We start from the raw sequence: 50,752 nt of genomic DNA on the forward strand, positions 1-50,752 counted from the left end.
ATGTAGGCCGACGACTGATAGTCGCGGTCGGTGCCGACAAAGCCATCAGCTTCTTTGAGCAGCGGCCAGAGTTTTTCCGGCAGCGAAAAATTGTAGTGAATCCCGGCGATGCACTGCATGGTCTTGCCGTAACGCAGGGCCAGGCCCTTGCGGTAGACGTACTTGAGCTGACCGATGTTGGAGGTGCCGTAGTAGGCGATCGGGATATCTTCCTCGGCCGGCAGCGGGCACGGCATCGACGGGCTCCACAGGTACTCGTTGCCGAGCTTGCTGTAGGCAAAGCGGTGAATTTTGTCGAGGCTCGCCAGCGTGTCCGCAGGGTCCGGCAGGGCAGGCGTGATGAACTCCAGCAGCGACTCGGAATAGTCGGTGGTGATCTGTTCATTGGTCAGCGCGGAACCCAGGCTTTCAGGGTGCGGCGTTTGCGCCAGGCGACCTTCGCCCGTCACGCGCAGGCATTCACGTTCGATGCCGTGAAGACACTGTTCGAGCAGAGAGAGGTTAGCGCGCTCGCCGAGCAGAGCCAGGCGGCGGTTGAGAAGTTCGCTCAAGTTGGATTCCTTCACGCGTCAGTCGCCCCAATATGGGGGTGGGTAGGACGGTCTACAAGGGTGAAGTTAAAACTGGCGTTTTCGCCTCATTATCGAGCTGCGATGACCCACTCGCAAAGGCCAATACTTCATCCCTGAAACTTGCTATCGCGCACGAAAAAACATCGGCGCAGCTTTCGCAGCGCCGAAATTAACTCAAATTGATGATGCGCATCTACAGGACAGCGAACGTGCCTTGTGCTTTTGCGACCAGTTTGTCGCCTTGCACCACATCGGCTTCGACCACCAGCGTGCGCCGGCCCGGGTGAACCACCCGGGCGGTGCACAGGACTTCGCCTTCGGAAACGGCGCGCACGTAGTTGATCTTGCACTCGATGGTCGCGCTCTGCTGGTCAAAACCATGGGAACTGGAACAGGCCAGCCCCATGGCAATGTCCACCAGACTGAACAGCGCCCCGCCGTGCAGCTTGCCTCCGCGATTGCGCAGCTGCGGCTCAAGCGCCAGGGCGACTTGCGCCACCCCGACCTCAAGGCTGTGCAAACGGCAACCCAGCAGCTTGAAAAAAGCGCTTTCGGTCAACCCCGCAGGGATTTCCATCAGCGCTTCTTCAACTGCTTGGCGTTGGCGAACAGCGACGCCATGGCGTTGTTACTCGGCGCCGCTGCCGTGGTTTCCTTACGCGGTGCGGTGTTCGAAGACTGACGCGGCGCCGAACCTGGACGTGCGCCACGAGCGCCGTCGATCTTCTCGCCCGGGGTGTCGCTCATGCGCATCGACAGGCCAACGCGTTTACGCGGGATGTCGACTTCCATGACTTTGACCTTGACCACGTCACCGGCTTTCACCGCCTCACGCGGATCCTTGATGAATTTCTCCGAAAGCGCGGAGATATGCACCAAACCGTCCTGATGCACGCCGATATCGACGAAGGCGCCGAAGTTGGTCACGTTGGTCACCACGCCTTCGAGGATCATCCCCAGTTGCAAGTCCTTGAGGTCTTCGACGCCTTCCTGGAACTCGGCGGTCTTGAACTCTGGACGTGGGTCGCGGCCCGGCTTTTCCAGTTCTTGCAGGATGTCGGTGACCGTTGGCAGACCGAAGGTTTCGTCGGTGTACTTCTTCGGGTCGAGACGCTTGAGGAAAGCAGCGTCGCCGATCAGCGAGCGGATGTCGCGGTCGGTTTCAGCGGCGATGCGTTGCACCAGTGGATAGGCTTCCGGGTGAACCGCGGAGGAGTCCAGCGGGTTGTCGCCGTTCATCACGCGCAGGAAGCCGGCCGCCTGTTCGAAGGTTTTTTCGCCGAGACGGGCGACTTTCTTCAGCGCTGCGCGGGTCTTGAAGGCGCCATTTTCATCACGGTGAGTCACGATGTTCTGCGCCAGGGTCGCGTTGAGGCCGGAGATGCGGGCCAGCAGTGCAACGGAGGCGGTGTTCACGTCGACGCCAACGGCGTTCACGCAGTCCTCGACCACCGCGTCCAGGCCACGCGCCAGTTTCAACTGCGATACGTCGTGCTGGTACTGGCCGACACCGATGGATTTCGGATCGATTTTCACCAGCTCGGCCAGCGGGTCTTGCAAGCGACGGGCAATCGACACCGCGCCACGGATCGACACGTCGAGGTCCGGGAATTCCTTGGAGGCCAGCTCCGAGGCCGAGTAAACCGAAGCGCCGGCTTCGGAGACCATGACCTTGGTCATTTTCATCGCCGGGTATTTTTTGATCAGGTCCGCGGCGAGCTTGTCGGTTTCACGGCTGGCGGTGCCGTTGCCGATGGCGATCAGGTCCACCGAGTGCTTGGCGCACAGGGCCGCAAGCACGGCGATGGTCTGGTCCCACTTGTTGTGCGGCACGTGCGGGTAAACCGTGGCGTGATCCAGCAGCTTGCCGGTGGCGTCGACCACCGCCACCTTGCAACCGGTGCGCAGGCCCGGGTCCAGGCCCAGCGTGGCGCGTGGGCCGGCAGGAGCGGCCAGCAGCAAGTCGTGCAGGTTATGCGCGAAGACGTTGATCGCTTCGGTCTCGGCGCCGTCACGCAGCTCACCGAGCAGGTCGGTTTCCAGGTGGGTGTAGAGCTTGACCTTCCAGGTCCAGCGCACCACTTCACCGAGCCATTTGTCGGCCGGGCGGTTCTGGTTGGCGATGCCGAATTGCTGACCGATCATGCCTTCGCACGGGTGCATGGTGCCCGGCAGTTCATCACCGACTTTCAGCGCGGAGCTGAGGATGCCTTCGTTGCGGCCACGGAAAATCGCCAGGGCGCGGTGCGATGGCATGCTTTTCAGCGGTTCGTCGTGTTCGAAATAGTCGCGGAACTTGGCGCCTTCTTCTTCCTTGCCGGTGATCACGCGGGCACTGAGCGTGGCTTCCTGCTTCAGGTAACTGCGCAACTTGTCGAGCAGGTTGGCATCTTCGGCGAAGCGTTCCATGAGGATGTACTTGGCGCCTTCGAGGGCCGCCTTCACGTCTGCCACGCCTTTTTCGGCGTTGACGAAGCGTGCGGCTTCGGTGTCTGGCGTCAGGTTCGGGTCGTTGAACAGGCCGTCGGCCAGTTCGCCAAGGCCGGCTTCCAGGGCGATCTGGCCCTTGGTGCGGCGTTTTTGCTTGTACGGCAGGTACAAGTCTTCGAGGCGGGTCTTGGTGTCGGCGAGTTTGATATCGCGCTCAAGTTGCGGGGTCAGCTTGCCTTGCTCTTCGATGCTGGCAAGGATGCTGATGCGCCGTTCGTCGAGTTCTCGCAGGTAGCGCAGACGCTCTTCCAGATGCCGTAACTGGGTGTCATCGAGGCTGCCGGTCACTTCTTTCCGGTAGCGGGCGATGAAGGGCACCGTGGAGCCTTCATCGAGTAGCGCGACGGCCGCTTCGACCTGTTGTGGGCGTACACCGAGTTCCTCGGCGATGCGGCTGTTGATGCTGTCCATAAAACCACCTGACAAATTGTGAAAGCAGGCTCGCGGGCGCAGGGCATAAGGCCCGGCGAGTCTGGTTGAGCGGCCTGGCCAGCGCCGCTACCTGGATCAAAAGACATCCCATTGACCCGTGGAATCGAACAATTACTGCCGGGCGATGAGAAATAAAAAGTCGCCACCGGCAGTAACGATCAGACGTTGCCCGACACAAAAGGCCGCGCATTATAACCGCCGTTCTGCCCAATGGGGGCATCGCGGGCTGTAGGCATAAAGGCCATGTCGCTGGCGGTAGAGGAAAAATCTGCTAACAATGCACACGGTGCGTATAACGGCAGCTACGCCATAATGCGCGCCGAGATCAAAGGAGCATCCAATGAGCAGCACTGCACAAACTGCTGAAGGCGAAAAAATTCTTATCGTTGACGACGATCCGGGGCTCAGCAGCCTGCTGGAACGTTTTTTCGTCAGCAAGGGCTATCGTGCCCGCGCCGTACCGAACACCGAACAGATGGATCGTCTGCTGGCGCGTGAAGTGTTCAACCTGGTCGTCCTCGACCTGATGTTGCCCGGCGAAGACGGCCTGACTGCGTGCCGCCGTTTGCGTGGCGCAAACAATCAGATCCCGATCATCATGCTGACCGCCAAGGGCGATGAGCTGAGCCGTATCAAAGGCCTGGAACTGGGCGCCGACGATTACCTGGCCAAGCCGTTCAACCCGGACGAGCTGATGGCGCGGGTCAAAGCGGTCCTGCGTCGCCAGTCGGCTCCCGTGCCGGGCGCACCGGGCAGCGAAGATGAAAGCGTGACTTTCGGTGATTACGAATTGTCGTTGGCGACTCGCGAGCTCAAGCGCGGCGACGAAGTACACATGCTCACCACCGGTGAATTCGCGGTGCTCAAGGCGTTGGTGATGAATGCGCGTCAACCACTGACCCGCGACAAGCTGATGAATCTGGCCCGTGGCCGCGAATGGGATGCCCTGGAGCGTTCCATCGACGTACAGATTTCCCGCCTGCGCCGGATGATCGAGCCTGATCCGTCGAAACCACGCTACATTCAAACGGTCTGGGGCGTGGGTTACGTGTTCGTTCCGGACGGCACCGCGACCAAGTGATCGGTGATTTGTAGGAGCGGGTCAGCCGGGTAACGTGTCACCCGGTTGATTCGCGATCCGCAACTCTGCGAGCTTCGCTCGCTCCTGCAAAGTATGTAGCGGTTGTCTATGAAAACCCCCGTGTGGTTCCCCCAAAGTTTCTTCTCGCGCACGCTCTGGCTGGTGCTGATCGTCGTGCTGTTTTCCAAGGCGCTGACCCTGGTTTATCTGTTGATGAACGAGGACGTGCTGGTGGACCGCCAATACAGTCACGGTGTCGCGCTGACTTTGCGTGCCTACTGGGCTGCGGACGAAGAAAACCGGGCGAAAATTGCCGATGCCGCGACACTGATTCGTGTGGTGGGCGCCGGTGTTCCCGAGGGTGAACAGCATTGGCCCTACAGCGAAATCTACCAACGACAGATGCAGGCCGAACTGGGTGCCGATACCGAAGTGCGATTGCGCATGCACGCACCGCCGGCGCTCTGGGTCCGGGCTCCGAGCCTGGGTGACGGCTGGCTGAAAGTACCGCTGTACCCGCATCCGTTGCGTGGCCAGAAAATCTGGAACGTACTCGGCTGGTTTCTTGCCATCGGCTTGTTATCCACCGCGTCGGCGTGGATTTTCGTCAGCCAGCTCAACCAGCCGCTCAAGCGGCTGGTCGATGCCGCCCGGCAACTGGGCCAGGGGCGCAGCGTGCGCCTGCCGATCAGCGACACACCGAGCGAAATGACCGAGGTCTATCGGGCGTTCAACCAGATGGCGGAAGACGTTGAACAGGCCGGCCGCGAACGTGAATTGATGCTCGCCGGGGTATCACATGACCTGCGCACACCGTTGACCCGCTTGCGTCTGTCGCTGGAGCTGATGGGCAACCACAGCGACCTGAGCGACGACATGGTGCGTGACATCGAAGACATGGACGCGATTCTCGACCAGTTCCTGGCGTTCATTCGCGATGGTCGGGACGAGTCGGTCGAGGAAGTCGACCTGAGTGATCTGGTGCGCGAAGTGGCGGCGCCTTACAACCAGAACGAGGAGCGGGTGCGCTTGCGTCTGGAGCCGATTCAGCCGTTCCCGTTGCGTCGGGTGTCGATGAAGCGACTCTTGAACAACCTGATCGGCAACGCCTTGCATCACGCAGGCAGCGGCGTTGAGGTGGCGGCGTATGTCTCGGGAGATGTCAGCGCGCCGTATGTGGTGCTGAGCGTCATGGACCGTGGCGCCGGGATCGATCCGTCAGAGCTGGAAGCGATCTTCAACCCGTTCACCCGTGGCGACCGTGCGCGGGGCGGCAAGGGCACCGGGCTGGGGTTGGCCATCGTCAAGCGGATTGCTTCGATGCATGGCGGCAACGTTGAACTGCGCAACCGCTCCGGTGGCGGCCTGGAAGCGCGGGTGAGATTGCCGCTTGGGTTGATGTTGCCCAGAGATGCGGTTTAAGACGCCAGCATTGTTGTTGGGGTATAGGGCCTCTTCGCGAGCAAGCTCGCTCCCACAGGGATCTCGGTCGTACACAATTGTGTGTTCGCTGAAGATCAAAATGTGGGAGCGAGCTTGCTCGCGAAGGCGGCGTCCCTGCCGCTGAAAAGGTTGAGATTAACCCTTACCCTTGGTCCGCGTCATATTCGGCCCGCCGTTCTTCTCGATGTGCTGAATGATGATCCCTGCCACGTCCTTGCTGGTGGTGGTTTCGATCCCTTCCAGCCCCGGCGACGAGTTCACTTCCATCACCAGCGGCCCATGGTTGGAGCGCAGGATATCCACACCCGCCACGCTCAGGCCCATGACCTTGGCTGCACGCAGCGCGGTCATGCGCTCTTCGGGGGTGATCTTGATCAGGCTGGCGCTGCCGCCACGGTGCAGGTTGGAGCGGAACTCGCCCGGCTTGGCCTGGCGCTTCATCGCGGCGATCACCTTGTCGCCGACCACGAAGCAACGAATGTCGGCACCGCCGGCTTCCTTGATGTATTCCTGAACCATGATGTTCTGCTTGAGGCCCATGAACGCCTCGATCACCGACTCCGCCGCCGTCGCCGTTTCACACATCACCACGCCGATGCCCTGAGTGCCTTCCAGCACCTTGATCACCAACGGTGCGCCGTTGACCATTTCGATCAGGTCGGGAATGTCGTCCGGCGAGTGAGCAAAACCGGTGACCGGCAAACCGATACCGCGACGTGAAAGCAATTGCAGCGAGCGCAGTTTGTCCCGCGAACGGGCAATGGCCACCGACTCGTTGAGCGGGAACACGCCCATCATTTCAAACTGACGCAATACCGCGCAGCCATAAAAAGTCACCGAAGCGCCGATCCGCGGGATCACAGCGTCAAAACCTTCCAGCGGCTTGCCGCGGTAGTGGATCTGCGGCTTATGACTGGCAATGTTCATATAGGCGCGCAGAGTATCGATCACCACCATCTCATGGCCGCGTTCGGTGCCGGCTTCAACCAGGCGACGAGTGGAATACAGACGCGGGTTCCGCGACAGCACAGCGATCTTCATGCAACACCTGTGGAAGAGGTAGTGGACACCGGGAACACCGGCTTGTCTTGAACGTATTTAATGCCCGGATTGACCACCAACTGGCCGTCAACCAGGGCTTTTGAACCGAGTAACAGGCGATAACGCATGGACTTGCGACAGGTGAGAGTGAACTCCACTCGCCACACCCGATCGCCGAGCGCCAGGGTGGTACTGATCACGTAACGCACCTGCGCTTGGCCGTTGGAGCTTTTAATGGTTTTCATCGTCACCAGCGGCGCTTCACAGCGGCGGTGACGCAGCTGCACCACCGTGCCCAGGTGCGCATTGAAACGCACCCACGTTTCCCCGTCGCGCTCAAACGGCTCGATTTCGGTGGCATGCAGGGTGGAAGTGCTGGCGCCGGTGTCGATCTTCGCCCGCAGGCCTGCGACTCCCAAATCAGGGAGCGCCACCCACTCGCGCAGACCCACAACGGTCAAATGGTCAAATGTCTTCAAATGTGCTCAACCGGTGAGGAACCGTTCGCACCGCAAAGCGGCCGAATTCGCGGTATTCACGCAGAATAATAGGTAAAAGGCGACAGATATCTACGGCCCGGATTTCCCGCCCCCGAGCGCAACCCGGAAGCGTCGCGCATTGTATGCTGAACCGGCGAAATTCATGGCACGACAGAAACGGTAGTACAGTTCAGAAATATTTCAGAATGAGGAAAACCCATGGCACAAAAAAACGAAGAGGACGACAAAGTCCGTCTCGATAAGTGGTTGTGGGCGGCGCGCTTCTACAAAACCCGTGCGCTGGCCAAAGCTGCGATCGAAAGCGGCAAGGTGCATTGCCGGGGTGAGCGCTGCAAGCCGGGCAAGGAACCGAGGATTGGCGACGAGTTTCAGATTCGCGCCGGTTTCGATGAACGCACCGTGATGGTCCAGGCACTCTCGATCGTCCGTCGTGGCGCCCCTGAGGCGCAGATGTTGTACGTTGAGACCGAAGCCAGCATCGCCAAACGCGAAAACGCCGCAGCCCAGCGCAAGGCCGGCGCCTTGGGCGTCAGCACCGACGGCAAGCCGAGCAAGAAACAGCGCCGGGACCTGTTCAAGTTTCATGGCAGCAACGCGGAGTGAGATGTGATCGTTCCCACGCGCAGCAAAGGAATGCCTCTACGGACGCTCCGCGTTCGGCTCTTGGGACGCGGAGCGTCCCGGGCTGCATTCCCACGCAGGAGCGTAGGAACGATCAAGAGTAAGCTGTCGTTCTGATCGGACTAAACTACCCAGCGTCACTATGCCGCGGTTCGACCTTGCTTGGAACAAACCCGGATTGTTCATAAAATGCCTGTCATGGCCAACATTAATGCACCGAGACGGTGCGCAAGGCGCGACTCTCAGCCCTTGTCATCCTTTAGTCTTCACTTCAGATACCCAGACCTATGACTGATCTACCGGATACCGACTACACCCAACGCTTCATCTTCGATGACAGCGACGCCCGCGGCGAGCTGGTTGCGTTGGAGCGTAGCTATGCCGAAGTCCTCGCCAAACACCCCTATCCGGAGCCGGTCGCGCAACTGCTTGGCGAACTGATGGCGGCTGCGGCGCTGCTGGTCGGCACCTTGAAGTTCGATGGCTTGCTGATCCTGCAGGCGCGTTCCGAAGGCCCGGTGTCGTTATTGATGATCGAGTGCTCCAGCGAGCGTGAAATCCGTGGCCTAGCCCGTTATGACGCAGACCTGATTGCTGCCGACGCGACCCTGGCCGACATGATGCCCAACGGCATGCTGGCACTCACCGTCGATCCAACCCAAGGCCAGCGTTATCAGGGCATCGTCGACCTCGACGGCGCGACCCTGGCAGACTGCTTCACCAACTATTTCGTCATGTCCCAGCAAGTCGGCACGCGCTTCTGGCTGCACGCCGACGGCCGTCGCGCCCGTGGTCTGCTGCTGCAACAACTGCCGGCCGACCGCCTGAAAGACGAAGAAGACCGCGCCGCCAGCTGGCAGCACATCACCGCGCTGGGCAGCACCCTGACCGCCGATGAATTGCTGAGTCTGGACAACGAAACCATCTTGCATCGTCTCTACCACGAAGAGCAGGTGCGCCTGTTTGACGTGCAGAAACTACGCTTCCGTTGCAGTTGCTCGCGTGAGCGTTCGGGCAATGCCCTGGTCAGCCTGGGTCTGGAAGATGCCCAGGCACTGGTCATCGAACACGGTGGCCGCATCGAGATCGACTGCCAGTTCTGCAACCATCGCTACCTGTTTGATGCGGCCGATATCACCCAATTGTTCGCCGGAGCGGGTGTCGATACGCCGTCAGATACCCGTCACTAAAACGCTTCAGCGCAGGTAAATTCACTGGTAAACGCCGGAATAACGCCGTCCTGACGGGAGGGCCCTACTATTTTTGGGCTTTTCTGGCATAATCCGGCCCACTTTTTTCGCGGTAGTAGTGCGCGACTTTCTACTACAAAACGTTTGGAGCACTCGGCCACTGGCCGACGGGGAACCTCATGACGCAAGCCAATAATGCTGTGTACACCGATCTGAGTGTTGATGATCTGGTTAAAGAAGCCCTGAGTCGCGGTGAGGGCGAGCTTGCCGATACCGGCGCGCTGGTCGTTCGCACCGGTCACCGTACCGGTCGTTCGCCAGTCGACCGTTTCATCGTTGAAGAGCCAAGCACTCAGGCCGCCATCGCCTGGGGCCCGATCAACCGCAAGTTCCCGGCCGACAAGTTCGATGCCCTGTGGGCTCGCGTCGAGGCGTTCAACAACGCTCAAGAGCATTTCGTTTCCCACGTGCACGTAGGTTCGGCTGAAGAGCATTACCTGGCCGTGAAAATGACCACCCAGACTGCCTGGCAGAACCTGTTCGGTCGTTGCCTGTTCATCAACCCGGCCAAGTACAACCCGGCCGGTCGTGAAGAGTGGCAAGTTCTGAACGTCGCCAACTTCGAGTGCGTGCCAGAGCGTGACGGCACCAACTCCGACGGCTGCGTGATCATCAACTTCGCCCAGAAGAAAGTGCTGCTCGCCGGCATGCGCTACGCCGGTGAAATGAAGAAAGCCATGTTCTCGGTGCAGAACTTCCTGCTGCCGGCCGCTGACGTGCTGCCAATGCACTGCGCCGCCAACATCGGCGAAGAGGGCGACGTGACCCTGTTCTTCGGTCTGTCCGGCACCGGCAAGACCACCCTGTCCGCCGACGAAAGCCGTTACCTGATCGGTGACGACGAACACGGCTGGGGCGAGGGCGTGGTGTTCAACATCGAAGGCGGTTGCTATGCCAAGTGCATCGACCTGTCCGAGAAGAACGAGCCAGTCATCTGGAAAGCCATCAAGCACGGCGCAGTCCTGGAAAACGTTGTTATCGACGACGCCAAGCACGCCGACTACACCGATGTCAGCCTGACCCAGAACAGCCGCGCCGCCTACCCGCTGGAGCACGTTGCCAAGCGTTCCGAGAAGAACCTCGGTGGCGAGCCAAACGCAGTGATCTTCCTGACCTGCGACCTGACCGGCGTGCTGCCGCCAGTGTCGATCCTCAATGAAGAACAAGCGGCCTACCACTTCCTGTCCGGCTACACCGCATTGGTGGGCTCGACCGAAATGGGTTCGGGCAGCGGCATCAAGTCGACCTTCTCCACCTGCTTCGGCGCACCGTTCTTCCCGCGTCCAGCTGGCGAATACGCAGAGCTGCTGATCAAGCGCATCCGCGGCTTCGGCTCCAAGGTCTACCTGGTCAACACCGGCTGGACTGGCGGCGGCTACGGCGTCGGCAAACGCTTCAACATCCCGACCACCCGCGCGGTGATCGCAGCGATCCAGAGCGGCGCGTTGATCGGTGCAGCCACCGAACACCTCGACACCATCAACCTCGACGTGCCATTGGCCGTACCAGGCGTTGAGACTGGCCTGTTGAACCCACGTAACACCTGGGCTGACAAGGCTGCTTACGATGAGGCTGCCAAGGCGCTGGCCGGTCTGTTCGTTGAGAACTTCAAGAAGTTTGAAGTGAGCGACGCGATCAAGGCTGCTGGGCCGAAGTTGTAATTATCGGTAGTGGTTTGAGGTAAGAGAAAGCCGCCCTTGGGGGCGGTTTTTTTGTGGGCGGGGGTAGAGGAGGACTTAGCCCGCCACCAGCAAATCAAAAGATCGCAGCCTTCGGCAGCTCCTACGTGTGTACGCGTTCCAACGTAGGAGCTGCCGAAGGCTGCGATCTTGGCGTCTGTTGTTTCGCCGCTAATCTTCAGAAAACAAAGAAGGCCCGCATCGCTGCGGGCCTTTTGTTTTGGCAATTCAGAGCTGCGGAGGGAGAACTACCAATATTCCAGCTGAAAAGGCGCTAAACGGCCAGAATAATGGCACTTATGTGTTCGGCTTGCCTTCCAGTTCCTGCGTATTCCACTGCTTCACCTTGATGGCCTGGTAAAGCATGCCGATGGTCAGCGGGACTTTGTCACCACGTCCCTTGGCCCGACGTTTGAGAAAAACGTCAAAGCCTTCGTGTTGGAAGTAGCGATAGGCGTCGTAGTCGACGAAGTCTATGGCGAACTGTTCTTCCAGGGTTTCCATCAGATGCCGCGCATCGGCGCCGTCGCAGCCGAGGTCAAAATTGATCGAGGTGGTGAGGCTGATGGTTTTTCGTTCGGGCAGCCCGAGTTCTTCGTGCAGCAGTTGCATGAATAACTGCATGGCGTGGTCGTCGGGGAAGTTGGGGGCGAGGTTCATTGCGGGGCGTCCGGTTGGGCTTAGGCGGATCTTATTGGCCGTCGGGCTTGGAGGGAAGGGTGGAAACAGATGCTGGAGGTTCGTCTTGTCGGTACTTTGTGAACACTTCTTGTCGTGTAGGAAGTGGTTTGTCGAGGTCTGCCTGTGACGTGTCGAATCCGGCGAGACGTAGGCTGGCCAAGTAGTTTGAGCGGCGGACCTTTTCGTAATGCGCTTGTTTTTGTTTGAAGGTTAATTGGCTCATGACGGCAGTCTCGGGGCTGCTGTTTCTTTCACTGATCGTTCCCACGCTCTGCGTGGTAACGCATCCCGTGACGCTCTGCGTCACAGTGGACGCGGAGCGTCCATGGCGGCATTCCCACGCAGAGCGTGGGAACGATCTATCAACATGGAATTCGCGGAAAGGTCGACGTTCACCCCGTACGATCTTGTCCATCTGTTGCACGCTTTCCATCAGCTCATCAAAAAACTTGCTCATGGTTATCTCCAGTGTTCGTTGATCGTTCTCACGCAGAACGTGGGAACGATCTGTTCACTCGGACTTCAGGACGGCGCTTTCCAGTTCAGCATGCGTTGCTGGGCAACCTGGAGTAGGTCGCAGCCATCTTGATTCAGCAGGTACAGGGCGTGGGTGATATGGGGGATGTCTTTGACGTCGCCGTGCTTGAAGCATTGGCAGTGCAAGGTTTCGAGTAGATCGCTGGAGGCGCGGATGCGCTGAAGGGCGGCTTCGAGGATGTCTTGTGGGTCGGCCTCTGTGTCGATGATCAGAACCGGGGTATCGGTGAAGTTGGTTTTTAATGGACGGTAGCGATCTACAAACGGATTTAATGTGGTCATTGAGGAGCACCTTTAGTGAAGGGAAATGTGTGCCTCTGTTCCGGGTGACCAAGCCCGAGCCGCTGATTTGGCAGCGACAGTCACAACTATAGGTGTGGTGTGCAAGCGGGTGATAGCCGACAAGGAGCACGAGGTTGTAGGACGGGGACGAAGATTGGTAAGGCCGTGTCTATCGGTCTGTCCGCCGACGTAGGACGTCTCGTTTTTTAGCCATAAAGCGCTTGGCTTCGTCATCTTCAATGCTGGGCCGAGGGTCGTCGATACTGGCTTGTACTTGCTCCCTGAACCATGCGTCGTAGGCAGCATTGTCGATGGTGTTTTGCGTCTCTATGGGTTTGCTGGGATTGGCCATGTTTTTTACCCCGTCATCCGCTGCCGAGCCACCTCAAGCAACTCACTCCCATCCTGAGTCAGCAGATAAAGCGCATTGACGATATTCGGAATGTCTTTCACATCCGCTTGCTTGAAGCACAGGCAATAAAGCGTTTCGAGCAGGTCGCTGGAGGCGCGGATGCGTTGTCGGGCGGCGTCCAGGATGGCGTGGGGATTGGCCTCGGTGTCGATGACCAGAACTGGGGTTTCGCTGTAGTTGGTTTTGAGTGGGCGATAGCGGTTGTTAGACGGATCGTGCGGGTTCATTGAGCGTGTCCTGTAGGAAGTCGCGACGTCGCTCCTGCAGGCCGACATACGGGGTTTAGCCGCGCCGCAAACTATAGAACCGCACTCCAAAGTCTCGCAAGACAGCCTGAATGGACAGGTTGTGTAGGAGGTTTACTTGCCCGCAAGGCTTAGGACTACGTGCTACCCGAGGTTTTTTTCAGCGATTCCCCTAGAGGTTGAATTTCCTACGCAATTGTCAGGCGAAACGCGGCAAATTTCTGTATGGTGCGCGCCAGAATCCGTAGGACGTTTCTAGACGTCTGTTTAAACACTTAAAGGGAATTAGGTATGCGATTGCTTCGTATGGCTTCGATTTTGTCGCTGTGGGCCGCGTTTGGCTCGGCGCAGGCTGAACAACTGCCGATCGAGGTGTTGAGTGCGGTGGTCAAGGATCAGAAGATCGCCGACGCTGAAGTGCTGTTGCAACGCAATGGCGCGCAGAACGTGGTGGGTCGCACCAATGCGCAGGGTCAGGTCAGCCTGACCGCCGATTTTGCCGATGACGCGAGCAACCTGCTGATCATCAAGAAGCCGGGTTTCTCCAACCTGGTGGTCAAGTGCCCGTGCAAGGGCATGACCTATGCCATCAGCCCGGTGATGACCAACCTCGACGGCCTGCGTGTGGTGCTGACCTGGGGCGCAACCCCGTCGGACCTCGACTCGCACATGATCTTCCCCGGCAACAACATTTACTACGGCAGCAAGCAGGGCACCGACGCTCATCTGGATGTCGATGACACCACCAGCTATGGCCCGGAAACCATCACCCTGGAGAAGAAGCACTACGGCGAGAGCTACGTCTACGCCGTGCATGACTTCAGCAATAGCAGCAACCCGAATTCGCATGCACTCTCCAACAGCCAGGCCAAAGTGTTCGTGTACATGGGCCAGTCGCTGGTGCGCACTTACTATGTGCCGCAAAACCGCAGTGGCAACCTGTGGACCGTTTTCCGCATGACCGGCAGCGGCGATTTCCAGGACATCAACAACTTCACTGGCTCGCAGGTTGATGCCGCGAACGTGTTGAACGAAGTCTCCCCATTGCTCGATGACAGCGTGGCCGTTACCGCCGTGGCGGTCAGTACTTCGGCACTGTCGGATGCGAAAAACCTGAACCAGAAAGGCGAAGCGGCCTACCACGTCGGCGACCTGCCGCAGGCGATCGACTTCTATCGTCAGGCGATTGAGCTGAACAACGGCTTTGGTCAGGCCTACAGCAACCTGGGTCTGGCGTATCAGAAGGCCGGCAACACTGCCGAGTCGATCTGGGCCAACCGCAAGGCTATCGCACTGGCCAGCGGCAATTCGGCTGCCACTGTTCGCGCCAGTTCCTACTACAACATCGCCCGTATCTATGAAGCGGCGAATCAGTTCCCTGACGCATTGCGTCATTACCAGTTGGCCAAGCAGCAAAAAGCCAACCCGGTGTATGACAAGGCGATCGAGCGCGTGCAAAACCGCTGATCGGTTTGCGTTGAGTTGACCCCACAACGCGCCGCTATGGCGCGTTGTGCATTTAAGGAGCTGGGTATGCGGTTGCGGGCTTTTACTTTTTTACTGCTCGGTTGCCTGTGGGTAAACACTGCACACGCGGTGGGTGCGGCGGTGTTCGCGACGATTGATCGCGGCGTCTGGCCAGGTTCGCTGGCCAGTGAGGCGGGTTTCGATACGGCCTCGCGCGCCGAGATGCTGATGTTCGGCAAGGCCTTGCTGGTCAGCGAAGCACTGGACGAAAACGCCCTCAAGCAGCGTTTGGGTGTGAAGCAAGTCGAGTTCAAATCCGTGGAGCAGGTGCGTCAGCGTTTCTGGGACCGGCTGTTGAGCAACTACCGTAGCGCCAGCCAGAACTGTGAGGCCGAGCTGTTTTGTCCACAGGTGCGTGGCCTCGACGATTTGCGTCAGCAGGCGGCCGGTTTCACCGGCGAGGTCGGCCCGGCCTATGCCGCATGGGCTGCAGGCAGTCGGGTGTTTCACGAGCAGTATTTGAACGAGCAACTGCGTCTGGCCGCGCTGTTCCCGACGATCAGCAGCGAGATCGAGCGCTTCGACAGCGCCGAACTGACGGGCGATGAGTTGGCCGACCGACAGTTTCTGCTGACGTTCGACGATGGCCCGAGCGGCATCGACAAGCACACCGATGTGGTGGCCAATGTACTGCGGGCCAACGATCTGCACGGCGTGTTCTTTGTGCTCGGCGAGCCCTTTCAGGCACGCTTGCGTAAATCTTCGCCAGACAAAATGCGCGAGTTGTACCGAGGCCAGTGCGTTGCCCTGCATGGCTGGGAGCACAAATCCCACAGCGCCTGGAGCGAGTGGCAGTCGTCGATCAACCGTTCGGTGACGCTGGTGCGCGGTACGGTACCGGATGACTATCAGTCGTTGTTTCGCCCGCCGTATGGCCAGCGTCGCAGCGACAGCGCCGGATTCTTCAAGGCTCAGGGCTTGAAGGTGATGCTCTGGGGCATCGACTCCCAGGACTGGAGCAGACAGATCAACGCAGACGCCGCGACCCAGCGCGTGCAGACCCTGATGCTGCTGTGGCGCCGCGGGATCATCCTGTTCCATGACATCCACGACAAGGCACCGAAAGCGGTCCCCGCGTTGATTGCGGCGAACCAGCGCAACGGCGTGAAATGGGTCGACTGTCGGGCGCAGCAGTAGGCCTGACGCTTTCGCTTACGATCGTTCCACGCCCTGCGCTGGAGCGATCAATGCGCCTGCAACATTCCCCTCCCTGTATCATTCCGTATTCCTTTTGCGCCCGACCTTTTCTCGACTCGCTGCACTTGCCGACTAGGCTTTCGGCATGGCAGCAGTCAACGGAGTGACAGCTTATGCACAACACCCTCGAACAGGTCTTTGGTTATCCACAGTTCCGGCCCGGCCAGGAGGCGGCGGTCAGTGCGGTGTTGGCCGGGCGCTCGGCAGCGGCGATTTTTCCGACCGGCTCCGGCAAGTCCTTGTGCTATCAGTTGCCGGCCGTGTTGCTGCCGCACCTGACGCTGGTGGTGTCGCCCTTGCTGGCGCTGATGCAGGACCAATTGGCGTTCTTGCAGCGTCATGGCATTGCGGCGGCGAGTATCGATTCGGCCCAGAGCCGCGATGATGCCAACGAGGTGATGGCGCGGGCGCGTTCCGGCGAATTGAAGATCCTGATGATTTCCGTGGAGCGCTTGAAGAACGAGCGCTTTCGCAACTTTCTGCAGCAAGTGCCGATCTCGTTGCTGGTGGTGGACGAGGCGCACTGTATCTCCGAGTGGGGCCACAACTTCCGCCCGGATTACCTGAAGCTGCCGGACTACCAGCGCCAGTTCAACATCCCGCAAACCTTGCTGCTGACAGCCACTGCCACGCCCAAGGTGATCGCCGACATGCAGGCGAAATTCGCCATCGCGGCGGACGATGTGGTGACCACCGGTTTCTATCGTCCCAACCTGAATTTGCTGGTTGAACCGGTGCGTGGCCCGGACAAGCGTCGGCGTCTGGTGGAGTGGATGGGCCAGCGTGCCGGGCAGCCGAGCATTGTCTACGTGACCTTGCAGAAAACCGCCGAGCAGATTGCCCAGCACCTGAGCCAGAACGGTCTTCAGGCCGAGGCCTATCATGCCGGTTTGCCCCACGAACAACGGGAAGCCATTCAGCGTCGGTTCATGGGCGGGCAGTCCAATTGCATCGTCGCCACCATCGCGTTCGGCATGGGCATCGACAAGAGTGACATCCGCAACGTGGTGCATTTCGATTTACCGAAATCCATCGAAAACTACAGTCAGGAAATCGGTCGTGCCGGACGCGACGGGCAGCCTTCCGACTGCCTGGTGCTGGCCAACCGTGACAGCCTCAACGTGTTGGAAAACTTTGTGTACGGCGACACACCAGAGCTGGATGGAATCCGCTGTGTGCTCGACGAATTGCAAGCGGCCGCACCGGATGGGCAATGGGAGTTTTTGCTGGGCCCGTTGGCCGATCAGAGCAATATTCGCCAACTACCGCTCAAAACCTTGCTGGTGCAGCTTGAACTCAAAGGCTTGATCGCACCGCGTTACGCCTATTTTGCCGAGTACCGCTTCAAGTTCCTGCTGGAGCCTGAAGCCTTGCTGGCGCGTTTCGAGGGCGAGCGACGGGACTTCGTCGAGGCGATCATCCAGACCTCCAGCCATGCGCGAACCTGGGCCACGGTGAATTTCGAGGCGCTGTACCAACAGCATCAAGCCGAGCGCAATCGGGTGGTCAAGGCGCTGGATTACTTCCAGGAGAAGGGTTGGGTCGAACTGGAAAGCAAGCAGATGACCGAGGTCTACAGCCTGCTGATGACGGACTTCGATGCCCAGGCGTTGAGCACCCAATTGCATGGTTACTTCACACACCATGAGCGCACCGAAATCGCCCGGATTCACGCGATGCTCGATCTGTTCGCCACTGAGCACTGCCTGGGTTATCGATTGGCGCAGTACTTCGGCGACGAAAATGCGCCGCAGCAGTGCGGGCATTGTTCGGTGTGTCATGGGCAGGTTGCCCGTCTGCCGGAACCGCCTGAGCTGCCGGCGCTTGTGGATAAAAACTTCGAGGCGCTGTGCGGCGACTTTATCCACAGGCACGAAGCGTACAACGGCCATGTGCCGGGTGCGGAACGGCTGACACGGTTCTTGTGCGGTATCAGCGTGCCGTTGTTTACCAAGCTCAAGGCGCGGGCAATTCCGGGATTTGCAGCGTTGGAGGATTATCCGTATGCCGAGGTGCGTGAGTGGGCCAATACGGCTCTCCTGAACTGAAGAGCGCTGCCGGTAAGTTTGTGCACCTATGCCTCGCTTCTTTGATCAACTGATGCTTTCGGAAACACAAAAAATTTGAACATCAGGAAAAGAAAGCCCGCCACCGCAAATATCGACAGTATTTGGACCCACTGATGCGGGTAACCCAAGTAGTCCACCATCACGATGAGAATGGACAAATTCAATGTGTAGCCGAGACTGTGCGCAAAAATATAGCGTGCCCCCGCGCTCAGCAGATCCCCATCGTGGGAAAACGTCCACTTGCGGTTACCGATAAAACCGATAGCAGTACCCACTGCATAGAGCACGCTCATTGTGATTTTCGGAGTTCCGCCGGCATACGTAATCAATAGATAAACCATATAACCTATTGAGTTGGTGAGAAGGCCAATGACGCCATAGCGCAGCAGCTCGATGGTCGAGGCCCTATCGGGTAGTTTCGAGAGCAATTTACGCATTTACCCACGCCGCCAGACCAAATCCGGACTTTCCATAACCGTTGCCGTTGTACAGCATGTAGTGCTGTGCTTTGTGGATAAACACATAGGGATACTCGATCATCGCTGAGTCCCAATCGCTCTCCGAGACATCAATACCGCAAGCGTCCAGACACAGTTGCCAGGAATGACCGTCATGACTGCGCGCATAGCCGATTCTGTAGGTTTCACCCGCGCCACTTCGATAGGAGAACCACATTTCAAAACCGGTTTCTCTAGAGCCTATGACGGTTGGTCTTGAGAAGGCTTGCGCCTTTCCTATGACATAAGGAACGGCCAACCCTTGCCGAGCCCAATGATGCCCATCGATGGATGATGCGTAGTTTAGGGTATGCAGCATCTCTCCGTTACCGGCATCCCAGCTTGCGGTTGACCCGTACCACATGTCGTAGTCCCCATTGGCACTTTGCATGACCCATGGGTAAGAAAGGCTGATGGGGTCCGTAGGGTCAGCGCCCATGAAAGGTTCACGACTTTCCAGTTTCAGGGTTAGATCAGGGTTGACGATGAGCCGGCCGATATCACCACGCCAATGGCCACCTGCGGGGTTTTGCCAGCCCATGAAGAGCATGTACCGAACACCGTCGACGTCATAGCAATTACCGATGCTTACTCCATCTGCAAAAAAACTGCCTTCGGCGCCATGCTCGAACATCGGTTCGTGGTGCTCGCGGATTACCTGGCGAGTAATGATATCGATATCGACCGCGCCAACAGAGGAGCGATTGTCGCCGTCCCTGCCGCTGTAGTAGATCCGATAGATATCGCCCTCAAGCAAAACCGGCAAGGGATTGGCGACATGAGTCAAAAGCTTGGGATGCCGCCCGGTACTGGAAGGGCAGTAAAGCAGTCCCAATTTTTGCCAGTAGGGCGTCATATTTTCCTCAGCTTGGTGCTAGGCACTTTAGAGCGTTCTGTCGCTGAACCAACGTACAGGCCTTCGGGCTCGGCATCGCTTAATAGCAATGCGCCTGCACCGATAACGCACCGATCTCCGACTTTGATATGGTCGCGTAGCGTTGCATTGACGCCTATAAAGCACTGTTCGCCAATTTCTACCCCGCCAGAAATTACCACGTGCGAGGCAATGAAGGAGTGATCCCTGATTGTGGAGTGATGGCCGATATGATTACCACTCCACAGCGTCACGTTGTTGCCGAGGGTGACAAATGGCTGAATGGTGTTGTCTTCGAGAATGAAGCAGTTCTCTCCGATTCGTCCATCATTCAGGACGGTGGCATGAGAGCTGATGAAGTTTGCAAATCGGTAGCCCATGGCCTTGCCGGCAAGGTACTTTTCTTTGCGCACGGCATTGAGCTTCGAGTAGCTGAGCGCAACAAATAACTCGCACTTTTCTGGCGGGTAGTAGGCGGTGAGTTCCTCAAATGCGAAGACTGGAAGTCCGCAGAAAACGTTTTCGGTCAAATAAGCAGCGTCAACAGAAAAGGCAACGACTTCATAGTCAGAGTCTGACGAGAAGTAGTAATGGGCGAGTTGCGCAATATCGCCTGCACCGAAAATAATCAGGGATTTTTTCATGGCTGCTTCCTCACCAGGATAGTGAACTCGTAGAGATCATAGTCATGAAGCAGCGCCACATTGCGTGAGTAGCGACGTTTACACAGATCGAACAGCATGCAGGGATCGGCGTAGTAAAGATAATCGCGCATCTTGTCGGCATCAGAGTAGGAGGTCAGGCAGTTGAAGGCGAATCCCAGGCGGCTGGTCTTGTCGAGCGTATCCAGAACGCTTTCGATGTAGGTCAGCCACTCTGCATCCGTCCTCCCCAGTCGGACATTGAAAATGCCGCTTGCGAAGCCGTAATCCGCGAGTTGCACAGGTTCGCAACCGGTATGGAATTGCACAGCGGCACGATCTTTGTAGCGTAACCTTGCGGCGTTGACCATATCCTCGGACACATCGATGCCGTCATAGGAAAACGCATTGTGCCGCTCTTGCAGGAAGTCGTAGAACGCACCATAGCCACAGCCGATATCATTGACCGAAAAGGGCGTTTTACTGTCGATGATGGTGTTGAGTTGGGCAAACCGCAGGTACTGCCCTTCTTTGCCATTCCAGTCGACTCCCTGAGGGGTTTCACCGTGCTGGGCCAACTTTGAGGAGTAGTACTCAGCCACTTCAGACAGCAGTTCAGTTTTATCGCTTTCCATGAACTTGCCTCACGATGGTGTAGGGGCGCCGTTTAGTCTCGGAAAATATCTTCGACAAATAGATACCCACGACACCAATAAAAGAAATGATCATCCCGCCCAAGAGCCAAATAGATGCCATCACCGAGGTCCATCCGTCTAGCGGTGTGGCAAAAACCAGTTTGACGATCAGCAGGTAAGAAATGTAAGCGCACGACAATAGCGAAATCGACAGGCCAATGTAAAAAATGCCAATCAAGGGTGCATTACTGAATGAAGTCACTGAGTTGACCAGCAGCGACATTTTTCTGCGGAAGGTGTAGGTCGTTTCACTGGTACTGTGTTTTTTGATGGTGATCGGTTTCTGAATGAACCCCGTGATGTACCAAAGGCCAGCCATGAATACCTCACGCTCCTGGTGGCACAGCAACGCATCCACATAGCGACGGGTCATCAACCGTGCGGTCACGATGTTTTCAGGAAGGTTCAAGCCCGTGAGCAGCCTGAACAGGCCATAGAACCACCTCCCGCTGATACGTTCGAGGAAATTGCCTTTACGACACTCCTGCACGCCATAGACCACATCACTTTTGTCTTCAGCCATCTGCTGCGCGAACGTGAGAAGCCATTCGGGCTCTTCTTCCAGATCACTGTCGATCAGAAAAACGCGTTCACCCGAGGCGTGGGCCAGGCCTGTCATCATCGCTTTGTGATGGCCAAAATTGCGTGACAGGTCGACGACCACAACATGGTGGTCATGCTCAGTCAATTGCACGGCGGTATCGAGACTGTTATCGGGTGAACCGTCGTTAACCAGGACGATTTCATAATCATCACCCACCAGCTCTTGAGCGGCCGCGCTTGCTCGTTGGTGAAATTCGGCGAGGTAACTGGCTGATTGGTAAAGCGTCGCAACAATGGAAAGTTTCATGGGCGTATGAACTTCATATAGTTAGGTGCTTCTTTCCCACAATTGAATAACAAATCAAGAATGGTGACGTTGTGAGAAAAGTCGCCCCAGAGCTGCGGATATTCAAGATAACCGGAGTAATCGAACCAGCTCAGATGAACGCCTCGTTCGGAGAACACATCGGCCTCGACATAGTCCCGGGCTGCCGGACCAGAAATATACTCGGTGGCGCCTGCTTGCACACAAAGATCTGCCAGGCGTTCGGTTTTTCCATCACTCAACGTGTAATCCGATGAGCTGCTGATGAGCGTCTTGATCCCGAGATACAGGCAGATTCGCTCAAGAAAGGCCCGGTTAAGGTCAGATAGCCGCGTATAAGGCGCCAGATAAAGCGGTTCAAGCCAAGCCGAAATCTCATCAAAATAAGGCGTTCGGCGATAGTTTTGCTGCAATGATTTCCAGTGCACCGCTGCCCAGTCCGTGCCCTCGATTTCGGTTTCGAATATTGTCTGATGGTACTTGCCCTTGACCTTGACCGGTACCGTCAACCACTGCAGACCTTGCGGCGTTTTGATCTGGTTGCGGTTGCGCCAGTCACGCCGGGTGTATTGCATGTCGTCGTAGAGAATAAATTCATCGACAGCGGCAATCATGTCGAAATAACCCTTCCAGGGTATGTAGTTGGATTGCACGATAGCGATTTTCTTCATTTTGCTCAGACACCTATTAAATGAATAAAATGCATGTTCTATAAGTCATTGAAATTGACACAGCAATAACCCATGTCATTGCTTTTTTGTGCTTTGCGAAACGGTGTAGGCATCCACTCACAGCGCGTAATAGCTCCGGGGCTGCCGAGTTCTCTCAAAAATGGAAGTAGCCGTCCGTTCACCAAGTCGCCACCAAAGCCGAATTCAGAAACATAGAGTACATGGATGGGCTTTTTGTCCTGGAGAAAAGCAAAGTATGTCATGTGGTCAAGCACAAGGCTTTCGGAGTTTTTAGGGGAAAGCCCGCAAGAAGCACCAAGGGCTTTTATGGAGTTCAGGTGCGATTGCGTATTAAAGACCGGAATTGATAGGGGTTGACCGGGCAGACTCGCCTTCTCGGATGATGCGTTTTTTATCGTGGATGGAGTGACTAAGGATAGGAGCGTTATCATCGATAAAATGGAAAGCATCAAGATAACGGAATAGCCGATGGCCAGGCTCCGGTATGATATTTTGGTGTCCGATGATGGTAGTAATAAAGCGGTTAAGACTATCGAGATTGGAAGAAATTGAGAGCCGGAATAGAAGTTTTGAATATTGAAAAGCAGAGCATTTAGAATGTCTGCCGATGCCAGAAAGGCAGCCAGGAGAATGGGGGCAGAAAGCTTTCTCTTTGCTAGTTTAATAACGAATTCTGTTACGCTCCAAAGGTGTACGCCAACGATGAAGGCATAAAGTAAGTACTTTATCGCTAGGTTTAACAGGAACAAGAAGCTGGTATTCCCTTCGATGGGAGGGAGCCAGCCTGATTGCGAGTACGCGTTGAAGGTTAAATGCGATAACAACCGCTCCGGAAAGTTTACGATATTGCTGTAGGCTGCCTGAATAAACTCAGCGGGTGCAGAAAAAAGCATCCCGGGCAACAATGTGTTGGCTGTCAGCATAGCTTGCATTGCCGGCGCATCTTTACAGGCTGCAATTGCGTTTGACTCGTGGAGCACTTGAGCAAATAAAATAACCGCATAGGCAAGAAGTGCAAGGCGAATCAGTTTGTGATATGTCTCGGTTGTAAGCCACAGAGCTGTCAGCAAAAAAGGGAGGAAAAACAGGCTTTTTGGATGTACATAAAAAAAACAAGAAAGCACGATGGTAAAAAATATCGCCCCTGCGAGCTGTAACCCTAACGACTTCGTTCCCTTAAAATAAAGCGCCGATAAACAGAAAATCAAAATGGGTAAAGTCATGAATTGTTCAGCGCGAGACAGAACCCACAAGTACGGCATTATACCTAATGATGCAAATGCAATCAGGCTGGCAAACCGCCGAATAGCGAACGTTCTATCATTCGTTTGTTTAAAACACCAGAGTGCAAGTAAAGCAAACCAACCCAAGGATAAAATTATCCCACTTAACCGTACCCCAAGCGGTGTAAGGTAAGCATATGTCGCCGATACTAGTAGCGCGGCAGGATAGAAAACCCAAGAGACAGCTCGGTCAGACATTGTCGAGCACTGTGGAAAAAATGAAACCAGATTTTGATCTTCTAGAAAAAATCTGGCAACGCTCCATTTGGAAACTATTTCGTCTCCGTAGATCGGAACGAAAATCCCGCTGAGCAACAGGAAAAAAAACAAGCCGATAACGATAAGTGGTATTTTTTTTTCTGTTATTTTGTTCATATTTACAACCTTGCGTATCGAAAAGTGTGATTCCTGATGTTTTACTTGTTTTTATTATATTGGCTGTTTCACTTCCTGGGTCGGAAAGTTTCATCGGATAAAGAGGGGCCAATAAAAATTGCAATCGCTTCTTCGTTATGTCTGAAATAGGCGGCTGTACAGGTGGTCGTAACCCAACATTGCTCTTGATGGGTTACCTGCTTTTTCCTATCTGCGAATTAGTTTGTAGCGTGCAATAAGCAATCAATTACCCTTTGTTGTTGCGGTTCGGTGAGTCCTACCCATAAAGGCAATCTGATCAAACGTTCCGACTGTTGATTGGTGACTTCCAGCGAGCCCTGCATTCGCCCATAGCGCTGCCCGGCGGGCGAGGAGTGTAAAGGTACATAATGGAAAACCGCGTCAATGGAGTTTTGTTTCAAGGTGCTCAATACGTTATGTCGATCTATTTCCGGGTTAAGCAAGACATAATACATATGCGCGTTGTGCTGACATTCATTGGGAACTATCGGGCGACGCAAGATCCCATTGTCTTCAAGAGGGGCAAGCAGTTCATGGTAGTGCTGCCAACTCGCCAGACGTCGTGACGTGATTGTTTGCGCTTCCTGCAATTGCGCCCAGAGAAACGCTGCAGTAAGTTCGCCAGGCAGGAAAGAAGAGCCTACTTCCTGCCATGTGTACTTATCGACTTCTCCGCGGAAAAACCGGCTGCGATCGGTTCCTTTTTCTCGAATGATTTCAGCACGTAAAGCCAGAGACGCGTCTTTGACCAACAGCGCACCGCCCTCGCCGGAAATCACGTTCTTGGTTTCGTGGAAGCTGAAAGCCCCTAGATCGCCAATGCTTCCCAGTGCCTGTCCTTTATAGCTTGCCATCACCCCCTGAGCGGCATCTTCCACCACTTTCAAGCCATGGCGACGAGCGATGTCCAGGATGATATCCATTTCACACGCTACGCCTGCGTAATGGACGGGGACGATCGCTCTGGTCCGGGAGGTAATAGCTTCTTCAATCAGCTGTTCGTCAAGGTTCAGGGTGTCTTCCCGTATATCGACGAAAACGGGCACTGCACCGCGTAAAACAAATGCGTTAGCCGTTGAGACGAAGGTGAAAGAAGGCATGATGACTTCGTCACCAGGCTGAATGTCCAGCAGCAACGCAGCCATTTCGAGAGCGGCGGTGCATGAGTGGGTAAGGAGCGCTTTGACAGAGCCTGTTGTTTCTTCGAGCCAACGGTGGCAATGCTTGGTGAACGGACCATCTCCGGCGAGTACGTTGCCGAGTTTCGCCTGTTCAATGAAATGAAATTCCTGACCTGTCATATAAGGTCGGTTGAACTGGATCTTTCCGATGCTCACGTCATGCCTCCGGGCCTGTAAGATTTTGCATTGAAGTCAATTAGCAGGTCTTTGCATTCATTTCTTGTTCTGCTACGCGAGGTTTTAAATCAGAAGGCCGGTTCACACCTGTCCGCTCGCATGTATTTACGGCTGCGGCCGATCATAGCTTAACCCTCCGTTTAAGCCCACATTCAAGCCTTGCAGGGGCTGTCTAATTGATGACGTGCCAAGCGCTGAGCGGTTGCTGCGATTCTTGTGCGGGATCGTTTATGGCATCCATCCGCTGAATGCCGCTCATCATGGGGATAAATTTCAAAAACATCGCTGGGTTGACTATGGTGAATGCTGTCTTTGGATCGCTAACAAGAGAGCAAACCATGAGCCAGACGCCGTTCCAGATTCAGCGTGCCGCCGTGGCCGAGACCTACGCCACACTGTGCGCCAGGGCCGGATTGATCAGGTCGAAGCCGATGTGCGCATTGCCTGTGATGGCCTCTTCGGGGGCAAGCCCACTCCCACACTGGATCTCGGTCGGACGCAAATGTTGTATTCACTGAAAATCAACTGCGTGGGCTTGCTCGCGAAGAACGATAACGCGGTTTTCGCCTTAGACTGGCTGTTCAATTCCAGGAATCGACACTGATGTCCAACCCGATACCCCAGCGCTCCGACTACCGCCACTTCCAGCCGATCATCACCCGTTGGCACGACAACGATGTCTATGGCCATGTGAACAACGTGACCTATTACAGTTTCTTCGACACGGCGGTGAATACCTACCTCATCGAAGTCGGTGGTCTGGATATTCACGGCGGTGAAGTGGTGGGGTTTGTGGTGAGTTCGGCGTGCGATTACTTCGCCTCGATCGCTTTTCCCGAGCGCATTGAAATCGGTTTGCGGGTGGGCAAGTTGGGCAGCAGTTCGGTGCAATACGAATTGGCGGTGTTCAAGGCCGGGGAAGCGGACGCCTGTGCGGCAGGACGCTTTGTGCATGTGTTTGTGGATCGGGCCTCGAATCAGCCGGTGGCGATTCCTGCCGGGTTACGCGGGGCGTTGGAGCAGTTGCTGGTGTGAAACGAAAAATCGCAGCCCGAGGGCTGCGATTTTTTTGGAATCTCTTTCGTGACGCGACCAGGGATCAGTCGCGATCACGATAGTAGCGGTGATGCTTGCGATGGCCATAAGCATGGCCACGACCGCGGTGGTCATCATCGTAGTAGCGACGGCCATCATGGTCGCGATAGCCGCGGCGACCGCCGCCTTCGTCATTGCTCTGGTTGCCCATATAGTTACCCAGTGCACCACCAGCACCACCGCCGGCTGCTGCACCGATCAGGCTGCCCGACGTGCCGCCCATGCTGCGGCCGACCACGTTACCGCCGGCTGCGCCGAGCGCACCACCGATGGCCGCTTCGCCACGGCTGTGTTTGTTGGCACCTACCGCACTACCACCGGCGCCGCCCAAGGCCGCACCAATGGTCGAACCGGTGTTGCCGCCCAGCGATTGACCTACCACTGAGCCAAGAACCCCGCCCAATGCGCCGCCAACACCTGCCTCGGCGGTGCCACCGGCAGATGCGGCGCCACTGATCAGGCCAAGGGACAACAAGAGAATCGAGGAGAACTTCATGAGAGGAGCCTCAAAGGGATGACGGCGCGATCCTGAGGCTGTGTCGCGATGGTTACAATAGAAATCCGACGAGTAACACGACTTGTGCACAATTCGCTAAGTTATTGTTTTATAGGTGGAACTTAATGGATTTTCGCTGGTCTTTAGCTACTTGCGAGAGGCCGCTTTGATACAAAAGCGGCCTTTTTTGTGGGCGTTTGGAAAGTGTTCTAACACTGAGTAAGTGGGGTGAACATAGTCCTGTGGCGAGGGAGCTTGCTCCCGTTGGGTCGCGAAGCGGCCCCAAGGTTCACGACTGCTACGCACCCGAGCGGGAGCAAGCTCCCTCGCCAAAGAGGTTTGACTTTGTGTCAAGCCGACCTGGCCATGATTAACCCGGTCTCGCTTGCCGCTTCCAAACGGATCGCCACGAACTTCGAAGTTGGTGTGTGGCTGCCGTCACCGATGCTTTCCAGCGGCACCAGCGGATTCACCTCCGGGTAATACGCAGCGGCTTGTCCGGCGGGAATATCGAACGCCAGCAAGGTGAAGCCTTTGACGCGGCGCTCACGACCGTCATCCCAGATCGACACGATATCGGCTTTCTGCCCCGGTTTGAAACCCAGACGAATGATGTCGGCTTCGTTGACGAACAGCACGTCACGCTGACCCTTGACCCCCCGATAACGGTCGTCGAGACCGTAAATGGTGGTGTTGTACTGATCGTGAGAGCGCATCGATTGCATGATCAGATCCGGCAGCTGCCCGGTGGCGCGGGTGCGCTCGTGTACCAGATCGACCGGCAGGATGTTCGGCCGGAAATTGGCGCGACCCGACGAAGTGTTCCAGCGCCGGGCACGTGCGCTGTTGCCCAGGTAAAAACCGCCCGGGTTCTCGAGCTTCTGGTTGAAGTCCTTGAAGCCCGGAATGGTGTCGGCAATCAGTTCGCGGATACGCCGGTAATCGGCCACCAGCCAATTCCAGTCGACAGGCGTGGCGCCTAAGGTTGCGGCAGCGATACCGGCGATGATCGACGGCTCCGAACGCATCTGTTTCGACAGCGGCTGCAGCTGGCCGTTGGAGGCGTGAACCATGCTGAATGAATCTTCGACCGTTACCGCTTGCGCCCCTTCGCTTTGCAAGTCGATGTCGGTGCGCCCCAGGCACGGCAGGATCAGCGCTTCTTTACCGTGCGCCAGATGGCTGCGGTTGAGCTTGGTGCTGATTTGCACGGTGAGGTCGCAATTGCTCAGGGCCTGGAAGGTCCGTGGGCTGTCCGGCGTGGCTTGGGCAAAGTTGCCACCCAGACCGATGAAGACTTTCGAGCGGCCATCGAGCATCGCGTGGATGGCTTCGACCACGTTGTGACCGTTCTCACGCGGCATCTTGAACTGGAAGCGGCGCTCCAGTGCATCGAGGAAGAACGCCGGCGGGCGTTCGTTGATGCCCATGGTCCGGTCGCCTTGCACGTTGCTGTGCCCGCGCACCGGGCACAGGCCTGCGCCCGGCCGACCGATGTTGCCGCGCAGCAGCATCAGGTTGGCGATTTCCTGGATGGTCGGCACCGAGTGCCGGTGCTGGGTAATGCCCATGGCCCAGCACATGATCACATTCTTGCCTTTGGCGTACATGCGCGCCGCTTGCTCGATCTCTTCCAGGGTCAGCCCGGACTGTTCGACGATCTGCTCCCACGAGGTGTCGTCGATCTCGCCAAGGTAGTCGAGCACGCTGGCGGTGTGTTCGTTGAGGAAGTCGTGGTCGAACACCGATGGCGCGTCGGTTTGCTGCGCCTCGCGTTCCCATTGCAGCAGGAACTTGGCCATGCCGCGCAGCAGCGCCATGTCGCCACCCAACGCCGGACGGAAGTACGCGGTGTTGGTCGGCTTGTCACCGTTGGTGAGCATTTCGATCGGGTGCTGCGGGTGCTGGAAGCGTTCCAGGCCACGCTCTTTGAGCGGATTGATGCACACCACCTGAGCGCCGCGCTTCACTGCTTCGCGCAGCGGTTCGAGCATTCGTGGATGGTTGGTGCCGGGGTTCTGGCCCCAGACGAAAATCGCGTCCGCGTGTTCGAAGTCGTCGAAGGTCACCGTGCCTTTGCCGACACCGATACTCTGCGCCATGGCCACACCGCTGGCCTCGTGACACATATTCGAGCAGTCAGGGAAGTTGTTGGTGCCGAAAGCGCGGACGAACAGCTGATAGAGATACGCCGCTTCGTTGCTGGCGCGGCCCGAAGTGTAGAACTCGGCCTGTTTCGGACTCGACAGGTTCTGCAGGTGTTTACCGATCAGTGCGAAGGCGGCTTCCCAACTGATGGGGGTGTAACGGTCGGTTTCGGCGTCGTAGCTCATCGGCTCGGTCAGCCGGCCTTGATACTCGAGCCAGTAGTCGCTCTGCTCCAGCAACGAGCTGACGCTGTGCTTGGCGAAGAATGCGGCATCGACCCGGCGCTTGGTGGCTTCCCAGTTGACCGCTTTGGCGCCGTTCTCGCAGAACATCACCATGCCCTTTTCCGGAGAATCGCCCCAGGCGCAACCGGGGCAGTCGAAGCCGCCGTTCTGGTTAGTCTTGAGCATTATGCGGAGGTTTTTCAGCGCGTTATCGCTGGTCAACCAGGCCTGGGCGACGCTGATCAGCGCACCCCAGCCACCGGCTGGGCCTTTGTAGGGCTTGTAGCGGGGGACGGGTTTCTGGTCGGCTTGACGATGTTGACTCACGCTTGATTCTCCATCGCAGGGCTATAGACCCGCGGTGCACTTTTCTGTGGCAGGTGGATGAGGTTGAGGTTGTGCCGGCGTGCCCATTGCACGGCCAGGCCGGTGGGGGACGACAGGCTGACCAGGGTCTGGATGCCGGCGCGCAACACTTTCTGGATCAGTTCGAGGCTGCAACGGCTGGTGACAATCGCCAGTCCGCCTGTCGTCGGGATGTTCTGGCGGACCAGCGCGCCAATCAGCTTATCGAGCGCGTTGTGCCGGCCGATGTCTTCCCGGCCCAGCAGCAACTCGCCCTGGTTGTTCATGAACACAGCGGCGTGCACGGCGCCGCTGTATTGGCCCAATGGCTGGAATGCACCGATGCGCTGGCGCAGGCCTTCAAGCCATTGTGCGGGCGGCAATGGTGCGCCGGGCAATACGTTGAGTTGCGGCAAGGCTTGCTCTACCGCTTCGACGCCACAGAGTCCACAACCGCTGGTACCGGCCAATTGCCGACGTTGCTGCTTGAGGTTCCAGAATGCGCGGCTGGAAATGCTGACCTGCGCGTACTGCGCCGAACCGGACCCGCTGAGTTGCAGGTCATAGAGGTCGGACACGTCACTGATGATCCCGCTGCCCAGGCTGAAGCCAACGATGAAGTCTTCCAGATCGGTCGGGGTGACCAGCATCACCGCCTGGCTGATGCCGTTGTAGGCGATCGCCAACGCCACTTCCTCAGCGAGCGCGGTGCTGGCTGATTCGCTGTGGTCGAGGTTGCAATACTGATAGTTCTGACTGGCGGCTGGCGTGGGCATTTCGACGGCGGGCGCCCCGCAAACCGGACGCTTGGCTTTCATGGGGCAATACCGGCGGTTTATCCAGCCTTAAGCCTAGGCGCGTCAATGTGTCACGTCTAATCGCTATTACTGATCTGCCGATAGATGGCGTCGATCAAGAGCTCGTCAGTGATTTCTGATAGTGCGCGAAACACGCTTCAGCCAGTGCCGAGCGCGGTGCACTGCGGCGCATGATCAGCCCCAGTCGGCCAAGGGTTTGCGCATTTTCAATCGGGTGCAGGCGCAAATGCTCGGTGAGTGTTTCGAGTCCGCCTTCCAGTGGCATCACCGCACAACACAGGCCACCGTGCACAGCTTGCAACAATTGATGGACCGCGTCGGTCTGTAACAACGGTTGCGGGCTGAGGCCACGGCTGTGGAAATTGTGGTCGATGGACTGGCGAAAGTGCATGCCACTGGTGAGCATGCCCAAGGGCAGCTCGATGAGTGCTTCCCAGCTCAAGGGCTTTTCACCGAAGCTGAAAAAGCGCAGGTCGTAGAGCAGACCCATGCGAGTTTCGCTGAAGGCCAATGAGTCGAAGCGCTCGCTGTCGAGGCGCTCGAGATAGGACACCCCGAGGTCCAGGCGATTGTTCGCCAAGTGTTCGAGGATTTGCTCGGAGCTCAAGGCTGAGAGTTCGAATCGCAGGTTCGGGTGATCGCCGTGCAGTTGTTGCATCAGCGGCAGCGGATCAAAACTCGACAGCGGCACCACGCCCAGACGCAAGGTGCCGACCAGGTTGCCGCGACAGGCTGCGGCCTCGGCCTGCAAGCCGTCACAGGCGGCCAGCACGGTGCGCGCCCAGGCCAGCACCCGCTCGCCCGGCGCGGTGAAACCTTCGAAGCGCTGGCCACGATTGACCAGCGGCAGATCGAGTTCTTCTTCCAGGCTGCGCAAGCGCATCGACAGGGTGGGCTGAGTGATGTGGCAGCGCGCAGCGGCCTGGCCGAAGTGCCGGGTTTCGTCGAGGGCGATGAGGAATTTCAGCTGTTTGATGTCCATCGTCGCTCCAGGGCGCAGGCTAGGGGCGCGATTCTAGCGCTTGCTCCGAAGCCAACAAACCACTGTTGCCGCATTCGGACAAATTCTCCCCGCGTAGGAGCTGCCGCAGGCTGCGATCTTTTCCCTCAATCGCCGCAAGATCAAAAGATCGCAGCCTGCGGCAGCTACGGGGGCGGGCAACGATTCGGTCTCAGAGCCCTTCGATCAACTCTCGATAATTTTCAACCGCCATAAACTCCGCGGTGTCTTTCGGCTCTTTGCGGCTGTCCGGCTGACTCACAGCCAACAGATGCGCCACGCCAAAATCCCGTGCACTGCGCAGGATCGGCAACGTATCGTCGATAAACAGGCTGCGGCGTGGGTCGAAGTCGATGTCTGCGCGCAAGGCGTCCCAGAATTGCGGGTTTTCCTTGGCGAAACCGTAATCGTGGGAGCTGATCAACCGCTCGAAGTAGGGCGCCAGTTCGACTCTTTCCAGCTTCAGCGACAACGAGTCGCGGTGGGCGTTGGTGATCAGGATCACGCGCTTTCGGGCCTGCTTGATCGCTGCCAGAAAGGTATCGGCGTCCGGTCGCAACGCAATCAGATGGGCGGTCTCGAGTTTCAACTCGCGCACCGGCAGCTTCAGCTCAGCGCTCCAGAAGTCCAGGCAATACCACTGCAACTGACCGGCGTTACGCTCGAACAACGGCTGCAATTCCAGCTCGGCCATGGCCTGACTGACACCATGCAGCTCGGCATAACGCCTGGGCAGGTGTTCCATCCAGAAATGGTTGTCGTAATGCAGGTCCAGCAACGTGCCGTCCATATCCAGCAGAACGGTATCAATGTCGCGCCAGGGCAGTGATGGCATTGAAAACTTCTCCAGCGGTAAAAAGATATCCGACATAAACAATCAAGAAAGCCGCGTTATAGTACCGCGTTCACGCCAAGGAGCCGCCATGCGCCAGAAACCCGAAGTATTAGCCCGCGAGATCGTCGCCACCACCCGCTTGTTCTGCGTTGAAGAGGTGCAGCTGCGCTTTTCCAATGGCGTCGAGCGCACCTATGAGCGATTGGTCGGCAAGGGCGCGGGGTATGGCGCAGTGATGATCGTGGCGATGCTCGATTCCGACCACGCGGTGCTGGTTGAAGAATACTGCGGCGGAACCGATGCCTATGAACTGTCGTTGCCCAAGGGCTTGATCGAACCTGGCGAGGATGTGTTGGCAGCGGCCGAGCGTGAGCTCAAGGAAGAGGCCGGTTTTGGCGCCCGGCAACTGGAACATCTGACCGAGCTGTCGCTGTCGCCCGGTTACATGAGCCAGAAAATTCAGGTGGTGTTGGCGACTGATTTGTACGAAGAAAGCCTTGAAGGCGACGAGCCGGAGCCGATGCGGGTGGACCGGGTCAATCTGCGGGAGCTCGCGGCGCTGGCGCAGAATTCACAGTTCACCGAGGGCCGTGCCTTGGCGGCGTTGTACCTGGCCCGTGATCTATTGACGCAGCGTGGAGTGTTTCAACCGTGAGTGATTTCCCCCAGGTTCATCCGTTACTGGCCCCCGTGGTCGAGTTGGCGCTGAAGGCCGGCGAGGTCATTCTGCCGTTCTGGCGCACCGGCACGGCAGTGACCGCCAAGGCTGATGATTCGCCGGTCACCGCCGCCGATCTTGCCGCTCATCATTTGATTCTGGCGGGGCTGACAGCGCTTGATCCGAGCATCCCGGTGCTCTCGGAAGAAGACGCCAACATTGCGCAATCGGTGCGCGCCGGTTGGCAGCGCTGGTGGCTGGTCGACCCGCTGGATGGCACCAAGGAGTTCATTTCCGGCAGCGAAGAATTCACCGTCAACATCGCGCTGATCGAACAGGGACGTGTGGTGTTTGGCGTAGTGTCGATGCCGACCAATGGCCGCTGCTACTTCGGTGGTGCCGGGCTCGGGGCCTGGCGAGCTGACAAGGATGCTGCGCCGCTGCCGATTCAGGTTCGTGACGTACCGCCTGCTGGCGAAGCGTTCACCGTGGTCGCCAGCCGTCGACATTCAAGCCCTGAGCAGGAGCGCTTGCTCGCTGGCTTGAGTGCCAATCTGGGTGAACTGCAACTGGCCAATATCGGCAGTTCGCTGAAGTTTTGCCTGCTGGCGGAAGGCGCGGCGGATTGTTACCCACGCTTGGCGCCGACCTCTCAGTGGGACACCGCTGCTGCGCAAGGCGTACTCGAAGGTGCGGGTGGAGAGGTGCTGGAGTTGAGCGGTGAGCCGTTCAGTTATCCGGCGCGAGCCTCGTTATTGAATTCGTTCTTCCTGGCGCTGCCGGCCAAAGCCGCGTGGCGCGAGAAACTATTGGAGCTCGCTCGTTCTTGAGTCGATCGTTCCCACGCTCTGCGTGGTAACGCCTCTAGGGACGCTCCGCGTCCAGTGACGCGGAGCGTCACGGGCTGCATTCCCACGCAGAGCGTGGGAACGATCGAGATTAACGATGCAACACGTACTGCCCGGTAAATGTCACCGCATCCTCATCGCTATCGACGTTGACGACCCGCGTATGCAACGTCAACCGCGCCCGGCCGTAGCGTTGGTACATCGCCAAAAACTTTTTCCACACCGCCGCACTTGGTGCGTCGCAAATCGCAACCGCATCGCCAGTGACCGGCAGCGGATAGTTGATCCGGCCTTCCTGAATGACGATGTGCCCGCCCTCGACGCCTTCTTCGCGCAGGCGCAAATGCAGCCAGCCCCAACCTGCCAACACCGCGCCACAGTACAAGCTACCGCCAAACATGGTGCTCTTGTGATTGACGTTAGCCGCCAGCGGCAAGTGCAGGCGTAATTGCAGGTCGTGCCAGTCGAGTACCTTGAGGCCCATATCCCGTGTGAGGGGAATGTCGCGATGGAGGACGGATTCCAGGTGACGACTGTCGCGGTTCATGCACGGGCCTCGCAGTGTGGGACGCTTGGGGGAAGGTTAGTCCGCATGGCTCAATCGAGCTCGTCGGGATTGCTGCTGGCGCCAGCGCCATCGGCGAAGTTCAAGCCGTGTTTGCGCAGTTTGTCATGCAGGGTTTTGCGTGGAATACCCAGCGCTTCGGCGACACTGCGCAGTGAGCTGTGAGTGCGCGCCAGTTCGGCGGCGATCAGATTCTTTTCGAAGCTTTCCACCTGCTCGCTCAGATTGCCGCTGAACACAGCGCTGTGCGGCGCCGGAGTGCCGTCTGGAGCACCGTTATCCAGCGCCAGTTCCAGGCCCAGGGCGAAACGCTCGGCGGCGTTTTGCAGTTCACGGACGTTGCCGGGCCAGGTATGGCGCAACAGCAGGGCTCGTTGTCCGGGTTGCAGTTCGTGGGGTGGCAAGCCATGGCGCTCACTGGCTTCGTTGGCGAAATGCTGGAATAGCATCAGTGCGTCTTCACCCCGTTCGCGCAGCGGTGGAATGCGCAGCGGAGCGACGTTCAGGCGGTAGTACAAGTCCGCGCGAAAACGCCCTTGATCCGCCGATTGGCGCAAGTCTTCCTTGGTCGCGGCGATGATCCGGATATCCAGCGGGATCAGCTGATTGCCCCCCAAACGCTCGACCACCCGTTCTTGCAGCAAACGCAGCAGTTTCACCTGCACATCCAGGCTCATGCTTTCGATTTCATCGAGGAACAGCGTGCCGCCGTTGGCGAATTCGAATTTGCCGATACGGCGTTTTTGCGCGCCAGTGAAGGCGCCGGGTTCGTGGCCGAACAGTTCGCTTTCGACCACCGATTCGGCCAGTGCCCCGGCATTGATTGCTACGAACGGGCCATTGCGGCGGTTCGACAGGTCGTGCAGGGCACGGGCCACGACTTCCTTGCCGGCACCGGTTTCACCGAGGATCAGCACGTCGGCCTTGGTCGGTGCCAATGCGCCGATCTGTTCGCGCAGGCGCAGCATCGGCGCCGATTGCCCGACCAGTCGGGTGCTCAGCTCATTGCGATCGCTCAAGGCCAGCCGCAGGCTGCGGTTATCCAGTACCAGTTGGCGCAGGGCCAGGGCACGGCGCACGCTGTCGAGCAATGCGTCACTGGCGAACGGTTTTTCGAGGAAGTCATAAGCGCCGGCACGCATCGCCTGCACCGCCAGCGGTACATCGCCGTGGCCGGTGATCAGCAACACCGGCAGTTCCGGGTCCTGGGCGTGCAATTCATTCAACAGTTCGAGACCGTCCATGCCCGGCATGCGAATGTCACTGACCACCACGCCCGGCCAGTCCCGCTCAAGGCGCGAGGCAAGGCCCTTGGCTTCGGCCAACGGGAGGATTTTCAAACCGGCGAGATCCAGCGTCTGGCTCAGGGCCTGACGCAGATGCGGATCATCGTCGATCAGCACGACCTGGATACGGTTGTCGATCAGGTTGCTCATTCACTGCGGTCCTCGGACGGTTGCAGACTTACACCGGGTGCGCCTGCGCGCAGCCGCAGGGTGATCAGGGCGCCGCCTTCCTTGTGGTTGGCGAACGACAGTTCACCGCCGAAGGCGCGCATCAACGTGTCGCAAATGGCCAACCCCAGCCCAAGGCCCTGAGTGCGGGTCTTGGTGGTGTAGAACGGTTCACCGGCGCGACCGAGGGCCTCCATGCAGAACCCCGGGCCGTTATCGCGAATGTACAGGTTGACGCCGTCGGCGGTGGATTCGGCACTCAACCAGAGTTTACGGGGCGGGCCTTTTTCGGTCAGGGCGTCGAGGGCGTTGGCCAGCAGGTTGCCGAGTACCTGGCGCAGACGGGTTTCGCCGGCCTCGACCCACAGCGTGGCGGCCGGCAGGTCACGGATCAGTTCGACTTCCATTGCCCGCCTGCGCTTGGCCAGCAACGCCAGTGCATCGTCCAGCGCCGGTTGCAGCGCAACACTTTCCGGGGCGTGACGGTCGCGACGGGCGAAGGCGCGCAGGTGGGCAATGATCGAGGCCATGCGCCCGGTCAGCTCGCTGATCAGTTTCAGGTTGCCGCGGGCGTCGTCGGTGCGTTGATGGTCAAGCAGCACTTCGGCGTTTTCCGCGTAGCTGCGAATCGCCGCCAGCGGTTGATTGAGTTCGTGACTGATGCTTGCCGACATGGTGCCCAGCGCCGAGAGTTTGCCGGCCTGGACCAGATCGTCCTGGGCGCGCACCAGTTCCTGTTGCGCCTGTTCGCGCTCCAGCACTTCCTGCTTGAGACGGCGGTTGAGCCCTTCGAGGTCGCTGGTTCTTTCGGCGACGCGCGCTTCCAGTTCGCGTCGGGTCTTGGCCTCGAAGGCGATGCGCTGCAAGTAGTGGCGACGGCGTTGCATCATCAGCCCCAGCAGCAACATCAACACCAGCAGCGTCGCCCCGCCGATGGCCACCACCGTGCGCACCGGGCGGTCGATCAGGGTTCTGGGCGCGAGGATACTGACGCTCCAGCCGGTTTCTTCGATCGGCTGAGTCTGGATCAGCCAAGCGTCCGGGTTGAGGTTCAGCGGTTGCGGATCACGGGTCGGGTAGGGCTGGACGGCAGAGATCGCGTGGCGTTCTTCGTCAGTCAGCGATCGGGTCGCCCTGAAGCGCCACTCCGGGCGTGAGGTGATGATGACCACCCCGTTGTGATCGGTCAGCAGCAGTTGCTCCGGGGTTTTGCCCCAGAGGCTTTCGGTGTGGTCGAGGTCGACCTTGACCACCAGTACACCGATGATTTGCTCGCCATCGCGCACGGCGCCTGCAAAGAAATAACCGCGTTTGGCCGACGTCGTGCCCAGGCCGAAAAAGCGCCCGAGGCGGCCTTGCATGGCTTCGCTGAAGTACGGCCGGAAGGCAAAGTTACGCCCGACAAAACTGTCGTGCTTGTCCCAGTTGGAGGCTGCCAGGGTCTTGCCGTGGGTGTCCATCAGGTACATGACTTCGGCGCCAGTCTGGGCGCGGATGTCCTTGAGCAGACGATTGGCGTTGTCGGTGGCCAGCGGCTCATGTGGCGCGGCGAGAACGGCACGCAGGGCCGGTAGATCACCGAGGATCTGCGGCAGCACCTCGTAGCGGTGCAGGGTCCCCAGCAGGTTGGCGACGTAGAGGTCCAGCGTCTGGCGATTTTGCCCAACCAGCTCGCTGCGGTAATAACGCTCGGCCAGGTGCTGCAGTGGCCACAGCAACGGCGCCAGGCACACGGCGAGCAGCGCCAGGCTGCGCCAGCGGGGTCTGCGGGGGAGTGTTGGGGTCATAAGCATCGGGCGCCTGAAGGTACAGGCGCATTATGCCTAGGCTTGTTCGGCAAGACACTCGCGCAACGCGTCGCGCCAGTCGGGCTGGCTGACCTGCCATTGCTGTTGCAGAAGGCGGCAATCCAGACGCGAGTTCAGCGGGCGAGTGGCGGGCGTCGGGTAGTCGCGGCTGGGGATCGCCTCCAGGCTGGCGCAGGTTTTGTGCTGCGTTTGTAAATGTTCGGCGATGACTTGAGCAAATCCAAACCATGACGTTTCGCCCTGAGCGGTCAGGTGGTAAGTGCCCCAGGCGCCGGGTTGCCCCGACTGCCAGCGCTCGATCAAGGCGCGTGTACTGGTGGCGATGGTGCCGGCCCAGGTCGGTGCGCCAATCTGGTCGGCGACGATGCGCAAGTGCGGTTTCTCTTGCAGCAACCGTTGCATGGTCAGCAGGAAATTGCGCCCGTGGTTCGAGTAGACCCAACTGGTGCGCAGAATCAGGTGCTGACCGTTGACTGCGCGGATGGCCTGCTCGCCGGCCAGTTTGCTGGCGCCGTAGACACCCAGAGGATGGGGGTCGTCGGTCTCGGTATAAGGCGAGGCTTTGCGGCCGTCGAACACGTAGTCGGTTGAGTAGTGAATCAGCGGGATACCCAGTTCCAGGGCCAGCTCGGCGAGCACTCCTGGCGCTGTGGCGTTTATGGCGAACGCCAGCTCGGGTTCACTTTCAGCTTGATCGACTGCCGTATGTGCGGCGGCATTGATGATCAGATTCGGACGTAAAGCGCGAATCTGCAGGCGGATCTGCTCTGGATGTGCCAGATCGAGCTGATTGCGCCCCAGCACAATCAGTTCGCCGAGTCCTTTGAGACGTCGTTGCAGCTCGATGGAAACCTGACCGTGCTGGCCACTGATGAGGATTTTCAGAGGTATGCTCATGCAAATACCTGCGCCTCGCGCAGAAACTTGCCGGCCTGGTCCTTGATCGACAGTTGTGGTGTTTGCGTCAGTTGCCAGTCGATGGCCAGATCGGGATCGTCCCAGCGAATGCAGCGTTCAGCTGATGGCGTGTAGTAGTCGGTGGTTTTGTAGAGGAACTCGGCGTAGTCGCTCAGCACGACGAATCCGTGGGCAAAACCTTCGGGAATCCACAGTTGGCGATGGTTTTGTGCAGACAGGCGCACGCCCACCCAGTGTCCAAAATTCGCCGAGCTGCGGCGGATGTCGACGGAGATGTCGAGGACTTCCCCATCGGTGACCCGCACCAGTTTTCCCTGGGTATTTTCCAGTTGGTAATGCAAGCCGCGCAGTACACCTTTCTGCGAGCGTGAGTGGTTGTCCTGAACGAACGTTGTGTTCAGCCCCGTCGCTTGCTGAAAATCCCTGGCGTTGAAGCTTTCGTAGAAAAAGCCACGCTCGTCACCAAACACTTTCGGCTCGATGATCAGAACCTCGGGCAATTGGGTGGCGATGACCTTCATTGGTGTTCTCCGGCAAGGCTGAACAGGTACTGGCCGTAACCGGTCTTGCCAAAATACTTGGCGTGCTTGAGCAAATGCTCATGATCGATCCAGCCCTGGTGATAGGCGATTTCTTCGAGGCAGGCGACTTTAAGGCCTTGGCGATGCTCGATGGTTTGCACGTATTGCGACGCCTCCAGCAGGCTGTCGTGGGTGCCGGTATCGAGCCAGGCAAAACCCCGGCCGAACCGCTCGACGCGCAAGTCGCCACGCTGCAGGTATGCATTGTTGATGTCGGTAATTTCCAGCTCGCCACGAGCTGATGGTTTGACCGCTTTGGCGATCTCCACCACCGAATTGTCATAGAAATACAGGCCGGTGACCGCGTAACTCGATTTGGGATGCAGGGGTTTCTCTTCGATCGACAACGCGTTGCCCTGATCGTCGAAATCAATCACACCAAAACGCTGCGGGTCTTTGACCCGGTAACCGAAAACCGTAGCGCCTTCGGTGTGCTCGGCGGCGCGTTGCAATTTTTCGGTGAAGTGCTGTCCGTGAAAGATGTTGTCGCCCAGGATCAGGCACACCGAATCGTCACCGATAAACTCCTCGCCAATCAGGAAAGCCTGGGCCAGGCCGTCCGGAGACGGTTGCTCGGCATAGCTGAAATGCACCCCGAACTGACTGCCGTCGCCCAACAGATTGCGGTAATGCGGCAGGTCCTGAGGGGTGGAAATCACCAGGATGTCTTTGATGCCCGCGAGCATCAGCACCGAGATCGGGTAATAGATCATCGGTTTGTCGTAGACCGGCAACAGTTGTTTGGACACCCCGAGTGTGATCGGGTGCAGGCGGGTACCAGAGCCGCCTGCCAAAACAATTCCCTTCATCATGCGATCAAGTCCTTGAAGTCAGTGAAACCCAAGCGTTGGCCTTGATAGCTGCCATCCTGGACTCGTTGGCACCAGTCCAGGTTATCGAGGTACCACTGCACGGTTTTACGCAGGCCACTGGCGAAGGTTTCTTCGGGCACCCAACCCAGCTCGCGTTCGATTTTGCTGGCATCGATGGCGTAACGCTGATCGTGGCCGGGGCGGTCTTTGACGAACGTGATCAGGTCGGCGAAGTGCGCGACACCTTCAGGTTTTTGCGGCGCCAACTCTTCCAGCAGGTTGCAGATGCTGCGGACCACGTCGATGTTTTTCTGTTCGTTGTGGCCGCCGATGTTGTACGTCTCACCGACCACACCGTTGGTCACCACGGTGAGCAGTGCGCGGGCATGATCCTCGACGAACAGCCAGTCACGCACTTGCAGGCCGTTGCCGTACACCGGCAGTGGCTTACCGGCGATGGCATTGAGGATCACCAGCGGAATGAGTTTCTCGGGGAAGTGGAACGGCCCGTAATTGTTCGAGCAATTGGTCAGCAGCACCGGCAAGCCATAGGTGCGTTGCCAGGCGCGGACCAGATGGTCGGACGCCGCCTTGCTGGCGGAGTACGGCGAGCTCGGCGCATAGGGTGTGGTTTCGGTGAACAGGTCGTCGACGTCATGCAGGTCGCCATACACCTCGTCGGTCGAAATGTGGTGAAAGCGAAAGGCGCTTTTCTCAGGTTCAGCCAGGCCGTTCCAGTAGGCGCGAGTGGCTTCCAGCAGGCTGTAGGTGCCGACGATATTGGTCTGAATGAAGTCCGATGGGCCATCGATGGAACGGTCGACATGGGACTCGGCCGCCAGGTGCATGATCGCGTGCGGCTGGAACCGCGCCAGTACCGCACTGACAGTGGCCTGATCAACGATATCGGCCTGCACGAACTCATAACGGGTGTTAGTGGCAATGCTGCTCAACGACTCGAGGTTGCCGGCGTAGGTCAGCTTGTCCAGGTTGAGCACTTCATGTTCAGTGTGGCGGATCAGGTGGCGAATCAGCGCCGAGCCGATGAAGCCGGCACCGCCGGTGATGAGAATGCGCATGTGGAGTAGCCTTTTCCGTCGAACGATTATGCATATGGATCATAGCTTGTCGGCAGGAGGGGGCGTGCACAAGAGGGGTGTTGGTCGGAATTTGGAAAAGATCCGGGATTGAGGTTCTCTTTCATCCGGTTTTCACCATTGATCCCGATAGGCGAATCCCAATTGATAGTCGTGAGCGCTCAGATCAATGGTGTGGTTAAAGTACGGTTGAATGAGTACTACCCATTCAGGCGGCACATTGAAAACCCCTTGGTTGACTGTGTTTTCAGGTTGCAGACCCAATGATTCGATGACTGCGCCGTTATCGATCACGGACCGGTAAAAGGGGGGTTGCGTATCGCAGTCAGCAGTGGCGATATAGACGCCTTATAAAAATTCCAGGGGTCGTTGTATGTCGCTCGCCACGTTGATTCACCGTGCCAATCTGCCCAGCCCGCAAGTCACTGTGCAGCAAGCGCTGGAGCTGTTGCGCGAGCACTACGGCCTGAGCGGGACGTTGCAGTCGCTGGGCAGCCAGCAGGATCTCAACTACCGGCTCGACAGCGACCAGGGCCGTTTCGTCTTGAAAATCTGCCGTGGTGACTACGCGGCGCTGGAACTGCACGCCCAGCACGCGGCCCTCAAACATCTGGGCTCGCAGCCGGGTTTGCATGTGCCGCGAGTGATTCCGGCAAAAAACGACGAGGACCTGCTGACCCTGGAGCTCGCCGGGCAAGCACTGCATGTGCGCTTGCTCGACTACATCGAAGGTCAATCGCTGACCCACCTCAAACACCTTGGTCATGAACTGGTTGCCGGCCTCGGCCAACTCTGTGGCGAAATGGATCTGGCGCTGGCCGGGTTCGAGCATCCAGGGCTTGAGCGTGCCTTGCAGTGGGATGCCCGGCACGCTAATGCGTTGATCAATCACCTGCTGCCGGTGATCAGCGATGAGCGGCAACGAACATTGATCGCCGAGGCCGCGCAACAGGCCGAGCGGTGTTTGCAGCCACTGATGGCGAAGTTGCCGGTGCAGGCGATTCACATGGACATCACCGATGACAATGTGGTCTGGAAACGGGATAAGCAACGTCACTGGCAGTTGCAGGGCGTCATCGATTTTGGCGATCTGATTCGTACCTGGCGCATTACCGATCTGTCGGTGACCTGCGCCGCGCTGCTGCACCATGCCGACGGCGATCCGCTGTGCATTTTGCCAGCGGTGCAGGCTTATCACGCGGTCAATCCGCTGAAGCACGAAGAGTTGCTGGCGCTGTGGCCGCTGATCGTCGCGCGGGCGGCGGTGCTGGTGCTCAGCGGTGAGCAACAGGTCAGCATCGATCCGCAGAATCAGTACAGCCGCGACAATCTGAACCACGAGTGGGAGATCTTCCGCGTCGCGACCTCAGTGCCATTTGAACTGATGGAAGCGGCGATTCTGACAGCAGTCGGCCAGTCGTTGCCGGCGATTACCAGTCAGGGTTTTGCGCCGTTGCTGCCGAGCCTGGTGGGCCAAGAGTTTGCGTTGATCGACCTGGGTGTCCTGAGTCCGCATTTCGAAGCGGGCAACTGGGAGCAGGACGGTATTGACCAGCGTCTGTTGATTGAAGCTGCGGCAGGCCATGGCCTGGCGGCCAGTCGTTACGGGCAATACCGTTTATCGCAGACGCGTCCGGACAGCGCCGTCGAGCCGGACACGTGCCCGCTGCACGTTGACTTGCAGGTGCCGCAGGGCACAACGGTTGAAGCACCCTTTGCCGGTGTCGTGCACCTGAGTGCCGACGGCCGTGTGCAACTGGACAGCGCACAATTGAGCGTGCGCCTGTGGGGTGTCAAACCCTCACTGCACACCGGTGCGGCCGTGCTCAAAGGGCAAGTGTTGGGTGAAGTCGGCGGCGCGTTGCGGGTTCAGCTCAGCCGTGGCGCCGAACTGAATCCACCGCTGTTTTGCTCACCGTCCCGCGCACCTGCCTGGCAGGCGTTGTGCCCATCACCCGCGGCGTTGTTGGGACTGGCCTGCGACGCTGAGGTCGAACTCGATTCGCACACCTTGCTGGCGCGACGCGATGCGAGTTTTGCCCGTTCGCAAAAACACTACTACGTCGATCCGCCGCGTATCGAGCGGGGCTGGCGCAATCACTTGATCGACATGCAGGGTCGCTCCTACCTGGATATGCTCAACAACGTTGCAGTGCTCGGTCACGGTCACCCGCGCATGGCCGCCGAGGCCAGCCGCCAGTGGTCGTTGCTCAATACCAACTCGCGTTTCCACTACGCGGCCATCGCCGAGTTTTCCGAGCGCCTGCTGGCGCTGGCACCGGACTCGATGGATCGGGTGTTTCTGGTCAACAGTGGCACCGAGGCCAATGACCTGGCGATTCGCTTGGCGTGGGCCTACAGCGGCGGTCGCGACATGCTTAGTGTGCTTGAGGCGTATCACGGCTGGTCGGTGGCCGCTGACGCGGTGTCGACTTCAATTGCAGATAACCCCAAGGCCCTCAGCAGTCGTCCGGACTGGGTGCACCCGGTGACGGCGCCGAACACCTATCGTGGCGAGTTCCGTGGCCTCGACAGCGCGCCGGATTACGTGCGCAGCGTCGAACACAACCTGGCGAAGATTGCCGAGCAGAAGCGACAACTGGCCGGTTTTATCTGCGAGCCGGTGTACGGCAACGCCGGTGGAATCTCTCTGCCACCGGGTTACCTGAAACAGGTGTATGCGCTGGTCCGTGCCCAGGGTGGCGTGTGCATCGCCGACGAAGTGCAGGTCGGTTACGGCCGTATGGGCAAGTTCTTCTGGGGCTTTGAAGAGCAAGGCGTAGCGCCGGACATCATCACCATGGCCAAGGGCATGGGCAACGGCCAGCCATTAGGTGCGGTCATTACCCGTCGTGAAATCGCCGAAGCGCTGGAGGCCGAAGGTTATTTCTTCTCGTCGGCGGGCGGCAGCCCGGTCAGTTGCCGCATCGGCATGGCCGTGCTGGATGTGATGAAGGAAGAGAAGCTCTGGGAAAACGCCCAGATCGTTGGCGAGTATTTCAAGGAGCGGCTTGAGGCGTTGATCGACCGCCATCCTTTGGTGGGCGCGGTGCATGGCTCTGGCTTCTATCTGGGCGTGGAGCTGATTCGCAACCGCCAAACCCTGGAACCGGCTACGGAAGAAACCACGGCGTTGTGCGACCGCCTGCGCGAATTGGGCATTTTCATGCAGCCGACCGGCGATTACCTGAACATCCTCAAGATCAAACCACCGATGGTGACTACGCGACACAGTGTGGATTTCTTTGTCGATACCTTGTCGAAGGTATTGGACGAAGGCCTCTAAACACACTCCCCTTGTGGGAGCGAGCCTGCTCGCGATGGCGGTCTGACAGCCAACATTGATATTGGATGTACCGGCCTTATCGCGAGCAGGCTCGCTCCCACAGGGATGGCATTAAGTTCGATTGTTATCGGTATTTTTTGGAGTATTTTCGAAGTGGTGAATTTTTATTGCTTTAAAAGCCGATTTTTATCGGTTATAAAGTCGCCGTAACGCTATGGCGTGGATCACCGCGCCTGGCCGTTCCCATTTCTGTCATCGGTCGATGCCACAATCGACCCTCTGAACCCGCCCGGGAGATGATTCATGAGCCGTATCGTTACTGTCGCCGCTACCCAGATGGCTTGTTCCTGGGACCTTGAGGCCAACATCGAGACCGCTGAGAAGCTGGTCCGTGAGGCCGCAGCCAAAGGCGCACAGATCATCCTGATCCAGGAGTTGTTCGAGAGCCCGTACTTCTGCCAGAAGCCGAACCCGGACTACCTGCAACTGGCCACGTCGGTTGAAGAGAACGTGGCCATCAAGCATTTCCAGAAAGTCGCCAAAGAATTGCAAGTCGTGCTGCCGATCAGCTTCTTCGAACTGGCAGGCCGCGCGCGCTTCAACAGCATCGCGATCATCGATGCCGATGGCAGCAACCTCGGGGTTTATCGTAAAAGCCACATCCCGGATGGCCCTGGCTACCACGAAAAGTACTACTTCAACCCGGGCGATACCGGCTTCAAAGTCTGGAACACCCGTTACGCGAAAATCGGCGTGGGCATCTGCTGGGATCAGTGGTTCCCGGAATGCGCCCGCAGCATGGCGCTGCAAGGTGCGGAAATCCTGTTCTACCCAACCGCCATCGGCAGCGAACCGCACGACAAGACCATTTCGTCCCGCGACCACTGGCAGCGCGTTCAGCAAGGCCATGCCGGCGCCAACCTGATGCCGCTGATCGCCAGCAACCGGATTGGCAATGAAGAGCAGGACGGCTACGACATCACCTTCTACGGCTCGTCGTTCATCGCCAACCAGTTCGGCGAGAAAGTCCAGGAGCTCAACGAAACCGAAGAAGGCGTATTGGTTCAGAGCTTCGACCTCGACGAACTGGAGCACATCCGCAGCGCCTGGGGTTCGTTCCGTGACCGTCGTCCGAACCTGTACGGCGCAATCAAAACCCTCGACGGTTCCCTGGAGTCCTGATCGCTATGACTACTTTGCACAGCACGCCTCGCGCTGACGGTTTTTACATGCCCGCCGAGTGGGCGACCCAGACCCAGACATGGATGGTCTGGCCGGAGCGTCCGGACAACTGGCGCCTGGGTGGCAAGCCAGCGCAGGCCGCTCATGTTGCGGTGGCCAAGGCCATCGCGCGTTTTGAACCGGTGACCGTTGCCGTCTCGGCGGCCCAGTACGAAAACGCCCGTGCGCGTCTGGACGTGCCGAATATCCGCCTCGTCGAGATGTCCAGCGACGACGCTTGGGTCCGTGATACCGGCCCGACGTTCGTCATCAACAACAGTGGCGAAGTCCGTGGTGTCGACTGGGACTTCAACGCCTGGGGCGGCTTCGATGGCGGTCTGTATTCGCCGTGGAATCGTGACTCGCAAGTGGCCGGCAAAATCCTCGAGATCGAGCGCAGCCCGCGTTACCGTACCGAGGGCTTTGTGCTCGAGGGCGGTTCGATCCACGTCGATGGCGAAGGCACGCTGATTACTACCGAAGAGTGCCTGTTGAATCGCAATCGCAATCCGCACATGAACCGTGCCGACATCGAAGCCGTGCTGAGCGCACAACTGGCTGTGGATAAAATCATCTGGCTGCCGGACGGTTTGTTCAACGACGAAACCGACGGTCATGTGGATAACTTCTGCTGCTATGTGCGTCCCGGTGAAGTGCTGTTGGCCTGGACCGACGATCCGCAGGATCCGAACTACCCGCGTTGCCAGGCCGCAATGAAGGTCTTGCAAAGTAGCAAGGACGCCAAGGGCCGCCCATTTACGGTGCACAAAATGCCGATTCCGGGGCCGCTTTATGCGACCGAGGAAGAGTGCGCCGGTGTCGACCCGGTGGACGGTACCCAGGAACGTAACCCGTCGGTGCGCCTGGCCGGTTCCTACGTGAACTTCCTGATCGTCAACGGCGGCATCATTGCGCCGAGCTTTGACGATCCACTGGACGCGCCAGCCAAGGAAATTCTCCAGAACCTGTTCCCGCAGCACGAAGTGGTGATGGTGCCGGGGCGTGAACTGTTACTGGGTGGCGGCAATATTCATTGCCTTACCCAACAACAACCGGCACCGCACAAAGGTTGAGTGAAGTTGTAACAATCGGTGGCACTGGATTGCTCCGTGTTATATCCGGTTCATGTGAGTGCCCCCCCTATCTAGCCCGCAGTTCCTATGGATTGCGGGTTTTTTACGTCCATATGCCGACCTGGCAGTCACATTGGCATAGCTCTTGTATCTGTTTGAGAGCAATTCTCGGGAATGTAGAACCGCGTTGTTCTGTCATAAACCTTGGATAAGTTAGCCGCTCACGAACCAGGAGAGAGCGCCGGAAATGAATATGGTCAGCGAGCGGACATCGCATCCCTTGGCAATGAATGGCGAATCGCTTCAGGTGCTGGCGCAATGGTTGAAATCCAACGGAACGCGACAGGTCAGAGAACCTGACCCGCGCAGGATGATGATCGAGCGTTATCCCGCTGGTTTATTCAGTGAGGCAGAACTTGAAGCCTTGTGGGATGTGATAGAAGGATAGAAAGCAAAGGATTGGTAAAGCGCTGCCCGGATGGCAGCGCTTTTTTTTCGCCCTAAAAAACAGCGGGGTCCAGATTGTTCCAACCTTCGGTGGCCCGAGCGGGTCATTTGACCGATCTGCGAAACAGACTAAAAGCCATTACGGCGTTTTTCCCACTCCGTCATAGGAATAGTCTGCCGGCATCGAATTCCTACGACTTTGCTGGAGCTTTCCATGTCTACCGCGACCCTTCATTACATCTACGATCCACTGTGCGGCTGGTGCTACGGAGCCAAGCCTTTGGTGCAAGCGGCACAGGCAGTCTTGCCGGTGATCGCCCATGGCGGCGGCATGATGACCGGCGCCAACCGGCAGACGGTTTCTCCTCAACTGCGTGATTACGTGATGCCTCACGACCGACGCATCGCCGAGTACACCGGGCAGCCGTTTGGTGAAGCGTATTTCGAAGGCCTGTTGCGCGATCACACCGCCGTGTTTGATTCCGCGCCACCGATTGCTGCCGTGCTGGCCGCTGAGCAACTCGCCGGACGTGGGCTGGAATTGCTGGGGCGTTTGCAGAGCGCGCACTACGTGGAAGGTCGGCGGATTGCCGATGAGGCAGTGTTGCTGGAACTCGCCGTGTCGATTGGCCTGGAAGCAGAATCCTTCAAGCGCGAGTTCAAGGACGCATTGGCAAACGAAACCCAAGACCATATCAAGAAAAGCCGCGCACTGTTGGCGCAGGTTGGCGGCCAGGGCTTCCCGACATTGGCGCTGGAGCAGGACGGTCAATTCACCGTGGTCGACATCAGCCCATGGCTCGGTAAGCCTGAAGCCTTTGCGGCCTGGTTGAGCCAATCGGTCACCACCCAGGTAAGCGAAGCCTCGTCCCCGGTTCAGGCCTGTGGCCTGGACGGTTGTGCTCACTGATTTCACTGACCTGCGTGGAGCGACCCATGGATAACCTGAGCCTGATCAAAAGCACCTACGAAGGTGCCAACTCCCAGGAAAACGCACGCAACACCGCCGCTGCGTTAGCCGCCGATGCGCAATGGACTGAAGCGGCTGGGTTTCCGTATGCGGGGACGTACGTCGGTTTCGACGCTATCGTCGAGAATGTCTTTAAGCGTCTGGGCACTGAATGGGAAAATTTTCAGTTCAAGGTCGAGAGCTATGTCACGCAGGGCGACAAGGTATTCGCCTACGGTAATTACAGCGGAATCTACAAGGCCACGGGTCGTCCGATGAGCGCCCGAGTCGCACACTTGTGGACTCTGGAGAACGGTAAAGTTACCCATTTCGAGCAGTTTGTGGACAGCCACACGGTGCAATTGGCGATCGCCGACCGATAAGTTCTTAGACGATTTTCGCCTAATTACAGACGATTCACGAAATTGACACATGCTTAGGGGCGCGGCTAGGATTCGCCCCAACGCCTGTGGCCAACCGCCACGACTTCAAAAAACAATAAGGGCCTGCCTCGCTTTTGCGTGGGCGGGCCTTTTGTTTTGGAGTGAAAAAAGAGCGCAATAGCAGCCATTTCCGCCAGCGGTCACAGCGCGTATCAACCCGTAATAAGGAAAATAACATGTTGAACAAGCGGATCGGTTTGATCGCTCTGGGGATTTTTAGTGCCACTCAAGCCATGGCTAACGACCAGGCGCAGTCCAAGGGTTTTGTTGACGACAGCAGCCTGAAAGTACTGTTGCGCAACGCCTACATCAATCGCGATTACAAGAACGGTAAAGAAGACAAGGCCGAGTGGGGCCAGGCTGCCATCGGCACCTTCTCCTCGGGCTTCACCCAAGGCACCGTCGGCGTCGGCGTCGATGCTTTCGGTCTGTACGCCCTGCGCCTCGATGGCGGCAAGGGTCGTAGCGGCGCTGGCGGTATCGACTTCTTCAAGCAAGGCGACAGCGGCGAAGCCGCCGATGACCTGTCCAAGGCTGGTGCGGCGGTAAAATTCCGTCTGTCCAACACTGTGCTGACCTACGGCGACCAGATGCCGGCCCTGCCGGTGCTGAACTACGACAACTCGCGTCTGCTGCCTGAAAGCTACACCGGCACCCTGATCACCTCCAAAGAGATCAAAGGCCTGGAGCTGAACGCTGGCCGTTTCACCGCCGAATCGCGCAAGAGCGCCGAAGGCCGTGACAGCGGTGGTCTGAAGTCGATCAACGTCTTGGGCGGTAGCTACCAGTTCACCGAACAATTCAAAGGTGCGTTCTACGCGTCCAACGTAGAAGACGTCCTGAAGAAACAGTACGTGAACCTGAACTACGTGTTCCCGCTGGCCACCGATCAGTCCCTGACCCTCGACTTCAACGGCTATCAGACCAAGCTGGACAAGTCCTACGCCCTTGATAACAAAACCGAAGGCCAGGACAACAAAATCTGGAGCCTGGCGGCGACCTTCGTCACCGGCCCGCACTCGTTCACCCTCGCGCACCAGCGCAGCACCGGTGACAGCAACCTCGGCTACCCGTACGGCGGCTATCAGAAAGAACAAGGTCGCGTCGGTGACGGTGGCAACACCATCTACCTCGCCAACTCCTACTGGTCCGACTTCAACGCTGAAGACGAACGCAGCTGGCAGCTGGGCTACGGCCTCGACTTCGGCGCCTTCGGCGTTCCAGGCCTGACCTATAACGTGGCATACGTGCGTGGCGACAACATCACCACCGCCACCAGCACTGGCGGCACCGAGCGCGAAATCTTCAACCAGTTCAAGTACGTGGTCCAAAGCGGCCCGGCCAAAGACCTGAGCGTGAAAGTGCGCAGCTCGGTCCTGCGCGTGTCGCAGAAATCCAGCGACTACAACGTCAGCGGCAACGAAGTCCGTGTGTTCGTGGATTACCCGATCAACATCTTCTGATGATCGGATGCGTGGTTGAGGCCTGATGCAAGGCCGAAATGAGAAAGCCCCGAATGATTCGGGGCTTTTTTTCGCTCCATGAAAATGAAAAACGATATTTGATCAGCAGCGCCCTTCACGAATGTCGGACGTCTCTCCAAGGAAAAGGAGATCCGGCTGATTTCCATCGACTACTCAACTGGCTGAAATATCGATTGATGCCTAGAGAGATGGTCGAATGAATGTGCAGGGAGTGAAGGAAACTCCAGACCAGGAAAACTGGAAGGACCTTGGCTTACCTGATATTCGGGATATTACGATGGCCGTTGCGGTTCGCTCGGTGCAGGAACTACCTGGCGCTATCGATTTCGATACCGCTCTGGAGCAGGTAGCGTTGAGTTTTGGATTGCAGGAAGGGATTGACGCCGTGTTGATCGAAACGCCGTATGTTCCGGTGACGGTTCGGCGTCAGTATCTTTCACACATTGTAGAAAAACGCCCAAACGCTCGAGAACGTTTCACCGGATTTGCTGTGGACACGGTGCGAAGTCCATTGGAAATTTGGCGGGTTTCCTACAGCGACGGGTCTTATCGTCTCGTATTCATTGGCGCATACGACACAAAGTACCAGATGTTGGTGGTGATCCATGTTGAGCATGGGCACGTTCTTTGGAATTTCATGAACTGCGATAAAAAGGCGTTGAACAAGCACCGACATGGGGAGCTGGTTTATCGGCGATACCTCTTCCCCAAACAAAAAAAGCAGCCTGATTAGGCTAATGCCAGTCAGTTAAGCTGACTGGCATTTTTATTTCTGATCGGATAC

49 protein-coding genes and 2 pseudogenes (1 of these 51 running past the window's edge) are annotated in these 50,752 nt (G+C 58.0%); 19 read left to right on the forward strand and 32 right to left on the reverse strand.

Going from position 1 to position 50,752, the window contains the following annotated elements; translation table 11 throughout:
- From gshA to BK658_RS05940, 3 genes are all read right to left on the reverse strand, one after another.
- Positions 1-551 carry the beginning of a glutamate--cysteine ligase gene (gene gshA / locus BK658_RS05930; RefSeq protein WP_123581488.1) on the reverse strand. It extends 1,033 nt beyond the left edge of the window, so the window shows 551 of its 1,584 coding nt (coding positions 1-551); the start codon lies at positions 549-551; its stop codon lies off the left edge, out of view.
- Positions 552-765: 214 nt separating this feature from the next.
- The gene (locus BK658_RS05935; protein ID WP_123581489.1) at positions 766-1,149 is read right to left on the reverse strand and encodes a PaaI family thioesterase; all 384 of its coding nucleotides are present in this window, start codon (positions 1,147-1,149) and stop codon (positions 766-768) included.
- The gene (locus BK658_RS05940) at positions 1,149-3,473 is read right to left on the reverse strand and encodes a Tex family protein (RefSeq protein WP_123581490.1); all 2,325 of its coding nucleotides are present in this window, start codon (positions 3,471-3,473) and stop codon (positions 1,149-1,151) included. The genes BK658_RS05935 and BK658_RS05940 overlap by 1 nt, the downstream gene beginning before the upstream one ends.
- A gap of 361 nt (positions 3,474-3,834) precedes the next feature.
- Between BK658_RS05940 and ompR the strand changes: the two genes are divergently transcribed.
- Together ompR and BK658_RS05950 are read left to right on the forward strand one after the other, a co-directional pair.
- Positions 3,835-4,575, forward strand: coding sequence for an osmolarity response regulator transcription factor OmpR (gene ompR / locus BK658_RS05945; protein ID WP_054595095.1), 741 nt, complete (start codon positions 3,835-3,837; stop codon positions 4,573-4,575).
- A 108-nt stretch (positions 4,576-4,683) separates the two neighbouring features.
- On the forward strand, positions 4,684-5,997 hold the full coding sequence (locus BK658_RS05950; protein WP_054595096.1) for an ATP-binding protein: 1,314 nt from the start codon (positions 4,684-4,686) through the stop codon (positions 5,995-5,997).
- Between the two features lie 156 nt (positions 5,998-6,153).
- Here BK658_RS05950 and rimK read toward each other — a convergent pair whose 3' ends face one another.
- Both rimK and rimB read right to left on the reverse strand, forming a co-directional pair.
- Positions 6,154-7,059, reverse strand: coding sequence for a 30S ribosomal protein S6--L-glutamate ligase (rimK, locus tag BK658_RS05955; protein WP_054595097.1), 906 nt, complete (start codon positions 7,057-7,059; stop codon positions 6,154-6,156).
- Complete coding sequence (gene rimB, locus BK658_RS05960; RefSeq protein ID WP_123581491.1) at positions 7,056-7,538, reverse strand: retropepsin-like aspartic endopeptidase RimB; 483 nt, start codon at positions 7,536-7,538, stop codon at positions 7,056-7,058. Before rimB ends, rimK begins: the two co-directional genes overlap by 4 nt.
- Positions 7,539-7,757: 219 nt before the next feature.
- Between rimB and BK658_RS05965 the strand changes: the two genes are divergently transcribed.
- The 3 genes from BK658_RS05965 to BK658_RS05980 all read left to right on the forward strand — a co-directional run bounded on the left by BK658_RS05965 (position 7,758) and on the right by BK658_RS05980 (position 11,091).
- Positions 7,758-8,162, forward strand: coding sequence for an RNA-binding S4 domain-containing protein (locus tag BK658_RS05965; protein WP_123581492.1), 405 nt, complete (start codon positions 7,758-7,760; stop codon positions 8,160-8,162).
- 305 nt (positions 8,163-8,467) lie between these two features.
- Positions 8,468-9,370, forward strand: a complete 903-nt coding sequence (hslO, locus tag BK658_RS05970; RefSeq protein WP_123581493.1) for an Hsp33 family molecular chaperone HslO — start codon at positions 8,468-8,470, stop codon at positions 9,368-9,370.
- A 179-nt stretch (positions 9,371-9,549) separates the two neighbouring features.
- Positions 9,550-11,091, forward strand: a complete 1,542-nt coding sequence (locus BK658_RS05980) for a phosphoenolpyruvate carboxykinase (protein ID WP_123581494.1) — start codon at positions 9,550-9,552, stop codon at positions 11,089-11,091.
- Positions 11,092-11,406: 315 nt separating this feature from the next.
- Here the strand turns inward: BK658_RS05980 and BK658_RS05985 are convergent, their stop codons facing one another.
- The 6 genes and pseudogenes from BK658_RS05985 to BK658_RS06010 form a co-directional block, all read right to left on the reverse strand.
- On the reverse strand, positions 11,407-11,769 hold the full coding sequence (locus BK658_RS05985; protein WP_123581495.1) for a DUF1493 family protein: 363 nt from the start codon (positions 11,767-11,769) through the stop codon (positions 11,407-11,409).
- An 88-nt stretch (positions 11,770-11,857) separates the two neighbouring features.
- Positions 11,858-12,013 (reverse strand): annotated as a pseudogene (locus tag BK658_RS05990) (YhfG family protein); the annotation flags it as partial.
- 138 nt (positions 12,014-12,151) lie between these two features.
- A pseudogene (locus BK658_RS05995) lies at positions 12,152-12,247 on the reverse strand (transcriptional regulator); the annotation flags it as partial.
- 65 nt (positions 12,248-12,312) lie between these two features.
- On the reverse strand, positions 12,313-12,609 hold the full coding sequence (locus BK658_RS06000) for a hypothetical protein (protein ID WP_123581496.1): 297 nt from the start codon (positions 12,607-12,609) through the stop codon (positions 12,313-12,315).
- 169 nt (positions 12,610-12,778) lie between these two features.
- Positions 12,779-12,961, reverse strand: a complete 183-nt coding sequence (locus BK658_RS30665) for an antitoxin PaaA2 family protein (protein WP_123581497.1) — start codon at positions 12,959-12,961, stop codon at positions 12,779-12,781.
- A 5-nt stretch (positions 12,962-12,966) separates the two neighbouring features.
- Positions 12,967-13,248, reverse strand: coding sequence for a hypothetical protein (locus tag BK658_RS06010; protein WP_123581498.1), 282 nt, complete (start codon positions 13,246-13,248; stop codon positions 12,967-12,969).
- 309 nt (positions 13,249-13,557) lie between these two features.
- Between BK658_RS06010 and BK658_RS06015 the strand changes: the two genes are divergently transcribed.
- From BK658_RS06015 to BK658_RS06025, 3 genes are all read left to right on the forward strand, one after another.
- Positions 13,558-14,733, forward strand: coding sequence for a tetratricopeptide repeat protein (locus tag BK658_RS06015; RefSeq protein WP_123581499.1), 1,176 nt, complete (start codon positions 13,558-13,560; stop codon positions 14,731-14,733).
- A 66-nt stretch (positions 14,734-14,799) separates the two neighbouring features.
- Positions 14,800-15,930 (forward strand): polysaccharide deacetylase family protein, encoded by a 1,131-nt coding sequence (locus tag BK658_RS06020; protein WP_123581500.1) that lies wholly within the window; start codon positions 14,800-14,802, stop codon positions 15,928-15,930.
- A 173-nt stretch (positions 15,931-16,103) separates the two neighbouring features.
- A complete protein-coding gene (locus tag BK658_RS06025; protein ID WP_123581501.1) occupies positions 16,104-18,038 on the forward strand; it encodes a RecQ family ATP-dependent DNA helicase in 1,935 nt (644 codons plus the stop codon).
- Between the two features lie 26 nt (positions 18,039-18,064).
- On the opposite strand, the gene BK658_RS06030 is transcribed toward BK658_RS06025, so the two are convergent.
- From BK658_RS06030 to rffA, 8 genes are all read right to left on the reverse strand, one after another.
- On the reverse strand, positions 18,065-18,496 hold the full coding sequence (locus tag BK658_RS06030; protein WP_123581502.1) for a GtrA family protein: 432 nt from the start codon (positions 18,494-18,496) through the stop codon (positions 18,065-18,067).
- Complete coding sequence (locus BK658_RS06035; protein ID WP_123581503.1) at positions 18,489-19,412, reverse strand: hypothetical protein; 924 nt, start codon at positions 19,410-19,412, stop codon at positions 18,489-18,491. The genes BK658_RS06030 and BK658_RS06035 overlap by 8 nt, the downstream gene beginning before the upstream one ends.
- A complete protein-coding gene (locus BK658_RS06040) occupies positions 19,409-20,074 on the reverse strand; it encodes an acetyltransferase (protein WP_123581504.1) in 666 nt (221 codons plus the stop codon). The genes BK658_RS06035 and BK658_RS06040 overlap by 4 nt, the downstream gene beginning before the upstream one ends.
- On the reverse strand, positions 20,071-20,706 hold the full coding sequence (locus BK658_RS06045) for a class I SAM-dependent methyltransferase (protein ID WP_123581505.1): 636 nt from the start codon (positions 20,704-20,706) through the stop codon (positions 20,071-20,073). Before BK658_RS06045 ends, BK658_RS06040 begins: the two co-directional genes overlap by 4 nt.
- The gene (locus BK658_RS06050) at positions 20,693-21,616 is read right to left on the reverse strand and encodes a glycosyltransferase family 2 protein (RefSeq protein WP_123581506.1); all 924 of its coding nucleotides are present in this window, start codon (positions 21,614-21,616) and stop codon (positions 20,693-20,695) included. The genes BK658_RS06045 and BK658_RS06050 overlap by 14 nt, the downstream gene beginning before the upstream one ends.
- Positions 21,613-22,305, reverse strand: coding sequence for a WbqC family protein (locus BK658_RS06055; RefSeq protein WP_123581507.1), 693 nt, complete (start codon positions 22,303-22,305; stop codon positions 21,613-21,615). Before BK658_RS06055 ends, BK658_RS06050 begins: the two co-directional genes overlap by 4 nt.
- A 38-nt stretch (positions 22,306-22,343) precedes the next feature.
- The gene (locus tag BK658_RS06060; RefSeq protein WP_123581508.1) at positions 22,344-23,984 is read right to left on the reverse strand and encodes a hypothetical protein; all 1,641 of its coding nucleotides are present in this window, start codon (positions 23,982-23,984) and stop codon (positions 22,344-22,346) included.
- A gap of 218 nt (positions 23,985-24,202) precedes the next feature.
- On the reverse strand, positions 24,203-25,342 hold the full coding sequence (rffA, locus tag BK658_RS06065) for a dTDP-4-amino-4,6-dideoxygalactose transaminase (RefSeq protein ID WP_123581509.1): 1,140 nt from the start codon (positions 25,340-25,342) through the stop codon (positions 24,203-24,205).
- Between the two features lie 624 nt (positions 25,343-25,966).
- Between rffA and BK658_RS06070 the strand changes: the two genes are divergently transcribed.
- Positions 25,967-26,398 carry an acyl-CoA thioesterase gene (locus tag BK658_RS06070; RefSeq protein WP_123581510.1) on the forward strand — a complete coding sequence of 144 codons (432 nt, stop codon included), beginning with the start codon at positions 25,967-25,969 and terminating at the stop codon, positions 26,396-26,398.
- A gap of 64 nt (positions 26,399-26,462) precedes the next feature.
- Here the strand turns inward: BK658_RS06070 and BK658_RS06075 are convergent, their stop codons facing one another.
- The 5 genes from BK658_RS06075 to yrfG form a co-directional block, all read right to left on the reverse strand.
- Positions 26,463-26,954: a glycine zipper domain-containing protein gene (locus BK658_RS06075; protein ID WP_123581511.1), complete on the reverse strand. Its 492-nt coding sequence runs from the start codon at positions 26,952-26,954 to the stop codon at positions 26,463-26,465.
- A 350-nt stretch (positions 26,955-27,304) separates the two neighbouring features.
- Positions 27,305-29,653: an FdhF/YdeP family oxidoreductase gene (locus tag BK658_RS06085; protein WP_123581512.1), complete on the reverse strand. Its 2,349-nt coding sequence runs from the start codon at positions 29,651-29,653 to the stop codon at positions 27,305-27,307.
- Positions 29,650-30,489: a formate dehydrogenase accessory sulfurtransferase FdhD gene (gene fdhD, locus BK658_RS06090; protein WP_123581513.1), complete on the reverse strand. Its 840-nt coding sequence runs from the start codon at positions 30,487-30,489 to the stop codon at positions 29,650-29,652. The genes BK658_RS06085 and fdhD overlap by 4 nt, the downstream gene beginning before the upstream one ends.
- A 94-nt stretch (positions 30,490-30,583) precedes the next feature.
- Positions 30,584-31,471, reverse strand: coding sequence for a LysR family transcriptional regulator (locus BK658_RS06095; protein WP_123581514.1), 888 nt, complete (start codon positions 31,469-31,471; stop codon positions 30,584-30,586).
- A 190-nt stretch (positions 31,472-31,661) separates the two neighbouring features.
- On the reverse strand, positions 31,662-32,324 hold the full coding sequence (gene yrfG / locus BK658_RS06100) for a GMP/IMP nucleotidase (RefSeq protein ID WP_123581515.1): 663 nt from the start codon (positions 32,322-32,324) through the stop codon (positions 31,662-31,664).
- Positions 32,325-32,412: 88 nt separating this feature from the next.
- On the opposite strand from yrfG, the gene nudE reads away from it, so the two are divergent.
- Together nudE and cysQ are read left to right on the forward strand one after the other, a co-directional pair.
- Positions 32,413-32,979: an ADP compounds hydrolase NudE gene (nudE, locus tag BK658_RS06105; protein WP_123581516.1), complete on the forward strand. Its 567-nt coding sequence runs from the start codon at positions 32,413-32,415 to the stop codon at positions 32,977-32,979.
- The gene (gene cysQ, locus BK658_RS06110) at positions 32,976-33,812 is read left to right on the forward strand and encodes a 3'(2'),5'-bisphosphate nucleotidase CysQ (RefSeq protein ID WP_123581517.1); all 837 of its coding nucleotides are present in this window, start codon (positions 32,976-32,978) and stop codon (positions 33,810-33,812) included. Before nudE ends, cysQ begins: the two co-directional genes overlap by 4 nt.
- 109 nt (positions 33,813-33,921) lie before the next feature.
- On the opposite strand, the gene BK658_RS06115 is transcribed toward cysQ, so the two are convergent.
- The 8 genes from BK658_RS06115 to BK658_RS30670 all read right to left on the reverse strand — a co-directional run bounded on the left by BK658_RS06115 (position 33,922) and on the right by BK658_RS30670 (position 41,359).
- Entirely contained in the window at positions 33,922-34,377 is a 456-nt protein-coding gene (locus BK658_RS06115; protein WP_123581518.1) for a YiiD C-terminal domain-containing protein, read from the reverse strand.
- Positions 34,378-34,427: 50 nt separating this feature from the next.
- Entirely contained in the window at positions 34,428-35,831 is a 1,404-nt protein-coding gene (locus tag BK658_RS06120) for a sigma-54-dependent transcriptional regulator (protein WP_123581519.1), read from the reverse strand.
- Positions 35,828-37,636 carry a sensor histidine kinase gene (locus tag BK658_RS06125; protein ID WP_123581520.1) on the reverse strand — a complete coding sequence of 603 codons (1,809 nt, stop codon included), beginning with the start codon at positions 37,634-37,636 and terminating at the stop codon, positions 35,828-35,830. Before BK658_RS06125 ends, BK658_RS06120 begins: the two co-directional genes overlap by 4 nt.
- A gap of 36 nt (positions 37,637-37,672) precedes the next feature.
- Positions 37,673-38,554, reverse strand: coding sequence for a dTDP-4-dehydrorhamnose reductase (gene rfbD / locus BK658_RS06130; RefSeq protein ID WP_123581521.1), 882 nt, complete (start codon positions 38,552-38,554; stop codon positions 37,673-37,675).
- Entirely contained in the window at positions 38,551-39,096 is a 546-nt protein-coding gene (gene rfbC, locus BK658_RS06135) for a dTDP-4-dehydrorhamnose 3,5-epimerase (protein ID WP_123581522.1), read from the reverse strand. Before rfbC ends, rfbD begins: the two co-directional genes overlap by 4 nt.
- Positions 39,093-39,968 carry a glucose-1-phosphate thymidylyltransferase RfbA gene (gene rfbA, locus BK658_RS06140; RefSeq protein WP_123581523.1) on the reverse strand — a complete coding sequence of 292 codons (876 nt, stop codon included), beginning with the start codon at positions 39,966-39,968 and terminating at the stop codon, positions 39,093-39,095. Before rfbA ends, rfbC begins: the two co-directional genes overlap by 4 nt.
- A complete protein-coding gene (gene rfbB, locus BK658_RS06145) occupies positions 39,965-41,047 on the reverse strand; it encodes a dTDP-glucose 4,6-dehydratase (RefSeq protein WP_123581524.1) in 1,083 nt (360 codons plus the stop codon). Before rfbB ends, rfbA begins: the two co-directional genes overlap by 4 nt.
- A 132-nt stretch (positions 41,048-41,179) precedes the next feature.
- Positions 41,180-41,359 carry a colicin E3-like toxin immunity protein gene (locus tag BK658_RS30670; RefSeq protein ID WP_185019782.1) on the reverse strand — a complete coding sequence of 60 codons (180 nt, stop codon included), beginning with the start codon at positions 41,357-41,359 and terminating at the stop codon, positions 41,180-41,182.
- A gap of 79 nt (positions 41,360-41,438) precedes the next feature.
- On the opposite strand from BK658_RS30670, the gene BK658_RS06155 reads away from it, so the two are divergent.
- The 8 genes from BK658_RS06155 (at position 41,439) to BK658_RS06190 (ending at position 50,701) form a co-directional block, all read left to right on the forward strand.
- A complete protein-coding gene (locus BK658_RS06155; RefSeq protein WP_123581526.1) occupies positions 41,439-44,351 on the forward strand; it encodes an aminotransferase in 2,913 nt (970 codons plus the stop codon).
- Between the two features lie 303 nt (positions 44,352-44,654).
- Complete coding sequence (gene aguB, locus BK658_RS06160; RefSeq protein ID WP_123581527.1) at positions 44,655-45,533, forward strand: N-carbamoylputrescine amidase; 879 nt, start codon at positions 44,655-44,657, stop codon at positions 45,531-45,533.
- A gap of 5 nt (positions 45,534-45,538) precedes the next feature.
- A complete protein-coding gene (aguA, locus tag BK658_RS06165) occupies positions 45,539-46,645 on the forward strand; it encodes an agmatine deiminase (RefSeq protein ID WP_123581528.1) in 1,107 nt (368 codons plus the stop codon).
- A 247-nt stretch (positions 46,646-46,892) separates the two neighbouring features.
- Positions 46,893-47,093, forward strand: a complete 201-nt coding sequence (locus BK658_RS06170; RefSeq protein ID WP_054595130.1) for a hypothetical protein — start codon at positions 46,893-46,895, stop codon at positions 47,091-47,093.
- Positions 47,094-47,306: 213 nt separating this feature from the next.
- Positions 47,307-48,002, forward strand: coding sequence for a DsbA family protein (locus BK658_RS06175; protein ID WP_123581529.1), 696 nt, complete (start codon positions 47,307-47,309; stop codon positions 48,000-48,002).
- Between the two features lie 26 nt (positions 48,003-48,028).
- On the forward strand, positions 48,029-48,424 hold the full coding sequence (locus BK658_RS06180) for a nuclear transport factor 2 family protein (protein ID WP_123581530.1): 396 nt from the start codon (positions 48,029-48,031) through the stop codon (positions 48,422-48,424).
- Positions 48,425-48,660: 236 nt separating this feature from the next.
- A complete protein-coding gene (locus tag BK658_RS06185) occupies positions 48,661-49,947 on the forward strand; it encodes an OprD family porin (RefSeq protein ID WP_123581531.1) in 1,287 nt (428 codons plus the stop codon).
- 217 nt (positions 49,948-50,164) lie between these two features.
- Complete coding sequence (locus BK658_RS06190) at positions 50,165-50,701, forward strand: PBECR2 nuclease fold domain-containing protein (RefSeq protein ID WP_185019783.1); 537 nt, start codon at positions 50,165-50,167, stop codon at positions 50,699-50,701.
- The last annotated feature ends 51 nt before the right edge of the window (positions 50,702-50,752 follow it).

The sequence above is a fragment of the Pseudomonas brassicacearum genome, assembly GCF_003732175.1.
GTDB lineage: Bacteria > Pseudomonadota > Gammaproteobacteria > Pseudomonadales > Pseudomonadaceae > Aquipseudomonas > Aquipseudomonas brassicacearum_G.

Coding starts and splice junctions, on each gene's coding strand:
- BK658_RS05935 (WP_123581489.1), bottom strand. CDS start 1,149: ATGGAAATCCCTGCGGGGTTGACCGAAAGCGCTTTTTTCAAGCTGCTG.
- BK658_RS05940 (WP_123581490.1), bottom strand. CDS start 3,473: ATGGACAGCATCAACAGCCGCATCGCCGAGGAACTCGGTGTACGCCCA.
- ompR (WP_054595095.1), top strand. CDS start 3,835: ATGAGCAGCACTGCACAAACTGCTGAAGGCGAAAAAATTCTTATCGTT.
- BK658_RS05950 (WP_054595096.1), top strand. CDS start 4,684: ATGAAAACCCCCGTGTGGTTCCCCCAAAGTTTCTTCTCGCGCACGCTC.
- rimK (WP_054595097.1), bottom strand. CDS start 7,059: ATGAAGATCGCTGTGCTGTCGCGGAACCCGCGTCTGTATTCCACTCGT.
- BK658_RS05965 (WP_123581492.1), top strand. CDS start 7,758: ATGGCACAAAAAAACGAAGAGGACGACAAAGTCCGTCTCGATAAGTGG.
- hslO (WP_123581493.1), top strand. CDS start 8,468: ATGACTGATCTACCGGATACCGACTACACCCAACGCTTCATCTTCGAT.
- BK658_RS05980 (WP_123581494.1), top strand. CDS start 9,550: ATGACGCAAGCCAATAATGCTGTGTACACCGATCTGAGTGTTGATGAT.
- BK658_RS05985 (WP_123581495.1), bottom strand. CDS start 11,769: ATGAACCTCGCCCCCAACTTCCCCGACGACCACGCCATGCAGTTATTC.
- BK658_RS06000 (WP_123581496.1), bottom strand. CDS start 12,609: ATGACCACATTAAATCCGTTTGTAGATCGCTACCGTCCATTAAAAACC.
- BK658_RS30665 (WP_123581497.1), bottom strand. CDS start 12,961: ATGGCCAATCCCAGCAAACCCATAGAGACGCAAAACACCATCGACAAT.
- BK658_RS06010 (WP_123581498.1), bottom strand. CDS start 13,248: ATGAACCCGCACGATCCGTCTAACAACCGCTATCGCCCACTCAAAACC.
- BK658_RS06015 (WP_123581499.1), top strand. CDS start 13,558: ATGCGATTGCTTCGTATGGCTTCGATTTTGTCGCTGTGGGCCGCGTTT.
- BK658_RS06020 (WP_123581500.1), top strand. CDS start 14,800: ATGCGGTTGCGGGCTTTTACTTTTTTACTGCTCGGTTGCCTGTGGGTA.
- BK658_RS06025 (WP_123581501.1), top strand. CDS start 16,104: ATGCACAACACCCTCGAACAGGTCTTTGGTTATCCACAGTTCCGGCCC.
- BK658_RS06030 (WP_123581502.1), bottom strand. CDS start 18,496: ATGCGTAAATTGCTCTCGAAACTACCCGATAGGGCCTCGACCATCGAG.
- BK658_RS06035 (WP_123581503.1), bottom strand. CDS start 19,412: ATGACGCCCTACTGGCAAAAATTGGGACTGCTTTACTGCCCTTCCAGT.
- BK658_RS06040 (WP_123581504.1), bottom strand. CDS start 20,074: ATGAAAAAATCCCTGATTATTTTCGGTGCAGGCGATATTGCGCAACTC.
- BK658_RS06045 (WP_123581505.1), bottom strand. CDS start 20,706: ATGGAAAGCGATAAAACTGAACTGCTGTCTGAAGTGGCTGAGTACTAC.
- BK658_RS06050 (WP_123581506.1), bottom strand. CDS start 21,616: ATGAAACTTTCCATTGTTGCGACGCTTTACCAATCAGCCAGTTACCTC.
- BK658_RS06055 (WP_123581507.1), bottom strand. CDS start 22,305: ATGAAGAAAATCGCTATCGTGCAATCCAACTACATACCCTGGAAGGGT.
- BK658_RS06060 (WP_123581508.1), bottom strand. CDS start 23,984: ATGAACAAAATAACAGAAAAAAAAATACCACTTATCGTTATCGGCTTG.
- BK658_RS06070 (WP_123581510.1), top strand. CDS start 25,967: ATGTCCAACCCGATACCCCAGCGCTCCGACTACCGCCACTTCCAGCCG.
- BK658_RS06075 (WP_123581511.1), bottom strand. CDS start 26,954: ATGAAGTTCTCCTCGATTCTCTTGTTGTCCCTTGGCCTGATCAGTGGC.
- fdhD (WP_123581513.1), bottom strand. CDS start 30,489: ATGAAAGCCAAGCGTCCGGTTTGCGGGGCGCCCGCCGTCGAAATGCCC.
- BK658_RS06095 (WP_123581514.1), bottom strand. CDS start 31,471: ATGGACATCAAACAGCTGAAATTCCTCATCGCCCTCGACGAAACCCGG.
- yrfG (WP_123581515.1), bottom strand. CDS start 32,324: ATGCCATCACTGCCCTGGCGCGACATTGATACCGTTCTGCTGGATATG.
- nudE (WP_123581516.1), top strand. CDS start 32,413: ATGCGCCAGAAACCCGAAGTATTAGCCCGCGAGATCGTCGCCACCACC.
- BK658_RS06115 (WP_123581518.1), bottom strand. CDS start 34,377: ATGAACCGCGACAGTCGTCACCTGGAATCCGTCCTCCATCGCGACATT.
- BK658_RS06120 (WP_123581519.1), bottom strand. CDS start 35,831: ATGAGCAACCTGATCGACAACCGTATCCAGGTCGTGCTGATCGACGAT.
- BK658_RS06125 (WP_123581520.1), bottom strand. CDS start 37,636: ATGACCCCAACACTCCCCCGCAGACCCCGCTGGCGCAGCCTGGCGCTG.
- rfbD (WP_123581521.1), bottom strand. CDS start 38,554: ATGAGCATACCTCTGAAAATCCTCATCAGTGGCCAGCACGGTCAGGTT.
- rfbC (WP_123581522.1), bottom strand. CDS start 39,096: ATGAAGGTCATCGCCACCCAATTGCCCGAGGTTCTGATCATCGAGCCG.
- rfbA (WP_123581523.1), bottom strand. CDS start 39,968: ATGATGAAGGGAATTGTTTTGGCAGGCGGCTCTGGTACCCGCCTGCAC.
- rfbB (WP_123581524.1), bottom strand. CDS start 41,047: ATGCGCATTCTCATCACCGGCGGTGCCGGCTTCATCGGCTCGGCGCTG.
- BK658_RS06155 (WP_123581526.1), top strand. CDS start 41,439: ATGTCGCTCGCCACGTTGATTCACCGTGCCAATCTGCCCAGCCCGCAA.
- aguB (WP_123581527.1), top strand. CDS start 44,655: ATGAGCCGTATCGTTACTGTCGCCGCTACCCAGATGGCTTGTTCCTGG.
- aguA (WP_123581528.1), top strand. CDS start 45,539: ATGACTACTTTGCACAGCACGCCTCGCGCTGACGGTTTTTACATGCCC.
- BK658_RS06170 (WP_054595130.1), top strand. CDS start 46,893: ATGAATATGGTCAGCGAGCGGACATCGCATCCCTTGGCAATGAATGGC.
- BK658_RS06175 (WP_123581529.1), top strand. CDS start 47,307: ATGTCTACCGCGACCCTTCATTACATCTACGATCCACTGTGCGGCTGG.
- BK658_RS06180 (WP_123581530.1), top strand. CDS start 48,029: ATGGATAACCTGAGCCTGATCAAAAGCACCTACGAAGGTGCCAACTCC.
- BK658_RS06185 (WP_123581531.1), top strand. CDS start 48,661: ATGTTGAACAAGCGGATCGGTTTGATCGCTCTGGGGATTTTTAGTGCC.
- BK658_RS06190 (WP_185019783.1), top strand. CDS start 50,165: ATGAATGTGCAGGGAGTGAAGGAAACTCCAGACCAGGAAAACTGGAAG.